We start from the raw sequence: 57,065 nt of genomic DNA on the forward strand, positions 1-57,065 counted from the left end.
GGGACTGCATCAGTTCCTGAACGTGCCGATCTGGTTCCAGTTCGGCAGTTACACCAAGCCGGACGGCACGGTGGTGCACGGTGACATCAACATGTTCCTGGCGGGGGACCCGGATGCGGGTCAGTTCACGTCGGGCTTCTTCCCGATCATGATGTTCGCGTTGCCGGCGGCGGCGTTGGCGATCACGCACTGTGCGCGGCCGGAGCGGCGCAAGGCGGTGGGCGGGCTGATGCTGTCGGTGGCGCTGACGTCGTTCGTCACGGGGATCACCGAGCCGATCGAGTACTCGTTCCTGTTCGTCGCTCCGCTGCTGTATGCGGTGCATGCGTTGCTGACGGGTGTGTCGATGGCGGTGACGTGGGGACTGGGGGTGCACGACGGGTTCAGCTTCTCGGCCGGTTTGATCGACTACGTCATCAACTGGAACCTGGCGACCCGTCCGTGGGCGATCGTCCCGATCGGGCTGGGCTTCGCGGCGGTCTACTACCTCGTGTTCCGCTTTGCGATCATCCGGTTCGACCTGAAGACCCCCGGCAGGGAGCCGGAGGGTGAGGTCGAGGACGTCACAAGGGCCTGATGGCGCAGGGGTTTCGGGCCTTCGGACCACGGGTCCGGGGGCCCTTCGTCACGTTTCGGGAACGGCACGCGCCGTAGCGCTCCGGTTGCGATTTTGACGGGTTCCTTACGGCACCTTCATCGTGTTACAACAGGTCTACACCACTGAGTGGTGTAGACCACCACCCGATGGAGGAAGTCTATGAGCACCGCCACCGCATCGGCGGCCCCCGCAAAGAAGCGGGGATCCGGCCTGTTCCAGGGCCTGCAGAAGGTCGGCCGCAGCCTCCAGCTCCCCATCGCCGTCCTGCCGGCGGCGGGCATCCTGATGCGCCTGGGCCAGCCCGACGTCCAGGAGAAGCTGCACCTCCCCCAGAACGTCGCCAAGGTCTTCGCCGGCGCCGGCGGTGTCCTGTTCGACAGTTCCTTCGGCCTTCCCCTGCTGTTCTGCATCGGCGTGGCCATCGGCTTCGCGAAGAAGGCCGACGGCTCGACGGCGCTGGCCGCCGTGGTCGCCTTCCTCACCTACTACGCGGTGATCCACCAGTTCCCGATCAAGGACGGGCACGAGGGCGCCACGTACACACCGACCGGGCTCGGCGGCGGCTTCTGGCAGAAGGGTACCGAAGCGGCGCAGGTCGCGAGCTTCCAGAACCCGGGTGTGCTCGGCGGCATCATCATCGGCCTGCTGACCGCCGTGCTGTGGCAGCGCTACCACCGCAAGAAGCTCGTCGACTGGCTGGGCTTCTTCAACGGCCGTCGGCTCGTGCCGATCATCACGGCCGGCGTCGGCGCCGCGCTGGGTGTCCTGGTGGTCCTCGGCTGGCAGCCCATCGGTGACCAGATCACCAACTTCGGCGAGTGGATGACCGGCCTCGGCGCCGGCGGCTCGGCCCTGTTCGGTCTGATCAACCGCGCGCTGATCCCGATCGGCATGCACCAGTTCGTCAACTCCGTCGCGTGGTTCCAGATCGGTGACTTCACCAACTCCGCCGGCACCGTCTTCCACGGCGACCTGCCGCGCTTCTTCGCCGGTGACCCGGACGCCGGTATGTTCATGACCGGCTTCTTCCCGATCATGATGTTCGGTCTGCCGGCCGCCGCATTCGCCATCGCGCACTCGGCCCGCCCCGAGCGCCGCAAGGCCGTGATGGGCATGATGATCTCGCTGGCCCTGACCTCGTTCGTCACCGGTGTCACCGAGCCGATCGAGTTCTCGTTCATGTTCATCGCCCCGCTGCTCTACGCGATCCACGCGGTGCTCACCGCGGTGTCGATGGCCGTCACCTGGGCCCTCGGCATCCACATGGGCTTCAGCTTCTCGGCCGGTCTCACCGACGTCCTCATCAACTGGGGCATCTCCACCAAGCCCTGGCTGATGATCCCCGTCGGCCTGATCTTCGGGGCGGTCTACTACGTGGTCTTCCGCTTCGCGATCACCAGGTTCAACCTCCCCACCCCGGGCCGCGAGCCCGAGGAGGAGCTCGAGGACCTCACCAAGGCGTGAGCCGGTCCTGAGAACCAGACGAAGGCCCCCGGAGCCGGGCACGCCCGAGCCCCAGGGGCCTTCGTCATGTCGCTCGGCGCCGCCCTCCGAGCGGGGCGCCACCCGCGTGAAGCAGGCTAGATCTCGTACGTCGCCCCCGGCGCCGCCAGGTCCACCGGACCGTCGAACACCGCCCGTGCGTCCGCCAGGTTGACCTGCGGGTCGGTCCACGGGGGGACATGGGTGAGCACCAGGCGGCGGGCTCCGGCCCGGGCCGCCGTCTCCCCCGCCTCGCGGCCGTTGAGGTGGAGGTCGGGGATGTCCTCCTTGCCGTGCGTGAAAGCGGCCTCGCACAGGAAGAGGTCGGCGTCCCGCGCGAGGTCGTCCAGCACGGAGGTGACGCCCGTGTCGCCCGAGTACGTCAGGGTCCTGCCGCCGTGCTCGATCCGGATGCCGTACGCCTCCACCGGGTGGGCCACGCGTTCGGTGTGCACGGTGAACGGGCCGATGTCGAAGGTGGACGGCTTGACCGTGTGGAAGTCGAAGACCTCGCTCATCGAGGAGGCCGACGGGGTGTCCGCGTAGGCCGTGGTCAGGCGGTGCTCGGTGCCCTCGGGCCCGTAGACCGGGAGGGGGGCGCACCGGCCGCCGTCGTAGCGGTAGTAGCGCGCCACGAAGTACGCCAGCATGTCGATGCAGTGGTCGGCGTGCAGGTGGCTCAGGAAGATCGCGTCGAGGTCGTAGAGACCGCAGTGGCGCTGCAGCTCGCCGAGGGCGCCGTTGCCCATGTCGAGAAGCAGCCGGAAGCCGTCGGCCTCGACGAGGTAGCTCGAGCAGGCCGATTCCGCGGACGGGAATGACCCCGAGCAGCCGACGACGGTGAGCTTCATGGAGCAGAAACCTCCGTTGGCGGAAGACGAGACAAGGGGGGCGTCAGGGGTCGTGCGGTTCGTCGAGCGTAAGGCGCAAAACCCCCGGTCGCTCCTCCGCCAAGGGCTGTTGTGGGCGAACTCACCTGCGCTGTCACCGGTTCGGCTGGACGTGGGGTGTGGACGGCGGACGCACCGTCGCACGAAGTGAGGAGAGGGCGCGCAGCGCCGATCGCGCGCCGGTAACGTCATCGTATGGACACGTCCTGGTGGCTGGCGCTCGCGGCGGTGGTGCTCCTCGCACTGGCCGCCGTTCTCGTCGACGGATGGGGCCGGTCGCCGCGGCCCCCCAACGGCGGGTGGCGGGCTCGCACGCCGGTGCGGAGAACGGCGCGCGGGGCGCGGCCGGAGCCCGCGGAGATCTGGTGGGCGGACGTGCCGTTCGAGGACGGGCCGGGTCGCAAGGACCGGCCCTGTCTGGTGCTTTCGGTGCGGGGCGGCCGGGCGGTGGTCGCGAAGATCACCACGAGGTACCGCGACGAGCGGGCGGGGGTGATCCCGCTGCCGCCGGGTGCCGTGGGCGACGCGCGTGGCCGGGCGAGCTTCCTGGAGACCGACGAGCTGCGGGAGGTGCCGGTGAGCGGCTTCCGCCGGCGGGTGGGCGTGGTGGACCCGGTCCTGTGGGACCAGGTGCGGTATCTCGCGGACTAGTGCCGCGGCAGGCAACGTTCGCCCGTCAAGTCGCGGCGTCCGGTGCGTGCTCCCGGCGCGCCGACCGGAAGTCCTCGTACTGGGCGTACTCGGGCTTTCGGCCGGTGCGGCCGGAGTGCGTGCCGGGCGGCACGACGCGGCGAACGTTGCCTGTTGCGGCACTAGGGGGTGTTTGTCCCGGCAGGTTGGTGACGCTGCTGTCCGGTGTGTGGCCGTCGCCGGGGTGCCCTGCGCCCGCGCGGTCAGCGGACGGTCACGGTGACCGACCAGGAGCGGAGTGCGTGGCAGTGCGCGTGCTGGGACTGCGAGGCACAGACGGGGCGCGCCGAGGTCAGCCGGGCGGTGCCGGGCGCCACGGCGCGGAAGGCGGCGACGGCGTCCCCGGGGAGGATCACGATGCCCGCGTTGACGGGCTCCAGGACGTCCCCCGAAGCCTCGACGGGCGACCAGGGGCGTTCGCTCGTGCCGTCCAGGGTGAGCCGGACATCACCGCCGCGCACCAGGCAGACCGTCGCTCCGTCGTCGTCCTCGGTGAGCTGGACGTGGCGGACGCAGCCGTCACCCGGGGTCGCGGACGGCGAGGGTGCGGACGACGTCGGCGAGAATGCGGACGGGGAACCGCTGCCGGACGTGCCGGTCCCGTCCTGCGTGCCGCAGGCCACGAGGGACAGGGCCGCCGCGGTCACCGCGGCGGCGGTCGTCCGCCGGAACGTGGTACGGCGCATGGCGTCCGCCTTTCAGCAGGGTCGGTGCGGGGACGGCGGGGCTGTGCGGTCCCGCCGGCCGTCGCTCTTCACCTGTATGACGTTCCCCGGGCGCCGCGGGATCCCCGCCCGGGGACAGCAAAAGGCCCCGGCCGGTGGAGCGGCTGGGGCCCGGGGAGGTACGGAGGGACCGGGGGGACGGTCGGTGGGACGGAGGGGCTACGCCCAGAGCTGGCCCTGGAGCGTCTCGATGGCCTCTTCGGTGGTGGCCGCGGTGTAGACGCCGGTGGACAGGTACTTCCAGCCGCCGTCGGCCACGACGAACGCGATGTCCGCGCTCTCGCCCGCCTTGACCGCCTTGCGGCCCGCGCCGATCGCCGCGTGCAGGGCGGCACCGGTGGAGACGCCCGCGAAGATGCCCTCCTGCTGGAGAAGCTCCCGGGTACGGGTCACGGCGTCGGCCGAGCCGACCGAGAAGCGGGTGGTGAGGACGGTGGCGTCGTACAGCTCGGGCACGAAGCCCTCGTCGAGGTTGCGCAGGCCGTAGACCAGGTCGTCGTAGCGCGGCTCGGCGGCGACGATCTTCACGTCGGGCTTGTGCTCGCGCAGGTAGCGGCCGACGCCCATCAGGGTGCCCGTGGTGCCCAGGCCCGCGACGAAGTGGGTGATCGAGGGCAGGTCCGCCAGGATCTCCGGGCCGGTCGTCGCGTAGTGGGCACCGGCGTTGTCCGGGTTGCCGTACTGGTAGAGCATGACCCAGTCGGGGTGCTCGGCGGCCAGTTCCTTGGCGACGCGGACGGCGGTGTTGGAGCCGCCTGCGGCCGGGGACGAGATGATCTCCGCACCCCACATGGCCAGCAGGTCCCGGCGCTCCTGCGAGGTGTTCTCGGGCATCACGCAGACCATGCGGTAGCCCTTGAGCTTGGCCGCCATGGCCAGGGAGATGCCGGTGTTGCCGGAGGTCGGCTCCAGGATCGTGCAGCCCGGGGTCAGGCGGCCGTCCTTCTCCGCCTGCTCGATCATGTAGAGGGCCGGGCGGTCCTTGATCGAGCCGGTGGGGTTGCGGTCCTCCAGCTTGGCCCAGATGCGGACGTCCTCGGACGGCGACAGGCGCGGCAGGTGCACCAGGGGGGTGTTGCCTACCGCGTCCAGCGGGGAGTCGTAGCGCATGAGTGATCAGACCATGCCGCCGGCCACGGCCGGCAGGATCGTGACGTTGTCGCCGTCGGTGAGCTTGGTGTCGATGCCGTCGAGGAAGCGGACGTCCTCGTCGTTCAGGTAGACGTTGACGAAGCGGCGCAGCTGCTCGCCGTCCACGATGCGGGCCCGGATGCCCGCATGCCGGGTGTCGAGGTCGGTGAACAGTTCGGCGAGGGTCTCGCCTTTGCCCTCCACCGCCTTCTGACCGTCGGTGTACTGGCGGAGGATGGTGGGGATGCGGACCTCGATGGCCATGGGTCAGGGCTCCTGTCGGAAGGATTGGTCGGGTCTGTGGGCGTGCAGCGGCGCGCGACGGCTCAGGGCCGTAGGGTGGCAGGAAGTGTCAACAGATGGCGCTGTTCAGCCGGCACAGGTCGACGTGCAGCCGCGCCACGAGCAGCATGCCCGGCGCATTTTCGCTCACGTCGTACAGAACCATGGGTTCATCGTATCGATTCCCGGTCCGGCTCCCGGAGTGTGATCCCATATCCCGGACGACAGCCGCCCGGAATGTGAGATCGCCTGATAGGGGTGCGATCGGGGGGACATCGGGCGGCCAGGGTGCCGGACGGGATCCCGGCCCGCGGCGCCGTTCAGTACGACTCCACCACCGCGACCTCCTCCTCCTCGACCGCCCCGGCCGCGATCCGGAAGGAGCGGAACTGGAACTCGCCGAGTCCGTCGGTGTCGGCGGTGGACACCAGCACGTAGTGGGCGCCGGGTTCGTTGGCGTAGGAGATGTCCGTACGGGAGGGGTGGGCCTCGGTCGCGGTGTGGGAGTGGTAGATCACCACCGGCTCCTCGTCGCGGTCGTCCATCTCGCGGTACAGCCTGAGCAGGTCGCCCGAGTCGAACTCGTAGAAGGTGGGCGACATGGCCGCGTTCAGCATGGGGATGAAACGCTCGGGGCGGTCCGAGCCCGCCGGGCCCGCGACGACGCCGCACGCCTCGTCGGGGTGGTCCTTGCGGGCGTGGGCGACGATCTGGTCGTAGAGGGCCTGGGTGATGGTCAGCATGTCCGTCAGGATAAGCAGAAGGGCCGTTCCGTACCGAGGAGTGGTACGGAACGGCCCATATGCCGGACACCCCGAGCGGCAGCCGGAGAGGAGGCCACGAGTACCCCCTCCGGCCGGGCGCCCTTCGGGGGTGGTCAGCCGACCTTCTCCAGCACGGGCTCCTCGGCGCGCCGGGTGATCCGCGGGTTGCGGGCCTTCAGCACGGACCAGCCGACGCCGAGGGCGATCGCCCAGACGGCCATGACGTACAGGCAGGTGCGCGCGTCGCGGTCGTAGGCGATCAGGCAGGTGACGAAGAGCAGGAACACGATGGCGATCCAGCTGCACACCGCGCCGCCCGGCGCCGGGAAGGAGGAGGCGGGCAGCCGGCCTGCCCTGACCGCGCGGCGGTACAGGACGTGGCTGACGAGGATCATCAGCCACGTCCAGATGCCGGCCGCGGTGGCGACGGAGGTGACGTAGCCGAAGGCCTTCTCCGGGACGACGTAGTTGAGGAGCACGCCGATGCCCATGAAGGCGACCGAGACGGTGATGCCGAGCGCGGGGGTCTTGGTGGCGGACAGCCTGCGGAAGGCCGCGGGCGCCTCTCCGTTGTCGGCGAGGGTGCGCAACATGCGGCCGGTGGAGTACATGCCCGAGTTGCAGGAGGACAGGGCCGCGGTGAGCACGACGAAGTTGACGACGCCCGCCCCGGCCGGGATGCCGATCCTGGCGAAGGCGGCGACGAAGGGGCTCACACCGGGTGCGAACTCGGTCCACTTCACCACGCACAGGATCACGGTGAGGGCGCCGACGTAGAACAGGGCGATGCGCCACGGAAGGGTGTTGATGGCCTTGGGGAGGGTCTTCTCGGGGTGCTCGGACTCACCGGCGGTGACGCCGACCAGCTCGACGGCGAGGTAGGCGAACATCACGCCCTGAAGGGTCATCAGGGAGGAGCCGACACCCTTGGGGAAGAAGCCGTCGAAGGCCCAGAGGTTGGAGACCGCGGCGGTGTCGCCCGCGGAGGAGAAGCCGAAGGTGAGCACTCCGAGGCCGATGACGATCATGCCGAGCAGTGCGGTGACCTTGACCATCGAGAACCAGAACTCCAGCTCGCCGAAGAGCTTCACGGAGATCAGGTTGGCCCCGAAGAGGATCACCAGGAAGACGAGGGCGGTCACCCATTGCGGGACCGCCGGGAACCAGTAGTTGACGTAGATCGCGGTGGCCGTGAGTTCGGCCATGCCGGTGACGACCCACATCAGCCAGTACGTCCAGCCGGTGAAGTAGCCGAAGAACGGGCCGAGGAACTCGCGGGAGTACTCGGCGAAGGAGCCCGAGACGGGACGGTAGAGCAGGAGCTCGCCGAGCGCCCGCATGATGAAGAAGATGATCACGCCGGCGAGGGCGTACATGAGGATGAGGCTGGGTCCGGCCTTGGCGATGTTCGCGCCGGCGCCCAGGAAGAGGCCGACGCCGATCGCGCCGCCGATCGCGATCATCTGGACCTGGCGGCTGCCGAGCCCGCGCTCGTAGCCCTCCTCGGGGGTGGCCCCCTGGTCGACCTGCTGTGAGGTCATGCTGGTGGTGCGCCTTTCTCCATACCGGCCCCGGCCTGTGGTCGGCCCCGGACCGGTTTCCGTTCCCCCCGGACTGATGGAGCTGGGCGAGCCGTGCGGGCTCGCCCGTGCCTGGCCGGCGGTCACCGGCTCGGTGGCGCACCCGCCGGACATATGGGTGGTGCGCGGCGGGCGATCGTGAAGATCTATCACGGCGGCGAGCGGGATCACGGGGCCGCCGTGTGATCCATTGCACGGGAGAACCGGACAAAGGGAGGGTGGAACAGGCGCATCCGACAGCCCGGGTAACGTGATCGTTATCCGGATTTGAGTGTCCTTTGAGCGAACAGGGGGCCGGGGCGGGCCGGTCGCCGACGGACCGCGGGCCCGCCCGCACCGGTGATCGGTGCGGGCGGGCCCGGGGGGTGCGGGGCGGTCGAAAGGCTCAGCGGACGCCGACGGTCTCCGGCTCCTCCTCGACGTCCTCGACGGTGCGCGTCGCCTTGCGGCGGGCGAAGTCCAGGAAGGAGTTGAGCTCGCGCCGGACCAGCGGGGCCAGCAGGTACAGGCCCACGATGTTGATGACGGCGAGCACGAAGAGCACGGCGTCGGCGAGGTCGATCAGCGTCTGCAGGGTCAGCAGGGAGCCGGCCACCGCGAACAGGGTGTAGAGGGCCTTGTAGGCGACCTCGCTGACGCGGCTGCGCCCGAACAGGTGCGTCCAGGCCTTGAGGCCGTAGTAGCCCCAGGTCAGCACGGTCGAGACGGCGAAGAGCAGCACCGCGACGGTCAGTACGTACGGGAACCAGGGCAGGACGGTCCCGAAGGCGTCGGAGGTGATGGTGACACCGCCGACGGACTCGCCCCTGCGGGCGGCGGCCCAGCTGGCCGGGTTGGCGATGACGATGGTCAGCGCGGTCATGGTGCAGATGACGACCGTGTCGATGAACGGCTCCAGCAGGGCCACCAGGCCCTCGCTGGCAGGGTGCTTGGTCTTCACCGCGGAGTGGGCGATCGGCGCGGAGCCGAGGCCGGCCTCGTTGGAGAAGGCGGCCCGCTTGAAGCCGATGATCAGGGCGCCGACGATGCCGCCGGCGACGCCCTCGGGGTGGAAGGCTCCGTCGACGATGGTGGCGAACGCGGCGGGCAGCTCGGTGACGTTGACGCCGATCACCAGGAGGCAGGCGGCGATGTAGATGATCGCCATGGCGGGGACCAGGCGGCTGGTGACCGAGGCGATGGAGCGGATGCCGCCGAGCAGCACGATGCCCACCAGGGCGGCGATCAGGAGGCCGAAGAAGAGCGCGCCGGCCGAGGAGCCGAGGGCGCCGTTCTCGCCGCCGGCCACGGAGACGAGCTGGGTGTAGCTCTGGTTGACCTGGAAGAGGTTGCCGCCGAAGAGGCCGAAGAAGAGGACCATCACGGAGGCGAGGACCGCCAGGACCTTGCCCAGCTTGGCGCCGCCGCTGCCGAAGCGCTCGGCGAGACCCTTGGGCAGGTAGTGCATCGGGCCGCCGGAGACGGTGCCGTCGGGGTGCACCTCGCGGTACTTCACACCGAGTGTGACCTCGACGAACTTGGTGGCCATGCCGAGCAGGCCGCACAGGATCATCCAGAAGGTGGCGCCGGGCCCGCCGATGGAGACGGCGACGGCGACACCGGCGATGTTGCCGAGGCCGACGGTGCCGGAGACGGCGGCGGTCAGGGCCTGGAAGTGGTTGACCTCGCCCTCGGAGCCCTTCTCGTCGTACTTGCCGCGGACGACGTCCAGGGCCACCTTGAACCTGCGCACCTGCACGAAGCCGAACCAGGTGGTGAACACCAGGCCGGCGACGACGAGCCAGGCCACGATGAGCGGCAGCTCCGTTCCACCGACGGGGACGGAGTAGAAGACGATCTCGCCGAGTTTCCTGGCGATGGGTTCGAAGAATCCGCTGACGGCGTCGTCAATGGACGTGGTGACGGAGTCGAGTGACATCGAGCTACATCGGTGGCGCGGGGACGTGCATGCAGGGCGCAGCAGTACGGAGTGCGGGATGAGCGAACGCCGTCGTCCGTTCGGCGACAGGGACGGGGAGCAGCGGCGCGCGGCCCGTGGACGCGGGCGGCGAATCGCTTCCCCGGTGGTTCTGTCGTTCTGACGTGCTGATCGGTGCGCACCGGCGGTGGCCGGCCTCGGCTGTGCGGCGGCTGAGGGTGGGCCGCACGCAGGTTGCCAGTTCTTACCACGCTGTTTACGAAGCCTTGGGTGAGTGACCTCACACGAAAACGCCCCCGGGGACGAAACCCCAGGGGCGGTGACGGGATCGTTATCCGGATTTGAGCGTCCGCTGAGCGAACACGAAAGGCTCTTCCGGTGGCTGCGCGTCAGGCCAGGAGGGTGGAGACCAGCGTCTCCTGGAGCCCGCCGAGCCACAGATAGGCCATCACCATCGGCTTGCGGGGGTCCTCGTCGGGCAGCCGGTAGAGCAGGTCGCCGTCGTCCTCGTCGCCGATCTCCAGGCGGGAGCCGATCGCCAGGCGCAGGTCGTTGAGCGCGCCCAGCCACTGCCGGGACTCCTCGGCGGAGAGCTTGAGGACCGCTCCCCCGTCGCCCGCCGACGTCAGCGCGTCCAGCGAGCGGATCATCGCCAGCGCGTCCTCCCGCTTGCGGGCCCGCAGGTCGTTCTCGGTGTAGCGGCGGAACTCCGCGGAGCTGGCCCTGCACTCCTCGGCCTCCTGCGGCGAGGCGGGCTCCTTGCCGGGATCGCCGTAGGCGTCGGGGAAGAGGCGCCTGAGGACCGGGTCGGACGGGGGCTCGCTCGGGCCCTCGGCGAACAGCTCGGCGAGCGGGTCGTCCGGGGCGTCCTCGGCGGGGCCGGGGCCGATCAGCTCCAGCAGCTGCACGGCGAGTGAGCGGATGATGGAGATCTCGACGTCGTCGAGGGCGACGGCCGCGCCGCCGCCGGGGAGCGGTTCGAATTGTCCGGGCATGAGGTCTTTTCGCTGGTGGGCGGTGTGCGGACGGCTTACTTGCGGTCCTGCTGGAGGGTGGCCCACAGACCGTAGCCGTGCATGGCCTGCACGTCGCGCTCCATCTCCTCGCGCGTGCCGCTGGAGACGACCGCCCGGCCCTTGTGGTGGACGTCGAGCATGAGCTTGGTGGCCTTGTCCTTGGAGTAGCCGAAGTACGACTGGAAGACGTACGTCACATAGCTCATGAGGTTGACGGGGTCGTTGTGGACGATCGTCACCCAGGGCACGTCGGGCTCGGGTACGGCGAAGACCTCCTCCGCCGGCTCGGTCTTCTCGATCTCGATGGGTGCGGCAGCCGTCACAGTGCCCATGCTGCCACGCACCCCGGAAATCGTCACACTGACGAAATGGGAGTAGCATCTGTCGTCATGAACACTGCGGACCCTGGGCTGCCGGAGGAAGAAGGGCGCGAAGCGCCCCCGCGGAAGGGCGGTGGGGGGAGACGGGTGGGCGTTCCCTCGACGGCGCTCTTCACCGACCACTACGAGCTGACGATGCTCCAGGCCGCCCTGAAGGGCGGAACGGCCCAACGGCGCAGCGTCTTCGAGGTCTTCACCCGGCGGCTGCCCGAGGGACGGCGCTACGGCGTCGTGGCGGGCACCGGACGCGTCCTGGACGCGGTGGAGAACTTCCGCTTCGACGCGGATCTCCTCGGCTTCCTGCGCGAGCGGAGGATCGTCGACGAGGAGACCCTCCAATGGCTGGCCGGATACCGCTTCTCGGGTGACGTCTGGGGCTACCCGGAGGGCGAGGTGTACTTCCCCGGCTCGCCGATCCTGCGGGTGGAGGGCTCCTTCGCCGAGTGCGTGCTCCTGGAGACGGTGATCCTGTCGATCCTCAACCACGACTCGGCGATCGCCGCGGCCGCCTCCCGCATGGCGTCCGCCGCCGGCGACCGCCCCCTGGTCGAGATGGGCGCCCGGCGCACCCACGAGCTGGCCGCCGTGGCCGCCGCGCGCGCCGCGTACGTGGGCGGCTTCACCTCCACCTCCGACCTGGCGGCGGGGTTCCGCTACGGCATCCCCACCGTCGGCACCTCCGCCCACGCCTTCACCCTGCTGCACGACCGGGAGCGGGACGCCTTCCGGGCCCAGGTCGACTCCATGGGCCGGGGCACGACGCTGCTGGTGGACACCTACGACGTCGCCGAGGCCGTCCGTACGGCGGTGCAGGTGGCCGGACCCGGGCTGGGCGCCGTCCGCATCGACTCCGGCGACCTGCTGCTGGTCGCGCACCGGGTGCGGCAGCAGCTGGACGAGCTGGGCGCCCGCCACACGAAGATCATCGTGACCTCCGACCTGGACGAGTACGCCATCGCCTCGCTGGCGGCGGCGCCCGTGGACGCCTACGGCGTCGGCACCCAGCTCGTGACCGGCTCCGGGCACCCCACCTGCTCGATGGTCTACAAGCTGGTCGCCCGCGCCGAGTCCGCCGACCCGGCGGCGCCGCTGGTGCCGGTGGCGAAGAGGTCGTCCGGCGGCAAGACCTCCGCCGGTGGGCGCAAGTGGGCCGCACGGCGGCTGGACGGGGACGGGGTCGCCGAGGCCGAGGTCGTGGGCACCGGGGCGGTGCCCGGCGAGCTGGCCGGCAACCAGCTCCTGGTCGAGCTGGTCAAGGGCGGAGAGCCCCTGGACACCGCCCGCGAGCCGCTGGACACCGCCCGCGACCGGCACACGGCGGCCCGCGCCGGCCTGCCCCTGTCGGCGACCCAGCTGTCCCGCGGGGAACCCGTCCTCCCGACGGAATACGTCCACGGGCACTCGGGTAGCCACTGAGCGGCCGGCCTGTCGGGGCCCGCCGACCGCCCGCGGGGCGCGCGGGCGGGAGGGCGACGACAGGTCCGAAGGGGCGGGCAGGGGCACGCGCCCCCTTTCACGCCCCCTGATGCCCCCTCCCGAACCGCCCCGGGAGTCAATAGGCTCGGAAGTTCACCGGCCGGGCCCCTTCACCGTCACGCCGACCCCATAGCCGAAGGACACCCACCATGCGCCGCGCCTTGATCGTCGTAGACGTGCAGAACGACTTCTGCGAGGGGGGCAGCCTCGCGGTGGCCGGCGGCGCCGACGTCGCCGCCGCGATCACCGAGCTGATCGGGCAGGCGACCCCCGCGTACCGGCATGTCGTGGCCACCCGCGACCACCACATCGCACCGGGCGGCCACTTCGCCGACAACCCCGACCACGTCCGCTCCTGGCCCGCCCACTGCGTGGCGGGCACCGAGGGGGTGGGCTTCCACCCGAACTTCGCGCCCGCCGTCGCCTCCGGCGCCATCGACGCCGTCTTCGACAAGGGCGCCTACGAGGCGGCCTACAGCGGCTTCGAAGGCGCCGACGAGAACGACGTCCGGCTCGCCGACTGGCTCAAGGAACGCGGGATCGACGAGGTGGACGTGGTGGGCATCGCCACGGACCACTGCGTGCGGGCCACCGCGCTCGACGCCGTGAAGGAGGGCTTCCGCACCCACGTCCTGCTGGACCTCACCGCCGGTGTGGCCCAGGAGACCACCGAGGCGGCGCTGGAGGAGATGCGCCAGGCCGGCGTGGACCTCTCGGGCAAGCCCGTCCTCCATTGACCTGCTCCTCGGCCTGAAGGACTCCCGGCAGCCGGCCGCCGGGCCGCTGGTTGCGCGTGGCGCGTGGCGCGTGCGGGACACGGGCGGCGGGACACGGGCCGCCTCAGGTCTGGGGCGTGGGACGTGCGAGCAGGGACCTGATCGGACGCCACAGCTCGGTCACCGGTTCGGGCGCGGCGACCCCGTGGTCGGGGTCCGTGCGCCATATGAGGCCGTCCGGGTGATGCAGGACCGCCGTGACCTCGTCCGGCGTCGGTGGGGCCGCGTTGCCCCGCAGGTACACCGCGCGCAGCCCCAGGTTGCGCAGCCTGGTCAGGGCGCGCGGCCGGTTCCGGGCGAGGACGAGGACCCGCACTCCGGCGGGGCCGTCGGCGGCGGGGCTGGGCAGGTTCAGCGCCACCACGACACTGCCGTTCGGCAGCTTGCAGAAACCTCCTGCGGCCATGCAGTCACACCCCCGTGCGTACCGGTGTCAATAAGGAAGCCACAGCACGCACCTAAACACGATCGGCGGCAACCCGCCAGGGGGTTACCGCCGAAGCGCGTTTGACCTGCGGAAACGTCGACTACTTGGCCGACGGTCCGACCAGCAGGGTCATCGACGAGCCGCTCCACGGCTGCCACAGGATCCGGATGCTGGTGTCGGTGTCAGTGACCTTGACTCCGGCCAGGGGGTTCGACGCGTCGTAGTAGGTCGACCTGCCGTCGTCGAAGAACGGGACGCCGCGCTGCGACTTGACCTTGGTCTCGACGCCGTCCTTGTGCAGCGTCACCCCGTCCGTCCGGTACCAGCTGAAGGTGGAGTCGTAGGACTGGATGCGGTTGCGCATCAGGGTGCCGTCGGTCCACTTCAGGGCGTTCGGGTGGGCGTCGACCGGAAGGATCAGGCCCTCACCGGGGTGCGCACTGGTGTTGTCGTCCGCCTGGGAGGTGTCCCACTTCCAGATCAGCAGACCGTCCTGGTACGGGTAGTGCTCCACCCAGCCGGGACGGGTCGACGTGAAGCCGAAGTTGTACGGGCCCGTCCTCAGCGTCTTGTCGTACGACACGTACTGGCGGTTCTCGGCGATGTAGTACTGCGCGTAGTCGTCCGTGATGGACGCGCCGATGCGGGAGAAGCCGTTGGCCGTCCAGGCCGGGTCCGCGGACTCGACGTCGTCGGCGAACAGGACCGCGCCGTCGGCGGTCACGCTGATCTCGTCGGCCGCGAAGCCCTTCTGGGCCACGCCGCCGTCGGTGGCGTAGCGGAAGCGCACCTGGACCTTCTGCCCCGCGTAGGCGTCCAGCGGGAACGCCAGCTTCTGGTAGGCGTCCACCGTGCCGGTCAGGGCCGGCTTGCCGCTGCCGTCGCGCGGGATGGCGGTGCCGTCGGCGAGGGTGCCGTCGATCGGCGTGAAGGTGGCGCCACCGTCCGTCGACACCTCGGTGTAGAGGTAGTCGTAGTCGGTCTCGATGTCCCACCAGCCGTCGAGGGTCAGGCTCGCGGAGGACTTGCCGGTCAGGTCGACCGTGCGGGTCAGGGTGTTGCGCAGGTCGTCACCGCTGCCGCTCCACCACTGCATCGAACCCTGCGCCGGGGCGACGACGTCGGTGGTGACCGTCTTCTCCGGCAGCGAGACCACGACGGCCTGCGGGTTCTTGGTGTTGTACTCGGCGACGCCGACCTTGTGCAGGCTGTACTTGCCCGCCTTGGCGGTGTCGTAGTTCAGCCAGCCGAGCTGGAGCTTGTCCCAGGCGCTCATGTCGCCGGGCAGGTCGCCGATCGACTCCTTGCCGGTGCCCAGCCAGGAACCGGAGGACATCAGCGTCCAGAAGCCGGTGCCGTTCTCGCCGCCGCCGGAGGTGTCGTACTCGTCCGGCAGGCCGAGGTCGTGGCCGTACTCGTGGGCGTAGACGCCCAGACCGCCGTTCTCCGGCTGGATGGTGTAGTCGCCGACCCAGATGCCGGTGTCACCGATCTGCGTGCCGCCGAGCTTGTTGGTGTCCGGGCCGGTGGAACCGGCGTCGGTGCCGAAGGCGTACCAGCGGTGCGCCCAGATCGCGTCGGCGCCCTGCGCGCCGCCGCCCGCGGACTCGTCCTCGCCGGCGTGGACCAGCTGGAAGTGGTCGATGTAGCCGTCGGGCTCGTTGAAGTTGCCGTCGCCGTCGTAGTCGTAGCGGTCCCACTGGTCGAACTGGGACAGCTCCGCCTTGATCTGGGCGCTGGTCTCGCCGGCCGCCTCGCGCTCGGCGACCCAGGCGTTGACACCGTCCTGAACGGCGTACCAGGCGCCGGTGGGGGCGTCGTTGGAGCCGTAACGGGCCTCGTTGTAGGGGATCTTGACCCAGTCGGTGACCTCGCCGTCGACCGAGTAGCGGCCCGAGGACTGCTTCTCGTAGTACTTCTTCAGCGACTCGACGCCCTTGCCGGTACCGAAGTACAGGTCCTGGAAGTGCTTCTGGTCGTAGTCCGCCTGCCAGGCGGTGCTGTTGTTCGTGGTGCGGTCCGGCTGCGCGATCTGGTTGTGCAGCGGGCCGGGGGTGCCGCCGTAGCGGCTGTCGATCTGGTCACCGAACTCGACCAGGATCGTGAAGATCTTGTCGGTCCTCTCGCGGCCGAGCTCGACGTACTTGCTCGTGCCACGACGGCTGTGGAGCTGGACGACCTTCGAACCGTCACGGTTCTTGACGGTCGCCTTGCCGGATATGACCTGCTTCAGGGCTTCTTCGCGCTGCGCCTCCTGCCTCTTGCTGAGCGGGCCGTCGAAGTCGTGCTCCTTGGCCTGTACGGGCTGCGGGTCCTGACGGTCCGCCGCCGGCGCCTGGGCCGGCGGGTTCTCCGCGGCCTGGGCAGCGGCGAACGTGGAGAACGTCGCGGACGCCGCAGCCAGCGCGACACCGATGGCCGCAGCTCTGAACGTCCAGGGTCTACTGGTCACTTGAGTTCCTCCCCCGCACCGGCGCGCGCGGCAGAGGTGGGCCCTGGTCATGGCGGGAACCGCGCACGCGTGTTCAGCGCGTGTGTTCAAGTGACGTCATTTGACTAGAGGTTTAGAAGAAAAGACAGACCTTGACTTGCACAGGTCAATTGCACTATGCGGAGCTGGCGTCCGCTTTGCGGACAGCCGAACCGAGTGCCGCACAGGGCCCGACAGCCCCGTACATACCCCCCTGACTCCCCCTCCGGAACCCCGTCCACACTCCCCCGCCGGCACCCCGGCCCCCGGAAAAACTGCTCCGAACCACGCCGCCTCTCCGACGGACTCCCCGACGATTCGCCGCCGAACCGCCGCCGAACCCCTGCGGATCGGGCCGGTGACTCGCCGATGACTCCGTGCGCCCCCCGTGCACCGGCACTGTTGGTTAGGTCACGCTTACCGCTCGTTCCGCTCGGGCATGCACGCGAATAGAGTCGAGACACCCCCGCTTCCGAGGACACGATTGCCATGCCTGGTCCGCTGCCTCGTCCGACCGTGGCACAGCTCGCCTACGGTTCCTGCACCGTCGTCTTCTCGACGCTCGCCATGCTGCTGCTGTCCCGGACGAGTTCGGGCCCGGCGGTCGCGGTCGTCGCCGTGGCGGCGCTCGCGCTCGGTCTGCTCGTCGCCATGACGGTCCCGGCACCCCGGACGTCCAAGCCGCCCGCGCCGGACGAGACGCCCGCGTCCGCCGAGCAGAACGAACGGCACCCGGTGGCCCCCTGACGGCACATCGGGGACCGGCCGCCCGGATTCACGTCAGGGCGACCACCACCGTCTTCGCCGCCTTGTCGTGCAGGCCCTGCTTGTAGGGCTTGTCGAAGAAGCTCCAGCCGCCCGCGATCGCCGTCCAGACGCACGCGCAGCAGAACGCGAACGGGATCCACAGCACCAGGGCGCGGATCAGGGAGGTCTGCACGGAAGGCGTGGCACCGTCGTCCAGGTTGGCCACCCGCATGCCGAGCAGCCTCTTGCCGAGCGTCTGGCCCGTCCTGCTGATCAGGTAGGTGTCGTAGCCGACATAGAGCACCGCCGCGACAACGGCCTGCGCGAGCGACTTGCCGACCTGGATGGTGTTGCTGTCCACGGTGTACTCGGTGACGCCGAACCCCCACGTGAGCAGCCAGACGACGACACCGACGAGGATCATGTCGATGATGCGGGCGAGGGTGCGCTTGCCGCTGTCGGCCAGCGGGGGCATGCCGGCGAGCGGATCGGCGGGACCACCCGCGCCGCCGGGCGGACCGGCGCCGTAGGGTCCGCCGCCGTAGGGGCCGCCTGGAGGCGGTCCCTGGCCGTAGGGGCCGCCGCCTCCCGACGGGGTGTCGTACGGTGAGCCCGATCCCTGCCCCGGGCCGGGACCGGACGGTGGCTGCTTCCTGAACGGGTCGTCTTCCGGCGGCTGTCCGGAGCCGGGGGGCGGTTCGGTGCTCATGAGCCGAGTCGACCGCGAACCCCCCGGCTCCGCATCCGGCGAGCCGCCGGAAGGAGTACCGGATGCCGGGCGGAACGGCCGGACGGCCTACCGGGTCAGCCCGCGACGAAGGTGTGGGCGGCCTTGTCGTGCCAGCACTGGTGCCACGGCCGGTCGAACAGGCACCACGCGACGCCCACGACCCCGATGCCCAGCAGGCCGGGGACGCTGTAGACCAGCCAGCGCCGCAGGGCCGGGCCGAACGACGGAGGCTCGTGCCCCTCGATGTCCTGTACCCGGAGGCCGAGGAGCTTCTTGCCCAGGGTGCGGCCCCACCGGGCGGTGGGCAGTGCCTCGTACAGGGCGCCGACCACCAGCAGCACCGCGAGGACGATGCCGAGGTAGACCGAGGTCGTGCCGTCGACGATCCACACCGTGACGGTGTGTCCGGACAGCTCGGCCGCGTCGATCTTCTCGTTGACGTGGTCGATCGTGCGCAGACCGAGCGGGACCGCGGCGGCGGAGGTGACGGCCGCGAGGACCAGCGTGTCCACGAGCCGCGCGGCGAGCCGTCTGCCGAGCCCGGCGGGGCGGACCGCGGCCTGGCGGCGGGCCGCCGCCAGGAAGGGGTCGTCCACCGGCGGCTTCCAGGGCGCGGCGGGCTGCTCCTGCTCCCGCGCCTCGGCCAGCCGGTGCACCTGCTGTGCCCAGGAGGCCTGGCCGCCACCGGCGCCGCTGGTGACCGGGGCGGCCGCAACACCCGCGACCGGGTCCGCGGCCGGAGCCGGCGCTCCCGCCTGGGGCGGTACTCCCGGAACGGTGGTCGCGGACGCCCGGGGCGCGGCGCCACCGGGCTGCCCCGCAGGGGCTCCCGCGCCGTACGCGCCGGACGGGGCCGGGCCGGTCGCCGCTGCCGCCCCCTGCGCCGGCGCCCGGTCCTGGCTCTGCGCGGCCGCCGCCCGGTCGGCGGCGGCCTTCCCCGCGGTGAAACCGGGTCCGGACGCGGCGGGGGAAGCCCCTGGCCCGGCCTGCGGAGCACCCGCGGAGGCCGCACGGACCGGCCCCTGCGTCCCGAAGCCCGTGCCCGCCGCCCCCGTTCCTCCCGGATCGCCCTGCCCCGGCGAGGCCGCCGGGCCGAACAGCATCGTGCCCTCGTCGCGGTCGCCCCGCGCGGCGGCCGGGCGGCGGAAGACGACGGTTCCCGGAGCGGAGGACGCGCCGTCGGCCACCGGCTCCGCGGGGGCGGGTGACTGCGCCGGGACCCTCGGGTCGGCGCCCTGGGCGGGGGTGCCCCAGGAGACCCGGTTGCCCTCGCCGAAGCCGGACTGGCGGGAGCGGTCGGCGCCCCAGGCGGAGGCGGGTTTTGCGGGTGTGCCGTGCTGCCCCTCCGCCGTGGGCTGCGGCTGCGGGTCCTCGTCGAAGAAGTGCGGGCCGGTCTCCTCCACGGACGGAGCCACCGGCTGCGCGGGACGCGCGCCGGGCGGCGGCGCGAGCGGTTCGCCGTCGGTCGGTGCCGGGCGGCTGGTGCCCGGTACCCAGGCGGAGCCGTTCCAGTAGCGGACGTATCCGGGGATGGACGGGTCCGGGTAATACCCTTCGCGGGGCCGGTCGTCGCCGGGGGCCGGGGTTGGGGCGCTCATGTCCGTCGTCCCGTATCTGTCTCGGAGGTGAGTTGGGGGCCTCCACATCTATCAGACGAGCGCATCCGCCACTGCCTCTCCGACAGTACCGACTCCTTTCCGGGCAACGCCGTGCATCCGTCTTCGCGACCGGGGAGGAATATTTTCGGAACCCGCGTAATGCTTCCGGCCCGGCCCCCTCCCTCTTCTCGTACGGGCCCGCCCGAGGGCCCCCGACGAGAGGACCGAACCTCATGCACACCGTGGTCGAGCGCGAACTGGAGCTGAAGCTCGTCCTGTCACCGGAGCACAGCGTCCCGGTCCCGGCCAGGCTCAGCTACCGCACCGGCGACCCCTACGCCGTGCACGTCACCTTCCACATCAACTCCGACCACCCGGTGCGCTGGACGTTCGCCCGCGAGCTGCTGGTCGAGGGGGTGTTCCGGCCGTGCGGGCACGGGGACGTGCGGGTGTGGCCGACGAAGGTGGACGGCCGCAGCGTCGTACTGATGGCGCTGACGTCGCCGGACGGCGACGCCCTGCTGGAGGCGCCGACGCCGCAGGTGTCGGCCTGGCTGGAGCGGACGCTGCGGGTGGTGCCGCCGGGCACGGAGGGCGGGCAGCTCGGCATCGACGACGCGCTCGACCAGTTGCTCGCCCGGTGAGGCACGCGCCGGGGTCAGAACAGCTTGCCCGGGTTGAGCAGGCCGAGCGGGTCGAAGACCTGCTTGATCTGCCGTTGCAGTTCCACCCCGACCGGCCCGATCTCGCGCGCCAGCCACTCCTTCTTCAGCACCCCCACCCCGTGCTCGCCGGTGATGGTGCCGCCGAGTTCCAGGCCGAGGGCCATGATCTCGTCGAAGGACTCGCGGGCGCGCCGCGACTCGTCGGGGTCCTGCGCGTCGAAGCAGACCGTCGGATGGGTGTTGCCGTCGCCGGCGTGTGCGCAGACCCCGATGGTCAGACCGTAGGTGCCGGCGATGCGCTCGACCCCGTCGAGCAGGTCGCCGAGCCGAGAGCGGGGCACGCACACGTCGTCGATCATCGTCGTGCCCTTGACGGCCTCCAGCGCGGTCAGCGACAGCCGCCGCGCCTGGAGGAGCAGTTCGGACTCGGCCGCGTCGTCCGCGGGGACGACCCCGGTGGCGCCGGCCGCCTCGCACAGCGCGCCGACGGCGGCGAGGTCGGCGGCGGGGTCGGGGGTGTCGAACGCGGCCAGGAGGAGGGCCTCGGTGGTCTCGGGGAGGCCCATGTGGGCGAGGTCGTTGACCGCCTTGACGGTCGTGCGGTCCATCAGTTCCAGCAGGGAGGGGACATGACCGCCGGCCATGATCCGGCACACCGCGTCGCAGGCCTCCGCCGCCGACCGGAACTCCGCGGCCAGCACCAGTTGCCCGGGCGGCTTCGGCTTCAGCGCGAGCACCGCCCGCACGATGATGCCGAGGGAACCCTCGGAGCCGACGAAGAGACGGGTGAGGTCGTATCCGGCGACGCCCTTCGCGGTGCGGCGGCCGGTGGACAGCAGCCGGCCGTCGGCCAGGACGACGTCGAGCCCGAGGACGTACTCCGCGGTCACGCCGTACTTCACGCAGCACAGGCCCCCCGAGGCGGTGCCGATGTTGCCGCCGATCGTGCAGGTCTCCCAGCTGGAGGGGTCGGGCGGGTAGTACAGACCGTGTGCGTGGACGGCGCGGGAGAGGTCGGCGTTGACGACACCCGGTTCGACGACGGCGATGCGGTCGACCGGGTTGATCTCCAGGATGCGCCGCATCCTGGTCAGGGACAGCACGATGCAGCCGTCGGAGGCGTTGGCCCCGCCCGACAGGCCGGTGCGGGCGCCCTGCGGGACGACGGGCACGCGCAGTTCGGTGGCGGTGCGCATGACGTGCTGGACCTGTTCCACGGTGCGCGGCAGGACGACCACGGCCGGGGTGCCGGACGGGCAGAAGCTCGCCATGTCGTTGGCGTAGGAGGCCGCGACGTCGGGGTCGGTCAGGACGGCCTCGGCGGGCAGGCCGGCCCGCAGCCGGTCGACGAGTGTGCCGCTGCCCGCCGTGCCCGCGGGGTGGGGCGCTTCGATACGGCTCATGATCACAGGTTCGCACCGGCGGCCATCGGTGTGAACCCCGTGTACGGCAGACGCCGCATGCCGGGGGTGGTGGCCCGGGTGACGCAGAGTGAGCGCCATGGAGAACAGCGCCACGGAGAACAGCGCCGGGAAGAACGCCGGGAGGGCCGGGGAGGGCTCGCGTCCCCGCGCTCGGCGGCGGTGGGCGCTGATCGTGTCGCTCGGGGGCTGCCTCGTGCTGGGCGTGGTGCTGATGTGCCTGCCTCCGGACCGGCTGGCGACGAGATCTCCGGACCCGGCCGCGGGCGCGCAGGCGCAGGCGGCACTGACCGCCGGGGCGCCGGCGGCGCTGCCGGACCTGGCGGTGCTGGTCGAGGAGCAGGAGACGGCTGTGCACCGCCGCCCGAAGGACGCCGGGGCGTGGGCGCTGCTGGGCACCGCCTACGTGGAGCTGGGCCGCCGGACCGCGGAGGCGGGCTCCTTCCCGAAGGCCGAGCAGGCGCTGCGCGCGTCGCTGCGGGCGTCGAAGGGGAACCCCGAGGCGCTGGACGGGCTGGCGGCGCTGGCGATCGAGCGCCGGGACTTCCGGGCGGCGCGGGGTTTCGCCGAGTCGGCGCTGAAGGAGCGCCCGAAGCGGTGGCGGACGTATCCGCTGCTGATCGAGGCCTGTGGCGGTCTGGGCGACCACAAGGCCGTCCGGCGCGCTCTGGACCGGATGCTCGAACTGCACTCCGGGCCGGCCGTGCGGGCGTCGGCCGCCGCGGTCTACCGGGACCGGGGGTGGCGGGAGGACGCGGCGGCCGCGCTGGCGGACGCGGCGGCGGCGGCGCCGGGGCCCGCCGAGCGGGCGGCCTACCTGGAGCGGGCCGGTGAGCTGGCGTGGGAACGGGGGGACCGGGAGGACGCGCTGCGGCACTTCCGGGCGGCCGTGCGGATCGACCCGGACCAGCGGGCGGCGCAGGCCGGCCAGGGCCGGGTGCTGGCCGCGCTGGGGCGGACGTCGGAGGCGCTGGGCGTCTACCGGATCGCGCTCGCCAAGCGCCCGGATCCCGAGTACGCGCTGGAACTGGGCGAACTGTACGAGTCACTGGGGCTGGCCGACGCGGCGCGGGTGCAGTACGACCTGCTGCGGGCGCGGGTGCAGCAGAACTCGGCCGGGGGCGTCGACGACGATCTGGTGCTGGGCCGGTTCGAGGCCGACCACGGGGATCCGGCGCTCGCGGTGCGGTTGCTGCGCGCCGAGTGGAAGCGGCAGCCCGGCCCGGCGGTCGCGGACGCACTGGGCTGGGCGCTGCACCGGGCCGGGGCCGACGAGGAGGCACTGCGGTACGCGGTGATCGCCACCGACCGGGCGCACGGCGGCGGCGTGCGCAGTGCGCCGTACTCCTACCACCGGGGGGTGATCGAGCGGGAGCTGGACCGGTACGGGCCGGCCCGCAGGCACCTGGGGGAGGCGCTGCGGATCAACCCGTACTTCTCCCCCGTGCGGGCGCGGGCGGCGCGGGAGACGCTGCGGGCGCTGGGCGAGCCGTCGGTCGACGACCCGCCCGGGCGCTGACGGCGGCGCGGGCTACAGGTTGCCGCGCTTGGCCTGCTCGCGCTCGATCGCCTCGAACAGGGCCTTGAAGTTGCCCTTGCCGAAGCCCATCGAGCCGTGGCGTTCGATGATCTCGAAGAAGACGGTCGGCTTGTCCTGGACCGGCTTGGTGAAGATCTGGAGCAGGTAGCCGTCCTCGTCGCGGTCTGCGAGGATCTTCAGCTCGCGCAGGGTCTCGACCGGCACGCGGGTGTCGCCGACCCACTCGCCGAGGGTGTCGTAGTACGAGTCGGGGGTGTCGAGGAACTGCACACCGGCGGCGCGCATGGTGCGGACCGTCTGCACGATGTCGTTGGTGTTGAGCGCGATGTGCTGGACGCCGGCCCCGCCGTAGAACTCCAGGTACTCGTCGATCTGGGACTTCTTCTTGGCGATGGCGGGCTCGTTGATCGGGAACTTGACCTTGAGCGTGCCGTCGGCCACGACCTTCGACATCAGCGCGCTGTACTCGGTGGCGATGTCGTCGCCCACGAACTCCTTCATGTTCGTGAAGCCCATGACCTTGTTGTAGAAGCCGACCCACTCGTTCATGCGGCCGAGCTCGACGTTGCCGACGCAGTGGTCGACGGCCTGGAACGTGCGCTGGGCAGGCGGCTCGACGATCGGGGCGGCGGCGACGTAGCCGGGCAGGTAGGGGCCGTCGTAGCCGGTGCGCTCGACGAGGGTGTGGCGGGTCTCGCCGTAGGTGGCGATCGCGGCGAGGACGACGGTGCCGTGCTCGTCCTTCATCTCGTACGGCTCGGTGACGGACGTCGCGCCGTGCTCGATGGCGTAGGCGTAGGCGCGGCGGGCGTCCGGGACCTCGATGGCGAGGTCGATGACGCCGTCGCCGTGCTCGGCCACGTGCTGGGCGAGGAAGTGGCCCCAGGTGGTGGCGGGCTTGATGACCGAGGTGAGGACGAAGCGGGCGGAGCCGTTCTCCAGAACGTAGCTCGCGGTCTCACGGCTGCCGTTCTCCGGTCCGGAGTAGGCGACCAGCTTCATGCCGAAGGCGGTGGAGTAGTAGTGCGCCGCCTGCTTGGCGTTGCCCACGGCGAAGACGACCGCGTCCATTCCCTTGACCGGGAAGGGATCGTCCTGCCGGGCGGTCGTGTCGGGAGTGTGGTGTGTGGTCTGCGTCATGTCCGCAGCCTGGTACCACTCGGCAAGGTGCGCAATAGTCTGCGTTTCGACCGGGCAACCTGCCCAGCATCACACCCGCTTCGGCGGTCTATCTGTACAGGATGCCCAGCTTCGGGAGGCTGTTGTGGCGATCGATCATCTGGACGGGCGCATCATCGTGCTCCTCGCGCAGGAGCCGCGGATCGGGGTGCTGGAGATGTCCCGGCGGCTCGGAGTGGCGCGTGGGACGGCACAGGCGCGCCTGGACCGGCTCCAGTCGAGTGGGGTCATCCGCGGTTTCGGTCCGCAGGTCGACCCGGCGGCCCTCGGCTACCCGGTCACCGCGTTCGCGACGCTGCAGATCCGGCAGGGCCAGGGCGCCGACGTGCGGGCGCACCTGGCCACGGTGCCGGAGGTCCTGGAACTGCACACGACGACCGGCACGGGGGACATGCTGTGCCGGCTGGTGGCCCGCTCGAACGCCGATCTCCAGCGGGTGATCGACCGGGTCGTCGGGATCGACGGCATCGTGCGGGCGGCCACGGCGATCGTGATGGAGAACCCGGTGCCGCTGCGGATCATCCCGCTGGTCCAGCAGGCGGCGGAGGACCGGACCGGGAGCTGAGCCCCGGGCGCCGGCGCGGGGACAGGACACTCCCCGGGGCGGTCGGGGCGGCACCTGTTCCCCATCGGGACGGAAAGGGAGCCGCCACGCACATCGGGACCCAGCTCGCCCGCGGCCCGGCCGGCCGGGCGGCGACGGGATCAGCAGCTCGGTACCGAGCCCTTCCCCTTCTCCAGGGCGACCAGCGCGTCCACCGCGCTCTGCAGGGTCGTGACCGGCACCAGCCGCAGGCCCTTCGGCAGCTCGGCCCTGGCGTCGGCGCACTCGGCCCTGGGCACCAGGAACACGGTCGCCCCGTCCCGCCGCGCCGCCTGCGTCTTCAGGGCCACGCCGCCGACCGGGCCGACCTTGCCGTCGGCGTCGATGGTGCCGGTTCCGGCGATGGTGCGGCCGCCGGTGAGGTCGCCACCGCTGCCGTCGCCGTCCAGCTTGTCGATGATGCCCAGGGTGAACAGCAGCCCGGCACTCGGGCCGCCGACGTCGGCGAGGGTCAGCGTGACCTTCACGTCCTGGTCGCCGAGGTGCAGGTAGCCCAGTGCGGCCTCGGTCGCCGCGTCCTGGGACTGCCGCATCTGCTCGGTGTTGTGCCGCTCGATCTCCTTGACGCTCTCCCCGCTGGGGTAGACCGAGTCACGGGGCATGATCGCCTGGTCGGTGGCGAACCAGCCGTCGATCACCTCGCCGAGCGAGACGTCCGTGTCCGGGGACGTGGCCTCGATGGTCGTCATCCGCAGTTCGCCGCGCGTCTGCCGGGTCGGCGCCCCGGAGATCGTGATCACGGGCGTGCCCTGGTTGTCGCCCAGTACGTTCGCCGTCATCCCCGGCTGCGCCACGGAGAACGGCAGCGGGGCGAAGGCCGCCGTGGCGATCAGGGCCACGGCGGGCAGCGCGCAGACGGCGACGGCCTGGAGGCGTGTGAGACGAGAGAGCACGAGGTCAATCTAACGTGCGGCCGGTGCCGTATCCGGCCCCGGTCACCGCACACACGGACGGACACGCAGGCGGATCCGCCGGCGCGCGGCGCCCCGGGGCGGGGCGGCGCCGGGCGGCGGGGGGCGCCTGCCCCGGGACGGGCGGGCCGGGGTCAGCGCAGGGCCTCCGCGACCTCCCGTGCCGCGTCCATGACCCGCGGTCCCACCCGCTCCGGCACCGCGTCCGCCAGCATCACCACGCCCACGCTGCCCTCGACCCCGGTGACCCCCAGCAGCGGTGCCGCGGCCCCGCTGGCCCCGGCCTCCAGCTCGCCGTGCGTCAGGGTGTACCCGGGGTCGCCCATCGGCTGGGCGCGCGCCGCGAGGATCGCCCGACCGGCGGCCCCGCGGTCCAGCGGATGACGGAAGCCGGCCCGGTACGCCACGTGGTAGTCCGTCCACGTCGGCTCCACGACCGCCACGGCCAGCGCCTCGGTCCCGTCCACCAGGGTCAGGTGCGCGGTCGCGCCGATGTCCTCGGCCAGCGCCCGCAGCGCCGGCAGTGCGGCCTCCCGCACCAGCGGATGCACCTGGCGGCCGAGCCGCAGCACGCCGAGCCCCACCCTGGCACGCCCGCCCAGATCACGCCGCACCAGGGCGTGCTGCTCCAAGGTGGCGAGCAGCCGGTACACCACCGTCCGGTTCACACCCAGTTTGGTGGACAGCTCGGTGACGGTGAGCCCGTGGTCCGTGTCGGCCAGCAGTTTGAGGACACGCAGTCCCCGGTCGAGCGTCTGAGAGGTCTCCGCGGTCACGACGCCCACTCCTCCAGGTGGTGAGGGAGGCGGCCTTCCGCGGCGGTTGGGGTCACCGAGTCCCGTCGGCGACGCGCTTCAGAGGCCGCCGATCGGTGACGGTCCGGGGTGTCCCGGACCCAGTCGCTTCTCGGCTGCGCTCCGCGGCGGCGCTGCCACGGGGCGTGTGCGTAGCGGGACAGTAGCGAAGCAGGTTCGCTGAGCGGAAGGCTCCGTCCAGAATCCGGTCAGTGGCCGGTATGGAGTACCTGCCTTTGTACCGATACGTACGGCGCACGCCCACGCCCCGCACCCCGGCCCCGGCCCCGGCCCCGGCCCCGGCCGCAGGCGGGGTCAACCCATCCGCGTCGCCCACTCCTGGACCTTGGCGATGCGCTGGCGCAGCTGCCCGGCCGTGGCCTCCGCGCTGGGCGGACCGCCGCACACGCGCCGCAGTTCGGTGTGGATGGCCCCGTGCGGCTTGCCGCTCTGGTGGACGTAGGCGCCGACCATGGTGTTGAGCTGCCGGCGCAGCTCCATCAGCTCCTTGTGCGTGACGACGGGACGGCGCTCGGCGGGCACTTCGAGCAGGTCCGCCTCGCTGTCGGGCTTCCTGCGGCTGTGCGCGATCTGCCGGGCCTGCCGCTTCTGCAGCAGCAGCTGCACCTGCTCGGGTTCCAGCAGGCCCGGGATGCCCAGGTAGTCCTGCTCCTCCTCGCTGCCCGGGTGGGCCTGCATGCCGAACTCGTCGCCGTTGTACGTCACCCGGTCGAAGACGGCGTCGGACTCCAGCGCCTCGAAGGGCAGCATGTCCTGTTCGCCGGTGTCCTCGTCCTGCTGCCGCTCGGCCTCCTGGAGGAGCTTGTCCTCCTCCGCGTACGGGTCCTCCTCGCCGTCCTTCTTGGGCCGGTCGAGGACGTGGTCGCGCTCGCGCTCCATCTCGCCCGCGAAGGAGAGCAGGTCGGGAACGGTGGGCAGGAAGACGCTGGCGGTCTCGCCGCGGCGCCGGGACCGCACGAAACGGCCGACGGCCTGGGCGAAGAAGAGCGGGGTGGAGATGGTGGTGGCATACACGCCGACCGCCAGCCGGGGCACGTCGACGCCCTCGGACACCATGCGGACCGCGACCATCCACCGGTCGTCGTTGCCGCTGAACTCGTCGATGCGCTCGGAGGCCCCGGAGTCGTCGGACAGCACGAGGGTCGCCCGGTGGCCGGTGATGTCGCGGATCAGCTTGGCGTAGGCGCGCGCGGAGTCCTGGTCGGAGGCGATGACGAGGGCGCCGGCGTCGGGGACGGCCCTGCGCACCTCGGTGAGTCGCTGGTCGGCGGCGCGCAGCACGGACGGCATCCAGTCCCCGCGCGGATCCAGCGCGGTGCGCCAGGCCTGACTGATCGCGTCCTTGGTCATCGGTTCGCCGAGCCGGGCCGCGACCTCGTCACCGGCCTTGGTCCGCCAGCGCATGTTGCCGCTGTAGGAGAGGAAGATGACCGGGCGGACGACGTGGTCGGCGAGGGCCGATCCGTAGCCGTAGGTGTAGTCGGCGGCGGACCGCCGGATCCCGTCGGTGCCCTCCTCGTAGGCGACGAAGGGGATCGGGTTGGTGTCGGAGCGGAACGGCGTACCGGTCAGCGCCAGCCGCCGCGTCGCCGGCTCGAAGGCCTCCAGACAGGCCTCGCCCCACGACTTGGAGTCACCGGCGTGGTGGATCTCGTCGAGGATGACGAGGGTCTTGCGCTGCTCCACCCGGTTGCGGTGCAGCATCGGCCGCACGCCGACACCCGCGTAGGTCACGGCGACGCCGTGGTACTCGCGGCCGAGCGGGCCCGCGCTGTACTCGGGATCGAGCCTGATCCCTATCCGTGCCGCCGCCTCCGCCCACTGCTTCTTCAGGTGCTCGGTCGGCGCGACCACGGTCACCTGCTGCACGACGTGGTGGTGCAGCAGCCAGGACGCAAGGGTCAGCGCGAAGGTGGTCTTGCCGGCGCCGGGCGTGGCGACGGCGAGGAAGTCGCGCGGTTGCTCCTGGAGGTACTTCTCCATCGCCCCCTGCTGCCAGGCACGCAGCTTGCTGGCGGTGCCCCAGGGGGCTCGGCCGGGAAAGGCCGGCGACAGGTGGTGCGAGTGGGACGAACTGGAGCTGGCGGCGGTGGTAGTCACGGTCTCCGTACGGGGGTCTGGCGGCTCGGCTCTCGGCTGGGCATGACGACCGGGCCACCCTACCGGCGGCCCGGCGGTGCCCACGCGCGAACCGTGCCGGGTCGGCCCCGGGTGGGACTGACGTCACATCAGTCGCTCGCCAGGTTCCCGCAGCGCCTCGGAGACCGCCTTCGCCTCGTCCGGACTCCGGCGTCCAGGTCGGTCACATTGGCACCGCTCAGTTCTCCGTGCCCCGTAGCCGGGTCGTCACCCACGCCCCCACCAGCGCCACCGCCGCCATCGGCAGGAACACCGCGGCGAAGGCGGCCGGGTGGGAGGCGCCGGTCGCGGTGGCCGTCGCCGTGTGGGCGACCGTGCCGCCGCCGAGGGCCGCGAAGGCCGCGCCGCCCGCCGCGAGGAGCAGGATGTTGGACAGGCCGTCGGAGATCTGCAGCGCGGCGGAGTTGGCGCCGGCCTCCTCGGGGGCGGAGAGCTTCAGCAGCAGCACGCCGGTGGAGGAGATCACCAGACCCATGCCGAAGCAGCCGAACGCCCACGCCGCGGCCACCGTCCACACCGGCACGGAGTGGATCAGGACACTGGGCGCGGCCGCGATCGCCGCCGCCACCAGCACCATGCCGCCCGTCATCAGCCGCTCCCGGTGCGGCTCGGCCCACGGCCGGGACTGCACCCACGAACCCAGCGCCCACGTCCCACCGCCCGCGGCCAGCGAGAAGCCCGCGAGTGTGGGGGTCAGCCCGCGTTCGGTCACCAGCATCAGCGGCACGAAGGACTCGGCGGCGATGAACGCGCCGGCCGCGACGCCGCGCAGCAGCACCACCGAGGGCAGCCCCCGGGCCGCCCGCCAGGTGCCGCGGGGCAGCAGCCCCTGTACGGCCGGCACGAGCAGGACGGCGCCCGCGGCACCCGGCAGGAGCGAGATCCAGCGCGGGTCCTGGGCGGCGTACTGAAGCAGCCCGGCGCCGAGGCAGACCACGAACGCCAGCCGGATGCGGCGGTGGTCGAAGCCGGCCGGCTCCCCGTCCTCCGCGGCGGCCCGAACCGGGCCGGAGGCCCGCCGCCGTATCTGCGGCAGCGCGAGGGCCAGCGGGAAGACCACGAGCACCGGGATCCCGATGAACACCCACCGCCAGCCGAGGCGCTCGGTGACCGCGCCGGCGGCCAGCGGGCCGACGATCGACGGCACGACCCAGCTCGCCGCGAACGCCGCCATGATCGCCGGACGCAGTCGCTCGGGGTAGGCCCGGCCGACGACCACGTACAGCGCGACGATCACCAGGCCGCCGCCGAGGCCCTGCACCGCCCGGCCCAGGATGAACGGCCACATCGCGCCCGCCGTCCCGGCCAGCAGCAGGCCGGCTCCGAAGGCCGCGATCCCCGCCGTCAGCGCGCCCAGCGGACCCCGCCGGTCCGACCACTGCCCGGCGAGCACCATTCCGAGCAGGCTGGTCGTGAAGTATCCGGAGAAGGCGAACGCGTACAGCGACACCCCGTGCAGTTCCCGCGCCGCCACCGGCATCGCCGTCCCGACGGCCGTCGCCTCGAAGGCGATCAGCAGCACGACCGACACCATGCCGATGCTCAGCGACCGGTGGGCGCGGCCGAGCACGGTCTCCCCGGGTGCGGTCGCGGGCCGGGGCACCGCCGGGGACTCCGGCACGGGAGCGGACGCGGTGGCGTCGCGCTCCTCGTCGTCCGGATCGATCACGTCGCTGGGTTCGAGGGCGGTCATCCCGACAGCGTAAGGTCCACGACCGCGTGTGACCCCTGTCGCAGGTCCCTCACCAGCAGCGACCTTGGTCCTAGATCCCCCTGTGTACTCCCAGAACCTCCCCGTGCCGCGGCGGGCGGCGTTCACCCGTCAGGGAGCGGCGTCCGGTGCGTGCTCCCGGCGTGCCGGCCGGAAGCCCCCGTACTGGGCGTACTCGGGCTTTCGGCCGGTGCGGCGGGAGCGCGTGCCGGGCGCCGCGAGGGGGCGGACGTCGCCTGTTGCGGCACTAGGTCCGCCCAGGTGCCTGGGGCCGGCTGTCGGGCTGCCTGCGGCGGCCACCCGGCGCGGCGCACCGGGTGCCCCGCCGTCCGGGGCGCGGGCGTCTCCGGGGTGCCACGTCCGCCTGCGGGCCGTCGCCCGTGGGCGACGGCATCGGGTCGATTCCCGCCACGGCCCGCGCGGCGGTCCCCGTGGACCGCCACAGGGTGAACGCGAACGCGGCCACGTCCGTCTCCAGCGGTTGCGGAGCGCAGCCGGACCCGGTCCAGGCCAGGACCGCCCCCGTGGGGCCGTCGAGGACGGCGTGGGTCGCGGCGGCGAGGGTGCCCAGGCGGAGCCGGCTGCCGGCGCCCGCCGGCAGCCGTGGGCCGCCGTGCCCGGGGAACTCGTCGGCGGCGTACTCCGTGAGCGGGCGCAGCGGCGCGTCCAGGTCGAGCTCGAAGCCGGGAGCGTGCTCCGGCAGACCGACGTCACGCAGGAAGCGGCGGGTCGGCTCGTGCGTGAGGGCGGGCGGGAAGTCGAGGTCCTCGAAGCGGACGATCCGGCCGCGGCCGAAGGCGTCGTCCAGCAGACGCGGCGGCAGGTCCAGGCTCAGGCCGGAGCGGGTGGCCGGTGCCGCTGTCCACGGGCCCCGCGCCGCGGTCGTGGGGCCGTGCAGCTCCGTTTCGTTCGCAGTCATCGTGCTGGTGCTCATGCTTCCCCCGTGCGTGACGTGTCGGCCGCGCCGTCGCCGTGCGCGGCGGCCGTCCCACTGCTTCCACACTAGGACCCGCCACTGACAACGCTCCGCCCGGCAGGACGCTCGAACCGGGTCCCGGCGTTCCCTGCCGGTCCCGTCGGCCGGAACTCGCGGCGGACCCGACGTGCGGCCCGGTTCACCCGTTGCGCGCGGCCGGCCGCCGCACCGGACCACTGCCACAGGGGCTCACCGCCACCCCGGCCCACCGGCGCAGCCGCTCAAGGGCCCCACCGGCGCACCGGCTCACCGGGCGGTGACCACCGCCGCCTGCGGCCGGACGGGGAGGCGGTTGACCGGGCGGCCCGTGGCGGCGCGTACCGCGGAGGCGATCGCCGCCGGGGACGTCACCACCGGCACCGCGCTGACCGACTTGGCGCCGAACGGCGCGACGACGTCCCGCTCCTCGACGAGCTTCACGATCCGGACGTCGGGGACGTCCAGGGCCGTGGGCAGCGCGTAGCCGGTGAGATCCGGGTGCCGGATCAGACCGCGCGGGGTGCGCAGGTTCTCCGTCAGGGCGATGCCCACCCCCTGCGTCACGCCCGCCTCGATGCGGGCCGCCAGCTGAGGGGGGTTGAGCACCCTGCCGACGTCCTGGGCGACCGCCAGTTCCACCACCCGGACCGAGCCGATCTCGATGTCGACGTCCACCACGGCACGGATCGCGCAGAAGGACATGCCCACGAAGGCGTCGCCCTGGCCGGACCCGTCCAGGGGCTCCGTGGGGTGCGGGCGGCACTGGGCGGTGGCCCACAGCTCCTTGCCGTCCATCGCCTCGGTCACGGTGGTCGACAGCACGCCGTCGTACGAGGTGATCTTGCCGTCGGTGATCTGCAGCAGCTCGGTGGACATGCCGAACTTGTGGGCCAGGGGTTGCAGGAGCTGGGTGCGGACCATCTTCGCAGCCCGTTCCACCGCACCGCCGGAGACCCAGGTGTGGCGGCCCCGGCAGCCCGCGCCGGCCGGGGGCTGGTCGGTGTCCACGGGCGCGACGCGCACCTCGTCGATGCCCAGCGTGTCCTGGACGATCTGGCGGGCCAGCGTCGTGAAGCCCTGGCCGGTCTCCACCGCGGCGCACAGGACGGTCGCCACACCGTCCTGGACCCTCACGGTGGCCGTGGAGACCTCGTCGGTGCCCTCCGCGCCGAGCATGTGGACCATCCCGAGGCCGTAGCCGACGCCCCGGCGCACGGCGCCCGGCTCGCCCGCGCCCTCGGGGCCGCCGGGCAGCAGCCAGTCCTCCTCCGGGGAGTCCTTGGGCAGCGGCGGGAGGGGGAAGTCCCGGACCGCCTGGAGGAGTTCGGCCACGGGGGCCGGGCAGGTGACCGTCTGGCCGGTGGGCAGGACGTCACCCGTGGCCATCACGTTGCGCAGCCGCAGCTCCGCCGGGTCCATGCCGAGCTTCTTGGCGAGCTTGTCCATCTGGGCCTCGTGGGCGGCGCACACCTGCATCGCGCCCTCGCCGCGCACATGACCGGAGGGCGGGTTGTTGGTGCGGACGGCCCAGCCCTCGATGAAGGCGTTCGGGACGACGTAGGGGCCGCAGGCGAAGGCGACGGCGGCGGCGAGGGCGCCCGAGGACGTGTCGGCGTACGGTCCCGCGTCCAGCAGGATCTGCGCCTCCACCTTCACCAGCCTGCCCTCGGCGTCCGCGTGGTGGCGGTAGCGCAGCAGGGTGGGGTGCCGGTGGGCGTGGCCGAGGAAGGACTCCTCGCGGGTGGCGGTCAGCTTCACCGGGCAGCCGGTCCGCAGGGCCAGCAGACCGAGCGGCAACTGGAAGCCCGGGTCCTCGCGGTCGGCGGTCGCCCCGGGCACGCCGGTGACCACGACCTTCACCCGCTCGGGTTCGAGGCCGTAGCAGGCGGCGAGCGTGTCCCGGTCCGCGTGCGGGTCGGTGGAGGCGGTGTAGAGCTCCACGCCGCCGTCCGGACGCGGCACGGCCAGGCCCGCCTCGGCGCCGATCGGCGCCGGGTCCTGGCGGCCGATGCGGTACAGGCCTTCGACGACGACCTCGCCGACCGCGTCCGGGTCGCCGTGCCGCAGCGGGATGTGCCGGATCAGGTTGCCGTCGGGGTGCAGCGGCTCGGCCTCGAAGGCCTGCTCGGGGTCGAGGACCGGGTCGAGCACGTCGTACTCGACGATGACGGCGGCGGCGGCCATCCGCGCGGTGTCGGGGTGGTCGGCGGCGACGGCCGCGATGGGCTCGCCGTGGTGGCGCACGACGTCGGAGGCGAAGACCGGCCGGTCGGCCCTGTCGCGGCCGTACGTCGGGTGGCCGGGCACGTCCTCGTGGGTGATGACGGCCCGCACGCCGGGCATCTCGCGTGCGTGCGTGGTGTCGATGGACCTGATGCGCGCGTGCGGGTGCGGTGAGCGCAGCACGGCCGCCCACAGCAGTCCCTCGGCCCACAGGTCGGCCGCGTAGGGGAAGGTGCCCTCGGTCTTGGCGTGGGCGTCGGCGGGCTGCAGGGCGGAGCCGAGGCCGTGCGGGAGGGACTCGGCGGCGGCGGGTGCGGCCTCGCCGGCGGTCGTCGCGGTGACGGCTTCGTTGCTCACCCCTGGCCTCCGTCCTGTTCCCGGTCAAGGCCGCTTCCGTGGGCCCGGCCGTCGTGTCCGTACGCCGCGTGGCCGTGCGGCGCCCCCTCGTCGGCTGCCGCGTCGTACGCCGTGGTCCGGGCGCCGCCGGCACCCGGGCCCGCCTGGCGCGGGATGTGCCCCTCCGCGGTGTCCGGACCGGTGCCGGCCGCGGCGAGTGCCTCGCGTTCGGCGACGACCTCCTGGACCGCCTCCACGACGCCCCGGTAGCCGGAGCAGCGGCACAGGTTGCCGCAGAGCGCCAGGCGCGTCTCCAGCTCGGTCGGCGCCGGGTTGCCCTCCAGCAGGTCGTGCACGGTCATCGCGATGCCGGGCACGCAGAACCCGCACTGGACCGCACCGCACCGGGCGAGCGCCCGCTGCACGTCCGAGGGCCGTCCGTCGGCTGCCAGGCCCTCGACGGTGCGGACCTCGCTGCCCGCGGCGGTCACGGCGGGCACCAGGCAGGAGGCGACGAGCCGGCCGTCGACCTGGACGTTGCACGCGCCGCACTCGCCCTGCGAGCAGCCGTCCTTGGCGCCGGCGAGCCCGAGCCGCTCGCGCAGCACGTACAGCAGCGACTCGCCGATCCACGCGTCGGGGACGGGGCGGTCGGCGCCGTTGACGCGCAGGACGTAGGAGACGAGGGGGTGCTCCTCGTGCAGGGCCGCCGGCACCTCGGCGCGGACCGCGTCGGCCTGGGGCGCGGGCGCCTCCTGCGGGTCCGTTCGGCCGGGCGCGGAGGCGCCGGGCACCTCGGGTTCGCCTGCGCCGGTGTCGGGGCCGGCGGGTTCGGGGAGTGCCTCCCCGGGGGCGGACGCTTCGGGGTCCGCGGCCCCGGACGTGTCCGGCGGCCCCGCGGTGCCCTCCGGGCCGGGGCCGGGCGCGGTGCTCTCGGGGGCGGCCCGCCCGGCGGGCTCCTCGGGGGCGTCCGTGGGGCCCTGGGGAGCGGCGTGCTGCTCGTGCTCCGCCGGCCTCGCGGAGTGCGCGCCGTCGGCGGGGTGCGCCGGGTCCGGCGTACCGGGGGCCGGTGCGGGCTCCTCTGCGGGCGCTCCGCCCGGTCCGGCGCCGTCGGCGGGGTCCTGCTGTGCCCACGGCCCGTCGACCCCCTCGTCCGCCCAGGGGGCAGGGGCGCCGCCGGGCAGGGTGGCGGGCGCGGTGGCGCCCCACTCCTGGACCAGGGACGACGTGGTGTACTCGCCCGACTCATCCGGCAGGTCGCCGTCCGCGACGGGGATCGACCACTGGCCGGTCACGTCGTGGCCGGGTGCCGGCGCCCGCTCGGGCGCCGGGGCGGCCTCGTCGAACGTCCACTGGCCGGTCGCGCCGGGGTCGTGGGCGAAGCCGTCGCCGGAGCCGGGCCGTCCGGCGTCCGGACGCGGCGCGTCCCACCCGGTCCCGTCGGCGGGCATGCCGGGCGCGGCCCAGGTGCCGGTGGCCGCCGGGTCGGTGCCGGCCGCCGTGTCCGGGGCGACCGTTATCTGCGGCGGCACGTAGCCGTGGCCGGGCGCGGCGAGCGGGCTGTCACCGGCCAGCAGGGCGTCGATGCCGCCCTCGGGGAGTTCGAGGAAGGCGGTGGCGCCGTCGTCGTAGTCGCCCTGGGGCAGCGGGTCCCAGCGTCCGCCGCTGTGCGGTGCGTGGTGTGCCTGTCGTCCCTGCTGGTCGTCGGTCACGACAGCGCCCTCCCCAGTGCTCGTCGGGCCAGCGCGGCGACCGTGCGCCGCAGGTGCAGTACGGCGGGCGGAAGCCCGGCCACGGTGCCGTCCCCGGTCGGCTCCGGGTCGGGGATGCAGGCCGCGGAGACGTACTCGCCGAAGGCGTGCAGGGCCTCGGGGACGACCGCCCGGTTGTTGTCCCAGTCGATGAGCCGGGCGACCCACTGCTCGGCCTCCAGGGGCCTGAGCGGCATCGGCGCGATGGCGCCCACGGCGCAGCGGACCCCGCGGCGGGCGGGGTCCAGGACGAGCGCGACGGAGGCGAGGGCGCGCCCCGGGCCGGTGCGGCCGGTCGCCTTCAGGAAGACCTGCGGGGCGTGCAGCAGCGGCACGCGCACGTACCCGATGAGTTCTCCGCCGCGCAGCATCTCCACGCCGGCCAGCATGTGCGACACGGGGACCTCGCGACGGGCTCCACCGGGGCCCGCGACGATCAGGGTCGCTTCGAGGGCGGCCAGCACGGGCAGCGCGTCGCCCGTGGGGGCGGCGGAGGCGATGTTGCCGCCGAGGGTGGCCGCGTTGCGGATGTGCGGTGGACCGGCGGCACGGGCGGCGGCGGCGAGCGCCGGGATCAGGGCGGCGAAGTCGGGGCGGCCCATGCGCGCGTGGGTGAGGCCCGCGCCGAGCAGGGCGTGGCCGTCCTGGTACTGCCAGCCGCGGATCTCGCTGATGCGGTTCAGGCCCACCAGCGCGGCGGGCCGGAGCTGTCCGGAGTTGACGGCGGCCATGAGGTCGGTGCCGCCCGCCACGGGGACGGCCGTGGGCATGGCGGTGAGCGCTGCCACCGCTTCGTCCAGCGTCGTGGGCAGCGTCACGGCCTGCGCCGCCTGCGGTGCGTGCGTGGTCAAAACCGGCTGCCCCTTCCCGCTGCCCCACCTGGTCCCGCCTGTTGCGCCGTACGGTACGTGCTGACAGGGCGGACGTGGCAACTCTGGCACATCTTTGCAAGAGCCGAGGACGGGGGTGCGCCGGAAGACGTTGGCGCACTTCACCCGGCAGACGGTCCGGTTTCGCACGGCGTCGCCGAAGCGGGCGAATTGCCTCTCTTCGGTGAACCTGCCGGGGTTTTCCCCTACCTGTTCGGGGGCGGCCCGTCGAGCGGGCGGCCGAGGACGCCCGGGCGCCGCTGCCAGGGCCGGGGGCCGCTGGGCGGCCGGTAGGCGACCCCGAGGGCGTCTAGGCGCGGGTAGTGCCCGGCCATCCGGCGTTCGAAGTCCGCGTAGTCCCGCTGCCCGGGCGGGGGCAGCGTGCTCCAGGCGACCTCGGCGAAGGCTGCGAGCCGGGGGTAGGTCTGGTAGTCGACGCGCGCCTGGTCCTCCAGCGCCTCGGTCCAGACGTTGGCCTGGGTGCCCAGGACGTGCCGGGCCTCGTGATCGGTCAGCTCCGGCGGCACGGGCTCGAAGCGGTAGACGTCCTCCAGGGTGCGCACGTACCCGATCGGCACGGGCTCGTCCGCGCCGGCCGCCTGCCGGTGGTCCAGGTAGACCTGCTGCTCCGGGCACATCACGACGTCGTGGCCGGCGCGTGCGGCGGCGATCCCGCCCGCGTACCCGCGCCAGGAGGACACGGCCGCGCCCGGTGCCAGGCCGCCCTCCAGGATCTCGTCCCAGCCGATGAGCCTGCGTCCGCGTGCGGCGAGCCACCGGTCGAAGTGCCCGACGAACCAGGCCTGGAGCGCGTCCTCGTCCGCCAGTCCGAGTTCCGCGATGCGGGCCTGCGCGGCGGGCGAGCGCCGCCACTGGTCCTTGGGGCACTCGTCGCCGCCGACGTGCACGAACGCGGAGAACTCGGCGGCCTGCGCGGGGAACAGGTCCAGCACCTCCTCGAACACCCCCTCGTAGAAGCGCAGGGTGGCGTCGGTGGGGGCGAGGACGTTCGGGCTGATCCCCCACGTGTCCCAGACGGTGAGGGCGGCGGTGTCGACGACGTCGGTGTTGCCGAGTTCGGGGTAGGCGGCGATGGCGGCCTGCGAATGGCCCGGTACGTCGATCTCCGGGACGACACTGATGTGCCGCTCAGCGGCATGGGCGACGATCTCGCGGATGTCGTCCGGGGTGTAGTGGCCGCCGTGCGGGCGCTCGTCCCACAGCGGCGAGGCGCGGTGGCCCACCTTGGAGCGCGCCCGCCAGGAACCGGTCCCGGTGAGGTCCGGGTACCGCTCGATCCCGATGCGCCAGCCCTGATCGTCCGTCAGGTGCAGATGCAGCACGTTCAGTTTGTGCGCCGCCATCAGATCCAGGTGGCGCAGGACGCCGTCCTTGGGGATGAAGTGCCGGGCGACGTCGAGGAGGAGACCTCGCCAGCGGAATCGGGGCGCGTCCTCGACATGGACCATGGGCAGCCGCCACCGCCGGCCGGGCAGCGGGGCGCGCCGGTGGGCGTCGGGGCCGAGGAGCTGCCGCAGGGTCTGGGCGCCCCAGAACAGCCCGGCCGGGCCGCCGCCGGCCAGGTCCACGCCCCGCGGGGTCACGGACAGCCGGTAGCCCTCCGCGCCGAGGTCGCGGGCGGCGGCCGCGGGGAGCGACAGCCGGATGACGTCGTCCCCGTCCGCCGCTCCCGGCGCGAGGGGCAGGCCGGTGGCCGGCGTCAGGGTGGCGCGCAGCCAGCGCTCCGTCCGCTCCGTGCCGGCCTCCGCGGCCAGTGCCGTCCGCGGCCCCAGTTCCAGGAGCGAGTCCGCGTGCTCCGTCACACGGCCGGGCTTGGGAATCACATCCACCATGTCGCTCCGGGGGGCTCCGTCGACGGCACAGGGCACGCGAAAGCCCCGCGGTCGCGCCTCGGCGCGGCCCGGGGGCCTTGCGGAATCGGGCTCAGGGGACGGCCGGGCGGGCTACTTGTCCTTGCCCTTGTCGTCGCCACCGCCGCTCATGGATTCGTAGATCTCCTTGCACATGGGGCACACGGGGTACTTCTTCGGGTCGCGGCCCGGCACCCACACCTTGCCGCACAGCGCCACGACGGGGGTGCCGTCGAGGGCGCTCGCCATGATCTTGTCCTTCTGGACGTAGTGGGCGAAGCGCTCGTGGTCACCGTCACCGTGGGAGACCTGCGGCGTCGGCTCTACGAGGGTCCCCGTACCAGTCCCGCGCTCGGGCTCGAGAGTGCTCATAACAGCCAGGGTAATCAACCGCCGGGAACCGCGGGCCCCCGGCCGCACAACGGCATCACCGGCCGTGACGGGTCCTTCGCGCCCGGCATCGGCCGGACGGGCCGTCCGCCGCGCGGACCGCAACCGCCGCGCCCGGGCACGGCTGCCCGCCGCGCACCCCGGTCCGCTCCGGCTCGCGGCGTGCCGGGAACCGCCGTCAGTTGAGGGAGGCGTCGTCCGGATAGGTCGCCACCATCGCCAGCTCGCTGCGCTGGCGGCGCAGCACCGCGCGCCAGAGCTGCTCGGGCGCCGGCGAGGAGACGTCCCCGGGTTCGGACTCCACGACGTACCAGGCGCCCTCCACCAGCTCGTCCTCCAGCTGGCCGGGGCCCCAGCCGGCGTATCCGGCGAAGATCCGCAGCGACCCGAGGGCGGAGGCGAGCAGTTCGGGCGGGGCCTCCAGGTCGACCAGGCCGATCGCGCCGTGCACCCGCCGCCAGCCCAGCGGCGCGCCGTCCGAGGCGGGGTCGCCGGGGACGACCGCCACCCCGAGCGCCGAGTCGAGCGAGACCGGGCCGCCCTGGAAGACGACGCCGGGTTCCCCGGTGAGTTCCGCCCAGCCCTCCAGGATGTCGCCCACGTCCACCGGCGTCGGGCGGTTGAGGACGACGCCGAGGGACCCCTCCTCGTCGTGGTCGAGGAGCAGCACCACCGCACGCTCGAAGTTCGGGTCCGCCAGGGCGGGCGTGGCCACGAGCAGCCGCCCTGTGAGCGAGGACACCTCGGTCATGCCAGACATGATCCCGCATCTTGCCCGGGAGTGGGGAGGCTATCGGGCAAGGGGAGCGAAGGCAGCTCAGGGCGCACGGATGCGGGGTGTGCGCACGTCCGCGCCGGTGACCGCCCGTGCCCACCGGGGAACCGTTCGTGTTGTGACACAGCTATGACGTCCTGAGCCCGTCCGCGGGCTTACGGGAGGGGGGTCGGCGGCGATTACTCTGTCTGTTCTCCCCTGCCCGACTCATCGGAACGCGAGATACATGACCGTCAACGACGATGTCCTGCTTGTCCACGGCGGAACCCCGCTGGAGGGCGAGATCCGTGTCCGCGGCGCGAAGAACCTCGTGCCGAAGGCCATGGTGGCCGCCCTGCTGGGCAGTGAGCCGAGTCGACTGCGCAATGTTCCGGACATCCGCGACGTGCGAGTCGTACGCGGTCTGCTCCAGTTGCACGGGGTGACGGTCCGTCCGGGTGAGGAGCCGGGCGAGCTGGTGCTCGACCCGACGCACGTCGAGGGCGCCAACGTGGCTGACATCGACGCCCATGCGGGCTCCAGCCGCATCCCGATCCTGTTCTGCGGTCCGCTGCTGCACCGCCTCGGTCACGCGTTCATCCCGGGCCTGGGCGGCTGCGACATCGGCGGGCGGCCCATCGACTTCCACTTCGACGTGCTGCGGCAGTTCGGCGCGGTGATCGAGAAGCGCGCCGACGGCCAGTACCTGGAGGCGCCCAAGGGCCTGCGCGGCACGAAGATCCGGCTGCCGTACCCGTCCGTGGGCGCGACCGAGCAGGTGCTGCTGGCGGCGGTGCTCGCCGAGGGCGTGACGGAGCTGTCCAACGCGGCCGTGGAGCCGGAGATCGAGGACCTCATCTGCGTCCTGCAGAAGATGGGCGCCATCATCGCGATGGACACCGACCGGACCATCCGCGTCACGGGCGTGGAGAAGCTGGGCGGCTACACCCACCGCGCCCTCCCGGACCGGCTGGAGGCGGCCTCCTGGGCGTCCGCCGCGCTGGCCACCGAGGGCGACATCTACGTCCGCGGCGCGCAGCAGCGGTCGATGATGACGTTCCTGAACACCTACCGCAAGGTGGGCGGTGCCTTCGAGATAGACGACGAGGGCATCCGTTTCTGGCACCCGGGCGGCCAGTTGAAGTCCATCGCGCTGGAGACGGACGTGCACCCCGGTTTCCAGACCGACTGGCAGCAGCCGCTGGTGGTGGCGCTGACGCAGGCCACCGGCCTGTCCATCATCCACGAGACGGTGTACGAGTCCCGGCTCGGCTTCACCTCCGCGCTGAACCAGATGGGCGCCCACATACAGCTCTACCGCGAGTGCCTGGGCGGCTCCGACTGCCGGTTCGGGCAGCGCAACTTCCTGCACTCCGCCGTGGTGTCGGGCCCGACCAAGCTGATCGGCGCGGACCTGGTCATCCCGGACCTGCGCGGCGGTTTCTCGTATCTCATCGCCGCGCTGGCGGCCCAGGGCACCTCCCGCGTCCACGGCATCGAGCTGATCAACCGCGGCTACGAGAACTTCATGGAGAAGCTGGTGGAGTTGGGTGCCAAGGTGGAACTGCCGGGCAAGGCGCTCGGCTAGTGTTGCGGCACTAGGCCGCGGCACCCGCGGGCAACGGCGATGGGGCGGCACCCGGTGAGGGTGGCCGCCCCATTGGCGTTTCGAGCCGTGCGCCGACGGGGGACGCACCGGCAGGTCTACTTGCCCTTCGCGGCTTCCTTCAGCTTGGAGCCCGCGGAGACCTTCACGCTGAAGCCGGCCGGGATCTGGATCGGCTCGCCGGTCTGCGGGTTGCGCGCGGTGCGAGCGGCACGGTGGGTGCGCTCGAAGGTGAGGAAGCCGGGGATGGTGACCTTCTCGTCCCCCTTGGAGACGATGTCGCCGACGACGTCGGCGAACGCGGCCAGCACGGCGTCGGCGTCCTTGCGGGTCACCTCGGCGCGGTCGGCCAGCGCGGCCACCAGCTCACTGCGGTTCATGTTCTTACTCCCGTGTTCTTCTTGCCGTTGAGGCGTGCCACGCGGCGGAGCCGCATGTGGGGCGCTGCACAGTCGACACATCGACATGCGCTCGTGCCCAGGGACGCATCCTGCCCCTACCTGCGGCGGGAACGCCAATCCGGCACCCGTGGGAGTCACGAAGAACACCCTAGGGAGTCACACGAAAAGCGCCGTCGCCCGGCCGCCACCCTAGAGGGCTGTCGGAGGCAGGTGGTTCCACGACGCGCCGGGGCAGGGGCCGCCGTGGCGATCCTCACAGCCCCTGCGCGGCGGGCGAACCCCGCTATGCGGTCGCGCCCGCGGCCTTCGCGGCGTCCCGGACCGCACCGGCGACGGCGCCCGCGACCTTGTCGTTGAAGACGCTCGGAACGATGTAGTTCGGGTTGAGCTCGTCCTCGGTCACCACGTCCGCCAGGGCCTTGGCGGCGGCCAGCATCATGTCCGTGTTGACCGTGCGGGACTGGGCGTCCAGCAGGCCGCGGAACACACCCGGGAAGACCAGGACGTTGTTGATCTGATTGGGGAAGTCGGAACGGCCGGTTGCCACAACTGCCGCCGTCTGGCGGGCGATTGCCGGGTCGACCTCGGGGTCCGGGTTCGCGAGCGCGAACACGATCGCGCCGTCGGCCATCGCGGCCACGTCGGAGCCGTCGAGGACGTTGGGCGCCGAGACACCGATGAAGACGTCGGCTCCGCGCACGGCCTCCTTCAACGTGCCCGTGAGGTTCTCGGGGTTGGTGTTGTCGGCGATCCAGCGCAGCGCCGACCCGGCGGGGGCGTCCACCAGATCCTCTCGGCCGGCGTGCACGACGCCGTGGATGTCGGCGACGACGGCGTTCTTCACGCCTGCGGCGATGAGCAGCTTGAGGATGGCGGTACCGGCCGCGCCCGCGCCCGACATCACGACCCGCACGTCGCCGATCCCCTTGCCGACCACGCGGAGCGCGTTCGTCAGGGCGGCCAGCACCACGATGGCGGTGCCGTGCTGGTCGTCGTGGAAGACGGGGATGTCCAGGGCCTCGCGCAGCCGTGCCTCGATCTCGAAGCAGCGGGGCGCGGAGATGTCCTCCAGGTTGATGCCGGCGAACCCGGGGGCGATGGCCTTGACGATCTCGACGATGGCGTCGGCGTCCTGGGTGTCGAGGCAGATCGGCCAGGCGTCGATGCCGGCGAAGCGCTTGAACAGGGCCGCCTTGCCCTCCATGACCGGCAGGGCGGCCTTGGGGCCGATGTTGCCGAGGCCCAGCACGGCGGAGCCGTCCGTCACGACCGCAACGGAGTTGCGCTTGATGGTGAGGCGGCGGGCGTCCTCGGGGTTCTCGGCGATGGCCATGCAGACGCGGGCGACGCCCGGCGTGTAGACCATGGAGAGGTCGTCACGGTTGCGGATGGGGTGCTTGGACTGCATCTCGATCTTGCCGCCGAGGTGCATGAGGAAGGTGCGGTCGGAGACCTTGCCGAGGGTCACGCCCTCGATGCCGCCGAGCTTCTCGACGATCTCGTCGGCGTGCGCGGTGGAGGTGGCCGCGATGGTGACGTCGATCCGGAGCTTCTCGTGGCCGGACGCGGTGACGTCGAGGCCGGTCACCGAGCCTCCGGAGGACTCCACGGCGTTGGTGAGCTGCGAGACGGCGGTTCCGCTCGCGGGCACCTCCAGCCGGATCGTCATCGAGTAGGAGACGCTGGGCGCCGTTGCCATGGCCGACTTCCTCTGCTTTCACCGTGTCGCGTGTTGTGCCGTCCGATCGTCGCACCTACCGCCGGGTACGTGGTAGCCGCCCTGGGTTGCGGACGTTCAGTCCACGGGCGCCGGTCTGGGTACGCAGTGGATCGGATTCGTTTCGGAAAACCACTTCCACCATACGAGAGCTGATCGGGTGGCGAAAGGCGCCCGGGCAACGAAAGAGGCCCACGTCACACGGACGTGGGCCTCTCACACGCTCAATGGCACCGACCCGCCATGCTCGCCTCGCGGCAAGTGGTCGCTCGTAGCGACGAAGGTTGGGCCCGGGGGCTTGGATCGAGCCGGTGCCACCCTCAGGCTAACAAACGGATCGCACGGGGCCGTTCCCGTGGCGGAAGTTCGTCCCTGCACCGGTCCGGGCAACCGGTCCGGGCCCGTTCCCACCGGACCCCGTGCCGGTTCCGGCCGGCCGGGCCCCGGCCCCGGACGCCTCCCGGCCGTGCCCGGGCGAAGGGCCGCCGACCGGGCACGGGGCGACTGCGTCCGGCAGGTCCCGGAGCGTCCCGTCCCGGCCCGGGCACGGCGGGCCCTGCCGGACACCGGGTCAGTCCCGCAGCAGGTCCGGCACCCCGTCGGCGTCCGGCTCGTCCCGCTCCCCCGACACCACCGTCAGCTGCTGGGTGGCCCGGGTCAGGGCCACATAGAGCACCCGCAGGCCGGCCGGGGACTCGTCGGCGATCTCGGCCGGGGAGACGACCACGGTCGCGTCGTACTCCAGGCCCTTGGCCTCCAGGCTGCCGAGCGCCACCACACGGTCGCCGAGACCGGCCAGCCAGCGCCGGGCCTCCTCCCGGCGGTGCATGGCGACGACGACGCCGACGGTGCCGTCGACGAGGTGCAGCAGCCGCTCGGCCTCCGCCCGCACGGTCTTCTCCGGGGAGCTCTTCCCGGCCGCCCCGCGCTGTCCGTCCGCGCTCACGAAACGCGGCTGCACACCGGTGGAGCGCACCGCCGACGGTGCCCGGGAGCCGGGCATGGCCAGGGCGAGCACCTTCGCGGCCAGCTCGGCGATCTCCGCCGGGTTGCGGTAGTTCACCGTGAGCTCGAAGCGGCGGCGCGGACGGCTGCCGAGGGCCTCGTCACGGGCCCCGGCCGCCTCGTCGGGGTCGGACCAGGAGGACTGGGCCGGGTCGCCGACGACCGTCCAGGTGGCGTGCCGGCCGCGGCGGCCGACCATGCGCCACTGCATCGGAGTGAGGTCCTGGGCCTCGTCGACGATGACGTGCGCGTACTCGACGCGCTCGGCCGCCAGCCGCTCGGCCCGCTCACGCTGCGACTCCTCGCGCACCGGCATCAGCTCCTCCAGGCCGGTGAGCTGGTCCAGCGGGTCGAACTCCCGCTTGCGGCGCGGGCGGGCCGGGACGCCGAGGACGGCCTGGAGCTCGTCGAGCAGGGCGATGTCGTGCACCGAGTGGCCGTCGCGGCGCAGCGAGCGGGCGATCCGGCGGACGTCGCCGGGGCCGAGGATCCGGCGGGCCCAGCGCCCCAGGCGCCGCTCGTCGGCCATCGCGGCGAGCACGGTCTGCGGGGTCAGCTCCGGCCACCAGGCGTCCAGGAACCGCGTGAAGGCGTCCTCGCCGGTCACGTCCTCGTCGAAGGAGGAGCGCAGTTCGGCGGCGAGTTCGGGATCGGTGTGCCGGACGGCGCCGCCGGACTGCTCCCACAGGGCGTCCAGCAGCAGCCGGCGGGCGCGCGGGCGCAGCAGGTTCACCGGGGCCGTTCCGCCGAGGGCGGTGCGGCGGACGCGGTCCAGTTCCTCACCCTCCAGTTCCAGGCGGCGGCCGAAGGCGACCACCCGCAGCCGGGTCGGCGCCCCGTCCTGCTCCAGGGCGCCCCGGGCCGCCTTCCGCAGCACCTTGAGCATGCGGGAGGAACCCTTGGCGCGGGCGGTGGCCGGGGAGTCGTACAGGGCGGCCTCGGCGCCGTCGACGAGGGAGCCGATGGCGCGGATGGCGACCTGCCCCTCCTCACCGAGGGAGGGCAGCACACCCTCGGTGTACGCCACGAGGAGCGGGGTCGGGGAGACGATCAGGATGCCGCCCGCGTAGCGGCGCCGGTCCTGGTAGAGCAGGTAGGCCGCGCGGTGCAGCGCGACGGCCGTCTTACCGGTGCCGGGCCCGCCCTCGACGTACGTCACGGAGGCGGCGGGGGCGCGGATCACCAGGTCCTGCTCGGCCTGGATGGAGGCGACGATGTCCTGCATGGTGTGGCTGCGGGCCCGGCCCAGGGCTGCCATCAGGGCGCCGTCGCCGATGACCGGCAGCTCACGGCCGTCCAGGGACGCCGTCAGCTCGGGGCGCATCAGGTCGTCCTCGACGCCGAGCACGCGGCGCCCCTTGGAGCGGATGACCCGGCGGCGCACGACGCGGCCGGGATCGACCGGGGTGGAGCGGTAGAAGGGCGCGGCGGCGGGGGCCCGCCAGTCGATGACGAGCGGGGCGTAGTCCTGGTCGAGGACTCCTATGCGGCCGATGTGCAGGGTCTCGGCGATGTCGGCGGTGTTGTCGGGGCGGACGGCCCCTTCGGCCGGTTCGACGGCGGTGTACGCGCCGTCGGGGCCCTTCTTGCCGTCCTTGCCCGGAAGGAGGTCGATCCGCCCGAACAGGAAGTCCTCGAACTCGTTGTTGAGCCGGCTGAGGTGGATGCCGGCCCGGAAGACCTGCGCGTCCCGCTCGGCGAGGGCGCCGGGCGTGCCGACCTGGCCGCGCTGGGCCGCGTCGTTCATCAGGAACTCGGCCTCGTGGATCTTCTCCTCGAGACGCCGGTACACCCGGTCGAGGTGTTCCTGTTCGACGTCGATCTCCCGGTCCCGAACCGAGTCGTGAACGGAGTCGACCGCGGATGTGTGAGCCTGAGCGGCCACCGGGCCCCCTTCTGACGTGCTGGGCAGCCGTCAACCGTACGCGAAGGGTGCCGCCGGAGGCGAGGGGCGTGCCGGCGGGGGGCGCCGCGCGGGGCGCACCGGCCGGGTGCGCCCCGCGGGGGAACGTCCGGACGGCCCGCCGGGAGGAACGCGCGCCGGGCGCCGCTCCCCGACGGGCGCAGCGCCCGAGCCGCTCCTAGGAGTCGACCTCCACCAGCTTCTTGCCGTCGAAGGTCATGACCTCGAAGTGGTCGATCTCGTTCGGCTGGAAGGCCGCTCCGCCGCCGATGTAGAGCGGGTTCTTCGCCTGCTCGGACTTCGCGTTCGGGATGCCGTAGCCCCAGTTCGGGACGGACCACGAGGAGAGCGTCTCGCGCTCGCCGTTCTTGCCCACGGCGATCAGGGAGCACTTGAGCGGGCCCTTGACGTTCTTCAGCTCCAGGACCGCCTGGGTGCCCCAGTCCTTCTTCGCCATGCCGACGGTCGCGGTGACGGCGGTCGCCGGGTCGGTGCCGGAGACCTTGTCGGACATCGTGGAGAACAGGCTCTGGGCGGGACCGGGCGGCGACGCCGCCACGTTGGTGCCGGACTCCCCGCTGGAGGCCGCCACGGCGACCAGCGGGCCTCCGGCGATCAGCGCAGCCGCGGCGGCGACCAGGTAGAAGCCGCGGCGGCGCTTGCGCGCACGGCGCTCGGCGACCTCGTCGACGAGCTTCTCCACCAGCCGCGGTCCGGGCCTGGCCGACAGCGACTCGCCGATCTCCGGCGTACCGGTTCCCGGCAGGTCCGCGAGGGCGGCCAGCATCGGTTCCATCCCGGCCAGCTCGTCGAGCTGCTGGGCGCACCACTCGCAGGACGCGAGGTGCGCCTCGAAAGCGGTTGCCTCGGCATCGTCGAGAAGCCCGAGCGCGTACGCGCCCACGGTCTCGTGCTCGTTCGGCACCGAAGATCCCTGCCTGGGGCTCATGGGGCCAGACATACCCGGACCACCCGCGTCGTATCCCTGCATTCCCCCGTACCCACTCATCACGCCGTCACCCCCCGCTCCTCCAGTGCCAGCTTCATCGACCGCAGGGCGTAGAAGACCCTTGAGCGGACGGTGCCGCTGGGTATACCCAGGGTCTGCGCCGCCTCGTTGACGGTACGCCCTTTGAAGTACGTCTCGACGAGTACCTCCCGGTGGGCCGGGGTCAGGTCGTCGAGCGCGTCCGACAGCGTCATCAGCCACAGCGCCTTGTCGATCTCGTCCTCCGCGGGGATGACCTCCAGCGGCGACGGATCGACCTCCTGCGGCCGGGCCTGCCGGCTGCGGTGGCCGTCGATGACGATGCGGCGCGCGACCGTCACCAGCCAGGGGCGTACCGAACCGGTCGCTCGATTGAGCTGACCGGCGTTCTTCCAGGCACGGATGAGCGTCTCCTGCACGACGTCCTCCGCGCGCTGCCGGTCCCCGGCGACCAGGCGCAGGACATAAGCAAGCAGGGGTCCGGCATGCTCTCGATACAGGGCACGCATCAGCTCCTCGTCAGGTTCCGAGGGCTGGGAAGCGCGATGTCGGGCCCTCGTTCCACGTTCATTGGCCACGACGGAATCCTTGCGCACGCCCACCTCCGGTGTCCGGGGGTTCCCCCAGTCGGTCGCTCGACCACAGGTACGGACGTGGGGCGCGTGATGTTCAAAGCACGGCGACGCCTTTCCTCGGCCCGACGCGACGAGGGGGATATGAGCCCACATTTTCACCGCACGTTCTTTACATTTCCGTCACTGCGGAACGAGCCGATCCGCCTGTCCTCACGGGGGCGCGGGTAAAGGGGGTGTAACGCACATCACGTCCTCCAGTGCCGTGTCAGGCACGGGCGAGAGCCGCCCGGCGCCGGTGCCGGGCCACCCGCTCCCGGTTCCCGCACACCTCACTGCTGCACCAGCGCCTCCTGCGCCCCCGGGACGTGTCCAGGTACACAAGGGGGCAGTTGTCCCCCTCGCACTGCCGCAGGGCCGCCCGTGCGACGGGGTCGGTGAGGAGTTCCACGGCGTCCCGGGCGATCGCCCCGAGCAGGGCCGCGCAGGCGGGCGGTGCGGCCAACTCCCTTACCAGCAGACCGTCCTGCCCGGGCACGGCACACGGCGCGGGAGGCGCCGCCCGGGCGATCTCGTTGACGCGGGCGAGGGCGCGGTCGTACGGAACGGCGCCGGGGGCCGGCCGGCCCCGCACCAACAGGCCCACGACCCCCCGCAGTTCGCGGAAGCCCGGCAGCCAGGAGGGGTCGGCGTGCGCGAGCGAGGTGCCGGGCGGCACGAGCCGGGCGCCGGTGATCCAGGCCCGCAGCACCTCGACGGAGCCGAGCCGTTCCCCGGGATGCGTGGTCGCGAGGAGATCCAGGCAGATCCTTCCCGCGTCGAACCGGAACGCGTACGGGGCCGTCGCCGTGCCCAGTGCCATGTGCCTGTCACCACCTAGGGTTGCCAGGGCTGTTCGGGTCGTCCCTCTACAGTGCCTCCTCGCCGTCGGCCCCGGAACCCCTCGTACCGTTCACGGCCGGACGCCCGCGCCCGCGGGTGCGCGTCCGGACCGTGCCCCAGGAGGGCGCCCGACCGCGCCGACCGGACCGACGACGGACGATCGGACGACCAGCTGCACGGGCGGCGGCCCCTCCCCCACCACGGCCACGGTCCTCACGCGTCCGCGTACTTGGCGTCCGCCGCCGGGTCCAGCGCCAGGCGGTATCCCCGCTTCACCACCGTCTGGATCAGCTTCGGCACCCCCAGCGCCGTACGCAGCCGCGCCATCGCCGTCTCCACGGCGTGCTCGTCCCGCCCGGCTCCCGGCAGCGCCCGCAGCAGCTCGGCGCGGGCGACCACCCAGCCCGGCCTCCGCGACAGGGCGCGCAGCAGGGACATCCCGGCGGGCGGCACCGGCTTCAGGTCGCCGTCGACCAGGACCGCATGCCCCCGGATCTCCACCCGGTGCCCGGCGATCGGCAGCGCCCGGGCCCGCCCCGGCAGTTCCTGGCAGAGCAGCTGCACGAGCGGCCCGAGCCGGAACCGCTCGGGCTGCACGGTGTCCACGCCCCGCGCCTGCAGCGGCAGCGCGGTGACCGGGCCGACGCAGGCGGGCAGCACGTCGTGGTGGAGCGCGGTGAGCAGCTCGGGCAGCAGCCCGCGCTGCTCGGCACGGTTGAGCAGGGACGCCGCGGCCGGGGCGCTGGTGAAGGTGACCGCGTCCAGCCCGCGCGAGACGGTGGCGTCCAGCAGCCGGTCGACGGGCGAGAGGTCCTCCGGCGGCATCCACCGGTAGACGGGGACCCCCACCACCTGGGCACCGCCCTCCCGCAGGGCCTCCACGAAGCCGGGCAGCGGCTCGCCGTGCAGCTGGACGGCGACGCGGCGGCCCTCGACGCCCTCCTCCAGCAGCCGGTCGAGCACCTCGGCCATCGACTCGCTCGACGGCGACCACTCCTCGGTGAGCCCCGCGGCCCGTATCGCGCCCTTCACCTTCGGGCCGCGGGCGAGCAGTTCGACATCGCCCAGCCGCGCCAGCAGGGGCTCCCCCAGCCCCCACCCCTCCGCGGCCTCGATCCATCCGCGGAAACCGATCGCGGTGGTGGCCACCACCACGTCGGGCGCCCGGTCGATCAGCTGCTCGGTCGCCGCCAGCAGCTCACCGTCGTCCGCGAGCGGCACGATGCGCAGGGCGGGGGCGTGCAGGACGGCGCCGCCGCGGCGCTGGAGCAGTGCTCCCAGCTCGTCGGCCCGGCGTGCGGCCGTCACGCCCACGGTGAAGCCGGCGAGGGGCCCGTGTTCCGGTCGCTTCGGTTCGTCGTACATCGCTCTCGTCCCGCACTCGAGTCGTGTGCATTCGCCGGGCACGGTGTGCCCTGCATGCCGATCGAGCCTGTCAACGGCGCGTGACAGGCTCGGATCGGCTTCATGTCGCCGGTGTTACGTCACACCTCGGCGTAGCTGAGCTGCGGCTTCGCCTCGGCGGCGGCAGCGGCCTCGATGCCGGCCGCCGGACGGCGAAGGTATACGGCCCAGGTGACCAGGAAGCAGAGCGCGTAGTAGACGAGGAAGGCGACGAAGGCCCCGGTGCCGCTGCCGACGGTGAGGAAGGACTGCCGCAGCGCCAGGTTGATGCCGAGGCCGCCGAGCGCGCCCACGGCACCGATGAGGGACATGGCCGCCCCGGACAGCCGGCGTGCGTAGACGGCGGCCTCGTCGCCGGTCAGGCCCTTCGCACCGGCCTGGGCGCGGAAGATGCCGGGGATCATCTTGTAGGTGGAGCCGTTGCCGATGCCGGTGAGGACGAACAGCGCGATGAACGCCCCGATGAACAACGGCAGCGACTTGTCGACCGACGCCATGACGACGGCCGCGGCGGCGACGGCCATCAGGCCGAAGTTCCACAGGGTGACCTTCGCCCCGCCGAGCCGGTCCGCGAGCTGCCCGCCCAGCGGCCGGATCAGCGAGCCGAGCAGCGGGCCCACGAAGGTGAGCGAGGCGGCCTGCAGGGGTGTGCGCCCGAACTGGTTCTGGAGCACGAGGCCGAAGGCGAAGCTGTAGCCGATGAACGAGCCGAAGGTGCCGATGTAGAGGAAGGACATGATCCAGGTGTGTCCTTCGCGCACGGCCTCCTTGGCGGCTCCGGTGTCGTTGCGCACCGGGCCGAGGTTGTCCATGTAGCGGGCGCTGAGCACGGTCGCGACGACGATCAGCGGCACGTAGACGGAGAGCAGCACGCGCGGGTGGCCGGCGCCGGCGACGCCGATGACCAGGAGCGCCACGAGCTGGACCACGGCGACGCCGATGTTGCCGCCGCCGGCGTTCATGCCGAGGGCCCAGCCCTTCAGGCGCAGCGGGTAGAAGTTGTTGATGTTGGTCATCGAGGAGGCGAAGTTGGCCCCGCCGACACCGGTGAGGACCGCGACCACCATGAAGGTGGAGTACGACGTCCCCGGCTCCATCGCGAACAGCAGCGCCACGGTCGGCACGAGCAGCAGCCCCGCGCTGAAGATGGTCCAGTTCCGGCCGCCGAAGCGGGCGACGGCGAAGCCGTAGGGGACCCGCATGACGCCGCCGACCAGCGAGGCCATGGCGACGAGGAAGAACTTCCCGGCGGGGTCGATCCCGTACTCGGGCCCCATGAACAGCGCGAGCACGGAGTACATGCTCCACACGGAGAACCCGATGTGCTCGGAGATCACCGAGAACGTCAGGTTGCGGCGGGCGATCCGCTTCCCCCGGGTCTCCCAGAAGGTCTCGTCCTCGGGCTCCCACTGCTCGATCCAGTGGGACCCCTTGTGGGGTGCGCTGGCGGTACTCGGGGCTGTCATCTCAGGCCTCCACGGTGCTCCGGGCGTAACAGGGAGTGGCTGAGTCCCGACGGTAGGGAGAACGCGTTTCGGCGCTGTGGCCATGGGTGACCGGAAGGGAACGTTGCTCTCACTCACGGCGCAGGCGGTCGGTGAGGCCGCACTGCGCCGGTGCACCCCGGCCGGCCTGCGCCGGGCGTCCTGCCGGTCCGGCCGTCCGGGCCGGGGACGGTGACGGGGACGCGCGTGCTGCGCCCCTCACCGGCGCCCCGTCCGGACGAGGAGGACGGGCCGGGACCCGCAGGTCCGGGCCGCGTCGGGGTGAGCCCGGTGCCCCCGCGGCCCCGGGCTCAGCCCGACCACCCCACGGTCTCGGTGCCGCGGCCGCCGCCGAACCGGCGGAGGTCGTCGGCACGGCCGGCCCGCGACGGCCGTCGGGGCCGGCCCCGTGTCCAGGGGCCGGCCCCGACGTCGTCAGGCGCGGTGGGTTCGCGCGCGGGACCTCCTGCGCCCGCGCCTGGCCGAACCGTCCGGCCACAGCTGCGGCCGGCGCTTGGCCGCCAGGTCTTCCACCCAGCCGAACCAGATGATGCAACTGCCGATGAGGACCCAGGTGATCGCCAGGACGGGCCAGAGACTCTGCAGCAGCCAGGGGGCGTTCATCGCGAGGGTGTCCACGCGCCACATCTGGTCCCACACCGTGGCGGCGATGAGGATGCAGACGTTGTGCCACAGGTAGATGGTCACGGCACGGGAGTTGAGCAGGGTCACCGCGCGGTCCAGGGGGCGCAGCGGCCGGGGCCACTCGGACCAGGACGGGCTCACGTGCAGCAGCATCAGGACCGTCGCGAAGGACCACAGGGCCTGTGCGAAGGGGATGTCGTCCAGGTCGTGGCCCGCCTTGAAGCCGTGGGACACCGCGTACCACATGCCGGCCGCCGCGATCGCCGGGACCACGGAGGGGACGATGTAGCGCGGAAGGCGCTTCAGGACGCCCTCCTGGTGCGCCATGCCGAGGATCCAGCAGGCCCCGAAGGTGCTGAAGTCGGTGAGCGCGGAGGGGAATCGCTCCCCGGGCAGGAAGTCGAGGTAGCCGAACTCGAAGGCGGCCGAGATCGCGATCGGCGCGACGACGGTCGGCCACGGCGCCTTGCGCAGCGCCTTCAGGATCAGCGGTGACAGCATCACGTACCAGAGGTAGGCACGGATGTACCACAGCGGTCCGGCGATCTCCGCCGCCCAGCCGTCGCCGAGGATGCCGTGGATGCCGTGCACGCCCTCGGCGTACGGCGGGTCGCTCAGCGGGACGATCCAGAACGTGAGGTGCAGCCACCACCAGCCCGGATGGCCGTCCTCGTGGGGACCCCAGCCCTGGAGGACCATGCCGGTGACGCCGATCGCGCCGAGCATCCACAGCGGCGGCAGCAGTCGGCGCATGCGGCTGCGGACGACCTGCAGCGGAGGGCGCTTGAGGGAGCGGGCCATCAGGTTGCCGGCGAGGGCGAACATGACGCCCATCGACGGGAACACCACCGGCAGCCAGGCCCAGCCCGTGAGGTGGTAGAAGACGACGCGGAAGAGGGCTATCGCCCGCAGCAGGTCGAAGTACCGGTCGCGGACGGGGCCGCGGCGGGGCTGGTCGGCAGGGGGCGCCGGGGGCGCCTCTCTCGTGCCGAACGGCACGCCGGGCGGTGCGGTCACGGGCGGGGCTTCCTGACGCGCGGACGGGAACGGGTACGGCGGGGTCGCCTGGGTGTCCATCAGGCCGAACTCCCGTCCATGACCGGGCTCCGCTGGCCGGGCGCCGACGGCGGGGCCGACACCCCGCCCTTGCGGCGCAGCTTCTGCCAGCGCAGCCGGCCGCCGGTGAGGGCGGTGATCCAGGACTGCAGGAGCACGACGTACATGATCTGGCGGTAGAGGATCTGCTGGAGCGGCAGTGAGATCAGTGGTGTCAGCGGCTCGCGGTCGAGGATGAAGGCGTAGGCGGCGCAGACCGCCTGGACGGCGAGGACGCCGAGCCAGGCCAGGATCGTCTTCTCGGTCGGGCCGAAGAGCAGGCCGTAGATGAGGAAGATGTCGATCAGCGGGGCCAGCAGCGGCGCCACCACCATGAACAGGGAGACCAGGGGCAGGCCGACACGGCCGAAGCGGCCCGACGGGCCCCGGTCCAGCAGGGCGCCGCGGTGCTTCCAGATGGCCTGCATCGTGCCGTAGGACCAGCGGTAGCGCTGCGACCACAGCTGCTGCACGGACTCCGGTGCCTCGGTCCAGGCGCGGGCCTTCTCCGCGTACACCACCCGCCAGCCGTCGCGGTGAATGGCCATGGTGATGTCGGTGTCCTCGGCGAGGGTGTCGTCGCTCATGCCGCCCACCCGCTCCAGGGCGGAGCGGCGGAAGGCGCCGACCGCGCCGGGGATCGTCGGCATGCACTGCAGGACGTCGTACATACGGCGGTCCAGGTTGAAGCCCATCACGTACTCGATGTGCTGCCAGGCGCCGATCAGGGTGTCCTTGTTGCCCACCTTGGCGTTGCCGGCGACGGCGCCGACACGCGGGTCGGAGAAGGGCTGCACGAGCTCGCGGACGGTGGCCGGTTCGAAGACGGTGTCACCGTCCATCATCACGATGATGTCGTAACGGGCATTGGCCAGACCCCGGTTGAGCGCGGCCGGCTTGCCCGCGTTGAGCTGCCGGACGACGCGCACGTTGGGCAGGCCCATCGCCTCCACGATGCGGGCGGTGCCGTCGGAGGAGCCGTCGTCGATGACGATGATCTCGATGGGGTGCTCGCTGCGCATCAGGGAACGGACCGTGTTCTCGATGCACTTGGCCTCGTTGTAGGCCGGTACCAGCACCGACACCGGTTCGGTGACGGGCTCCGGACCCCAGCGGAAGTTCTTGCGGCGGGTGCGGCGGGCGTGCAGGCCGGACAGCAGCAGCATCAGGCCGAAGCGGGCGAAGACCAGGAAGCCGATGACGGCGAGACCCACGGCCAGGATGTCGGTGACGTCGTCGGAGGCGGAGACCAGGAAGATCCAGGCCTTGCCCTTCCACAGCTCCGCACCGGTGACCTTGGTGTGCGCGGACGGCGCGTCGAGGGCCTCGGTGAGGTTCTGGAACCGGTAGCCCTCCTCCTGGAGCTCCGGGAGGAACCTCGCCAGCGCACGCACGGTCTGGTGGCGGTCGCCGCCGGAGTCGTGCATGAGGATGATGGCGCCCTGGCCGTGCTCCGGCTTCGCCCGGCGGATGATCTCGTCGACGCCCGGCTTCTGCCAGTCCTCGCTGTCGGTGTCGTTGACGACGGTCAGGTATCCGAGGCTGCCGATGTACTCGGTGACCGGCCAGGACGCGTTGTCCATGTTCTCGGACTCGGAGGAGTACGGCGGCCGGAACAGGGAGGTGCGGATGCCGGCCGCGCCGGCCAGGGCGAGCTGGTTCTGGGACAGCTCCCAGTCGATGCGCCGCTTGGACTGGTAGGAGAGGTCGGGGTGGTTGAAGGTGTGCAGGCCCACCTCGTGGCCCTCGTCGACCATGCGACGGATCAGCTCGGGGTAGCGCGAGGCCATGGTGCCGGTGACGAAGAAGACGGCGTGCGCGTGGTTCTTCTTCAGGACGTCCAGGACTCTCGGGGTCCAGGTGGGGTCGGGACCGTCGTCGAAGGTGAGGACGACGCGGTGGTCCGGCACCCGCAGGGTGGTCGGCGTCTTGCCCCGGGTGTCGATGACCGGCCCGCCTTCGAGGATCTGCTCCGGCACCTTGTCGTCGGCCGTGCCGGGCCGGACCCGGAAGTCGGCGAGGATCTCGCTGTGCACGTAGCCGCGCAGCATCAGCATCGCCAGCATGGCGAACAGCACGAGGACGGGCAGCAGGTAGCGCAGGGGGAGCCACCGCCGCCGGGAAGCGCTGTCCGGGGAGCGGCGGGTCGAGCGGAATGCCATCAGACGAGGTTCTCCGTGGGCGAGGGCGAGACCGCGGGACTCGACTCGGCGACGACCGGTTCCGCGGCGCCGTCGGCCACGGGTCCCGTACCGCCGGCGGCGGACGGGGAGGGATCGGGCGAGGGGTCCGCGGTCGTGTTCGACGGTTCCGGGGAGGTGACGACCGGCGGGGTCGACGCGGGAGCGGGCTGGGTGCTGGCGCCCGTGCTGGGCTTGGTGGACGCGCTCGCCGAGGGCTCGGCGGCGACGGACGTGCTGGGCTGCACCGCACTGCCGGAGGCGGTGGGCCGGACCCCGCCGACCGGAGCGGTGGTCACCCCGCCGGCACTGGGCGGGCCGGCGGGACCGGCGGAGGCGCCCGAGGCGGAGGGTGACGGGGTGGCCGCCGAGTCGCTGGGCAGCGGCGTGGTCTCGACGTCACCGGCGGGCTGCCCCACCTCCTGGTCCGGCACGGGCAGCCACGGCGCGCTGGAGTTGCCGGACAGCACGGTGGCGACGATGACGACCGCGTAGACGGCGCAGGCGAGGCCGACGACGATGCCGAGCCGGCGGAAGGTACGGCTGCGGCGTCCCGACTCGTCGACGAAGACGGGCCCGTCGGCGTCCGGCACGCCGCCCGTGTGGGCACCTGCCGGCTCCAGCCCGCCCACGCCGAGCTGGACGGCGTCGAGCTGGATCGTCACCTCGTGCGGGTCGTGGGTGTGCTCGGTGTCGGCGGCGTTCCCGGCAGGGGGGCCGGGGATGGTCTCCGTGCCGGACATGGCGTCGGCGGCGGATTCGGCCCACGGGTCGCGCAGCGGGGCGGCGGGCCGGGCCGAGGGCAGTACCCGGGTGGAGTCGGCGGGGCCGGTCCGGGGCAGGGCCGCGGTGGCGTCGGCGTCCGGGTCGGTGGTGCCGAAGGCCTGGGGAGCCCCGGCCGGGGCTCCCAGCCGTGCCCGCGCCGCCCGCGACAGGAAGTCCGTGGCGCCCCCGGACGACGGACCGCCGCCGACGGGACCGTCCGTGCCGGCCGGGCCTCGCTGACGTCCCGGGCCGCCCGCACCGCGGTGTCCGGCCTCGCCGGGTGCAACGTTTTGCCCCGCCCCCGGAAGCGGTCCGGTGTCCGGGAACCCCTGTGCATCGCCCCTCGACGGCGGCATGTTCCGAGTCGCGGACGCGTCCTCGGACCACTCCGGTTGGGCGTCTTCCCGCCACTTGTTCACGCGCGTACATCCCCCCGGGGACAGTTCTGGAAGCGCACCCGACCCCGAGCACCCTGCCGACCGGACCAGGCCCCCACCCAGCCCGAGCGCCTCTTTTACCACACCGTGCTCAGGCCACGAATGTAGCGCACGCTGGGGCGCTCTGTTCGCCACGTGTCGTTTGTGGAACCGCATTGTGTCTTTGT

General features: G+C 72.4%; 48 protein-coding genes and 1 pseudogene (2 of these 49 only partly in view). 10 read left to right on the forward strand and 39 right to left on the reverse strand.

Annotated features, from left to right (window positions below):
* Together I3F54_RS11405 and I3F54_RS11410 are read left to right on the forward strand one after the other, a co-directional pair.
* Positions 1 to 577: the end of a PTS transporter subunit EIIC gene (locus tag I3F54_RS11405; RefSeq protein ID WP_240118570.1), read on the forward strand. It extends 731 nt beyond the left edge of the window; only the last 577 of its 1,308 coding nucleotides appear in the window; its start codon lies beyond the left edge, outside the window; its stop codon occupies positions 575 to 577.
* 180 nt (positions 578 to 757) lie between these two features.
* Entirely contained in the window at positions 758 to 2,062 is a 1,305-nt protein-coding gene (locus I3F54_RS11410) for a PTS transporter subunit EIIC (RefSeq protein ID WP_240118571.1), read from the forward strand.
* Between the two features lie 116 nt (positions 2,063 to 2,178).
* On the opposite strand, the gene I3F54_RS11415 is transcribed toward I3F54_RS11410, so the two are convergent.
* A complete protein-coding gene (locus tag I3F54_RS11415) occupies positions 2,179 to 2,931 on the reverse strand; it encodes an MBL fold metallo-hydrolase (RefSeq protein WP_240118572.1) in 753 nt (250 codons plus the stop codon).
* Positions 2,932 to 3,165: 234 nt separating this feature from the next.
* On the opposite strand from I3F54_RS11415, the gene I3F54_RS11420 reads away from it, so the two are divergent.
* Positions 3,166 to 3,621, forward strand: coding sequence for a type II toxin-antitoxin system PemK/MazF family toxin (locus I3F54_RS11420; RefSeq protein ID WP_240118573.1), 456 nt, complete (start codon positions 3,166 to 3,168; stop codon positions 3,619 to 3,621).
* A 242-nt stretch (positions 3,622 to 3,863) separates the two neighbouring features.
* Here I3F54_RS11420 and I3F54_RS11425 read toward each other — a convergent pair whose 3' ends face one another.
* From I3F54_RS11425 to clpS, 9 genes are all read right to left on the reverse strand, one after another.
* Positions 3,864 to 4,346 carry a hypothetical protein gene (locus tag I3F54_RS11425; protein WP_240118574.1) on the reverse strand — a complete coding sequence of 161 codons (483 nt, stop codon included), beginning with the start codon at positions 4,344 to 4,346 and terminating at the stop codon, positions 3,864 to 3,866.
* 198 nt (positions 4,347 to 4,544) lie between these two features.
* A complete protein-coding gene (locus I3F54_RS11430; RefSeq protein WP_240118575.1) occupies positions 4,545 to 5,495 on the reverse strand; it encodes a PLP-dependent cysteine synthase family protein in 951 nt (316 codons plus the stop codon).
* A gap of 6 nt (positions 5,496 to 5,501) precedes the next feature.
* A complete protein-coding gene (locus I3F54_RS11435; RefSeq protein WP_205384006.1) occupies positions 5,502 to 5,780 on the reverse strand; it encodes a MoaD/ThiS family protein in 279 nt (92 codons plus the stop codon).
* An 88-nt stretch (positions 5,781 to 5,868) separates the two neighbouring features.
* Positions 5,869 to 5,964 carry a putative leader peptide gene (locus I3F54_RS32510; protein WP_374205901.1) on the reverse strand — a complete coding sequence of 32 codons (96 nt, stop codon included), beginning with the start codon at positions 5,962 to 5,964 and terminating at the stop codon, positions 5,869 to 5,871.
* Between the two features lie 154 nt (positions 5,965 to 6,118).
* Complete coding sequence (locus I3F54_RS11440) at positions 6,119 to 6,541, reverse strand: Mov34/MPN/PAD-1 family protein (RefSeq protein ID WP_240118576.1); 423 nt, start codon at positions 6,539 to 6,541, stop codon at positions 6,119 to 6,121.
* Between the two features lie 134 nt (positions 6,542 to 6,675).
* The gene (locus I3F54_RS11445) at positions 6,676 to 8,103 is read right to left on the reverse strand and encodes an amino acid permease (RefSeq protein WP_240118577.1); all 1,428 of its coding nucleotides are present in this window, start codon (positions 8,101 to 8,103) and stop codon (positions 6,676 to 6,678) included.
* Between the two features lie 424 nt (positions 8,104 to 8,527).
* The gene (locus I3F54_RS11450; protein ID WP_240118578.1) at positions 8,528 to 10,060 is read right to left on the reverse strand and encodes a sodium:alanine symporter family protein; all 1,533 of its coding nucleotides are present in this window, start codon (positions 10,058 to 10,060) and stop codon (positions 8,528 to 8,530) included.
* 389 nt (positions 10,061 to 10,449) lie between these two features.
* A complete protein-coding gene (locus tag I3F54_RS11455; protein ID WP_240118579.1) occupies positions 10,450 to 11,055 on the reverse strand; it encodes a DUF2017 domain-containing protein in 606 nt (201 codons plus the stop codon).
* 35 nt (positions 11,056 to 11,090) lie between these two features.
* A complete protein-coding gene (clpS, locus tag I3F54_RS11460) occupies positions 11,091 to 11,408 on the reverse strand; it encodes an ATP-dependent Clp protease adapter ClpS (RefSeq protein WP_240118580.1) in 318 nt (105 codons plus the stop codon).
* Positions 11,409 to 11,465: 57 nt separating this feature from the next.
* Between clpS and I3F54_RS11465 the strand changes: the two genes are divergently transcribed.
* Together I3F54_RS11465 and I3F54_RS11470 are read left to right on the forward strand one after the other, a co-directional pair.
* Positions 11,466 to 12,872: a nicotinate phosphoribosyltransferase gene (locus I3F54_RS11465; RefSeq protein ID WP_275675998.1), complete on the forward strand. Its 1,407-nt coding sequence runs from the start codon at positions 11,466 to 11,468 to the stop codon at positions 12,870 to 12,872.
* A 209-nt stretch (positions 12,873 to 13,081) separates the two neighbouring features.
* Entirely contained in the window at positions 13,082 to 13,669 is a 588-nt protein-coding gene (locus I3F54_RS11470; protein WP_240118581.1) for an isochorismatase family protein, read from the forward strand.
* Positions 13,670 to 13,772: 103 nt separating this feature from the next.
* Here I3F54_RS11470 and I3F54_RS11475 read toward each other — a convergent pair whose 3' ends face one another.
* Together I3F54_RS11475 and I3F54_RS11480 are read right to left on the reverse strand one after the other, a co-directional pair.
* Positions 13,773 to 14,114: a hypothetical protein gene (locus I3F54_RS11475; protein WP_240118582.1), complete on the reverse strand. Its 342-nt coding sequence runs from the start codon at positions 14,112 to 14,114 to the stop codon at positions 13,773 to 13,775.
* Positions 14,115 to 14,235: 121 nt separating this feature from the next.
* Positions 14,236 to 16,587 (reverse strand): immune inhibitor A domain-containing protein, encoded by a 2,352-nt coding sequence (locus I3F54_RS11480; RefSeq protein WP_240118583.1) that lies wholly within the window; start codon positions 16,585 to 16,587, stop codon positions 14,236 to 14,238.
* A 507-nt stretch (positions 16,588 to 17,094) separates the two neighbouring features.
* Here I3F54_RS11480 and I3F54_RS11485 point away from each other — a divergent pair.
* Complete coding sequence (locus I3F54_RS11485; RefSeq protein ID WP_240118584.1) at positions 17,095 to 17,352, forward strand: hypothetical protein; 258 nt, start codon at positions 17,095 to 17,097, stop codon at positions 17,350 to 17,352.
* Positions 17,353 to 17,380: 28 nt separating this feature from the next.
* Here the strand turns inward: I3F54_RS11485 and I3F54_RS11490 are convergent, their stop codons facing one another.
* Both I3F54_RS11490 and I3F54_RS11495 read right to left on the reverse strand, forming a co-directional pair.
* Complete coding sequence (locus I3F54_RS11490; protein WP_240118585.1) at positions 17,381 to 18,061, reverse strand: RDD family protein; 681 nt, start codon at positions 18,059 to 18,061, stop codon at positions 17,381 to 17,383.
* A gap of 95 nt (positions 18,062 to 18,156) precedes the next feature.
* Complete coding sequence (locus I3F54_RS11495) at positions 18,157 to 19,680, reverse strand: RDD family protein (protein ID WP_240118586.1); 1,524 nt, start codon at positions 19,678 to 19,680, stop codon at positions 18,157 to 18,159.
* 233 nt (positions 19,681 to 19,913) lie between these two features.
* On the opposite strand from I3F54_RS11495, the gene I3F54_RS11500 reads away from it, so the two are divergent.
* Positions 19,914 to 20,324 (forward strand): SsgA family sporulation/cell division regulator, encoded by a 411-nt coding sequence (locus tag I3F54_RS11500; RefSeq protein ID WP_240118587.1) that lies wholly within the window; start codon positions 19,914 to 19,916, stop codon positions 20,322 to 20,324.
* Between the two features lie 14 nt (positions 20,325 to 20,338).
* Here the strand turns inward: I3F54_RS11500 and I3F54_RS11505 are convergent, their stop codons facing one another.
* Positions 20,339 to 21,754, reverse strand: a complete 1,416-nt coding sequence (locus I3F54_RS11505) for an FAD-binding oxidoreductase (protein ID WP_240118588.1) — start codon at positions 21,752 to 21,754, stop codon at positions 20,339 to 20,341.
* A gap of 91 nt (positions 21,755 to 21,845) precedes the next feature.
* Here I3F54_RS11505 and I3F54_RS11510 point away from each other — a divergent pair, with 91 nt between their 5' ends.
* On the forward strand, positions 21,846 to 23,285 hold the full coding sequence (locus I3F54_RS11510; protein ID WP_240118589.1) for a lipopolysaccharide assembly protein LapB: 1,440 nt from the start codon (positions 21,846 to 21,848) through the stop codon (positions 23,283 to 23,285).
* A gap of 12 nt (positions 23,286 to 23,297) precedes the next feature.
* Here I3F54_RS11510 and hppD read toward each other — a convergent pair whose 3' ends face one another.
* Entirely contained in the window at positions 23,298 to 24,446 is a 1,149-nt protein-coding gene (gene hppD / locus I3F54_RS11515) for a 4-hydroxyphenylpyruvate dioxygenase (RefSeq protein ID WP_240118590.1), read from the reverse strand.
* A 124-nt stretch (positions 24,447 to 24,570) separates the two neighbouring features.
* Between hppD and I3F54_RS11520 the strand changes: the two genes are divergently transcribed.
* The gene (locus tag I3F54_RS11520; protein WP_240118591.1) at positions 24,571 to 25,050 is read left to right on the forward strand and encodes an Lrp/AsnC family transcriptional regulator; all 480 of its coding nucleotides are present in this window, start codon (positions 24,571 to 24,573) and stop codon (positions 25,048 to 25,050) included.
* Between the two features lie 140 nt (positions 25,051 to 25,190).
* On the opposite strand, the gene I3F54_RS11525 is transcribed toward I3F54_RS11520, so the two are convergent.
* The 11 genes from I3F54_RS11525 to I3F54_RS11575 form a co-directional block, all read right to left on the reverse strand.
* A complete protein-coding gene (locus I3F54_RS11525) occupies positions 25,191 to 25,982 on the reverse strand; it encodes a S16 family serine protease (RefSeq protein WP_240118592.1) in 792 nt (263 codons plus the stop codon).
* Between the two features lie 152 nt (positions 25,983 to 26,134).
* Complete coding sequence (locus tag I3F54_RS11530; protein ID WP_205384024.1) at positions 26,135 to 26,776, reverse strand: IclR family transcriptional regulator; 642 nt, start codon at positions 26,774 to 26,776, stop codon at positions 26,135 to 26,137.
* Positions 26,777 to 27,109: 333 nt separating this feature from the next.
* Entirely contained in the window at positions 27,110 to 28,915 is a 1,806-nt protein-coding gene (locus tag I3F54_RS11535) for a DEAD/DEAH box helicase (protein ID WP_240118593.1), read from the reverse strand.
* Between the two features lie 217 nt (positions 28,916 to 29,132).
* On the reverse strand, positions 29,133 to 30,647 hold the full coding sequence (locus I3F54_RS11540) for an MFS transporter (protein WP_240118594.1): 1,515 nt from the start codon (positions 30,645 to 30,647) through the stop codon (positions 29,133 to 29,135).
* Positions 30,648 to 30,912: 265 nt separating this feature from the next.
* On the reverse strand, positions 30,913 to 31,584 hold the full coding sequence (locus tag I3F54_RS11545) for an SUKH-4 family immunity protein (protein WP_240118595.1): 672 nt from the start codon (positions 31,582 to 31,584) through the stop codon (positions 30,913 to 30,915).
* Positions 31,585 to 31,887: 303 nt separating this feature from the next.
* A complete protein-coding gene (locus tag I3F54_RS11550) occupies positions 31,888 to 34,200 on the reverse strand; it encodes a molybdopterin cofactor-binding domain-containing protein (RefSeq protein ID WP_240118596.1) in 2,313 nt (770 codons plus the stop codon).
* Complete coding sequence (locus tag I3F54_RS11555; RefSeq protein ID WP_240118597.1) at positions 34,197 to 35,891, reverse strand: 2Fe-2S iron-sulfur cluster-binding protein; 1,695 nt, start codon at positions 35,889 to 35,891, stop codon at positions 34,197 to 34,199. Before I3F54_RS11555 ends, I3F54_RS11550 begins: the two co-directional genes overlap by 4 nt.
* Entirely contained in the window at positions 35,888 to 36,781 is an 894-nt protein-coding gene (locus I3F54_RS11560; RefSeq protein ID WP_240118598.1) for a xanthine dehydrogenase family protein subunit M, read from the reverse strand. The genes I3F54_RS11555 and I3F54_RS11560 overlap by 4 nt, the downstream gene beginning before the upstream one ends.
* Before the next feature lie 224 nt (positions 36,782 to 37,005).
* The gene (locus I3F54_RS11565) at positions 37,006 to 38,652 is read right to left on the reverse strand and encodes a beta-N-acetylhexosaminidase (protein ID WP_240118599.1); all 1,647 of its coding nucleotides are present in this window, start codon (positions 38,650 to 38,652) and stop codon (positions 37,006 to 37,008) included.
* Between the two features lie 111 nt (positions 38,653 to 38,763).
* Positions 38,764 to 39,042, reverse strand: coding sequence for a DUF3039 domain-containing protein (locus I3F54_RS11570; protein WP_240118600.1), 279 nt, complete (start codon positions 39,040 to 39,042; stop codon positions 38,764 to 38,766).
* Between the two features lie 196 nt (positions 39,043 to 39,238).
* A complete protein-coding gene (locus I3F54_RS11575) occupies positions 39,239 to 39,811 on the reverse strand; it encodes a YqgE/AlgH family protein (protein WP_240118601.1) in 573 nt (190 codons plus the stop codon).
* Between the two features lie 250 nt (positions 39,812 to 40,061).
* On the opposite strand from I3F54_RS11575, the gene murA reads away from it, so the two are divergent.
* On the forward strand, positions 40,062 to 41,402 hold the full coding sequence (murA, locus tag I3F54_RS11580; RefSeq protein WP_240118602.1) for a UDP-N-acetylglucosamine 1-carboxyvinyltransferase: 1,341 nt from the start codon (positions 40,062 to 40,064) through the stop codon (positions 41,400 to 41,402).
* 116 nt (positions 41,403 to 41,518) lie between these two features.
* Here murA and I3F54_RS11585 read toward each other — a convergent pair whose 3' ends face one another.
* From I3F54_RS11585 to I3F54_RS11640, 12 genes and pseudogenes are all read right to left on the reverse strand, one after another.
* Positions 41,519 to 41,800: an HU family DNA-binding protein gene (locus tag I3F54_RS11585; RefSeq protein ID WP_205384037.1), complete on the reverse strand. Its 282-nt coding sequence runs from the start codon at positions 41,798 to 41,800 to the stop codon at positions 41,519 to 41,521.
* A gap of 304 nt (positions 41,801 to 42,104) precedes the next feature.
* Positions 42,105 to 43,520, reverse strand: a complete 1,416-nt coding sequence (locus tag I3F54_RS11590; protein WP_240118603.1) for an NAD-dependent malic enzyme — start codon at positions 43,518 to 43,520, stop codon at positions 42,105 to 42,107.
* Positions 43,521 to 44,109: 589 nt separating this feature from the next.
* A complete protein-coding gene (locus I3F54_RS11595) occupies positions 44,110 to 46,428 on the reverse strand; it encodes a UvrD-helicase domain-containing protein (protein WP_240118604.1) in 2,319 nt (772 codons plus the stop codon).
* A 196-nt stretch (positions 46,429 to 46,624) separates the two neighbouring features.
* Positions 46,625 to 47,455 carry an anti-sigma factor gene (locus I3F54_RS11600; RefSeq protein ID WP_374205902.1) on the reverse strand — a complete coding sequence of 277 codons (831 nt, stop codon included), beginning with the start codon at positions 47,453 to 47,455 and terminating at the stop codon, positions 46,625 to 46,627.
* Positions 47,455 to 48,036 (reverse strand): sigma-70 family RNA polymerase sigma factor, encoded by a 582-nt coding sequence (locus tag I3F54_RS11605; protein ID WP_240118606.1) that lies wholly within the window; start codon positions 48,034 to 48,036, stop codon positions 47,455 to 47,457. Before I3F54_RS11605 ends, I3F54_RS11600 begins: the two co-directional genes overlap by 1 nt.
* 238 nt (positions 48,037 to 48,274) lie before the next feature.
* Positions 48,275 to 48,868, reverse strand: a complete 594-nt coding sequence (locus I3F54_RS11610) for an ABATE domain-containing protein (protein ID WP_240118607.1) — start codon at positions 48,866 to 48,868, stop codon at positions 48,275 to 48,277.
* 233 nt (positions 48,869 to 49,101) lie between these two features.
* Entirely contained in the window at positions 49,102 to 50,253 is a 1,152-nt protein-coding gene (locus tag I3F54_RS11615; RefSeq protein ID WP_240118608.1) for a uroporphyrinogen-III synthase, read from the reverse strand.
* Between the two features lie 119 nt (positions 50,254 to 50,372).
* The gene (locus tag I3F54_RS11620; protein ID WP_240118609.1) at positions 50,373 to 51,758 is read right to left on the reverse strand and encodes a nitrate/nitrite transporter; all 1,386 of its coding nucleotides are present in this window, start codon (positions 51,756 to 51,758) and stop codon (positions 50,373 to 50,375) included.
* A gap of 453 nt (positions 51,759 to 52,211) precedes the next feature.
* Positions 52,212 to 53,498, reverse strand: coding sequence for an acyltransferase (locus I3F54_RS11625; protein ID WP_275676003.1), 1,287 nt, complete (start codon positions 53,496 to 53,498; stop codon positions 52,212 to 52,214).
* Positions 53,498 to 55,678: a glycosyltransferase gene (locus I3F54_RS11630; protein WP_240118627.1), complete on the reverse strand. Its 2,181-nt coding sequence runs from the start codon at positions 55,676 to 55,678 to the stop codon at positions 53,498 to 53,500. The genes I3F54_RS11625 and I3F54_RS11630 overlap by 1 nt, the downstream gene beginning before the upstream one ends.
* On the reverse strand, positions 55,678 to 56,817 hold the full coding sequence (locus I3F54_RS32055; RefSeq protein ID WP_275676025.1) for a hypothetical protein: 1,140 nt from the start codon (positions 56,815 to 56,817) through the stop codon (positions 55,678 to 55,680). The genes I3F54_RS11630 and I3F54_RS32055 overlap by 1 nt, the downstream gene beginning before the upstream one ends.
* A 246-nt stretch (positions 56,818 to 57,063) precedes the next feature.
* Positions 57,064 to 57,065: pseudogene (locus I3F54_RS11640) on the reverse strand (LysR family transcriptional regulator); its annotated part runs 203 nt beyond the window's last position; the annotation flags it as partial.

It is taken from the genome of Streptomyces sp. MUM 2J, assembly GCF_022414535.1.
In the GTDB taxonomy this organism is placed as follows: domain Bacteria; phylum Actinomycetota; class Actinomycetes; order Streptomycetales; family Streptomycetaceae; genus Streptomyces.

Excerpts from the sequence above, each read along its gene's own strand:
- I3F54_RS11540 (WP_240118594.1), bottom strand. The coding sequence starts at position 30,647 with ATGACCGCCCTCGAACCCAGCGACGTGATCGATCCGGACGACGAGGAG.
- hppD (WP_240118590.1), bottom strand. The coding sequence starts at position 24,446 with ATGACGCAGACCACACACCACACTCCCGACACGACCGCCCGGCAGGAC.
- I3F54_RS11475 (WP_240118582.1), bottom strand. The coding sequence starts at position 14,114 with ATGGCCGCAGGAGGTTTCTGCAAGCTGCCGAACGGCAGTGTCGTGGTG.
- murA (WP_240118602.1), top strand. The coding sequence starts at position 40,062 with ATGACCGTCAACGACGATGTCCTGCTTGTCCACGGCGGAACCCCGCTG.
- I3F54_RS32055 (WP_275676025.1), bottom strand. The coding sequence starts at position 56,817 with ATGCCGCCGTCGAGGGGCGATGCACAGGGGTTCCCGGACACCGGACCG.
- I3F54_RS11585 (WP_205384037.1), bottom strand. The coding sequence starts at position 41,800 with ATGAACCGCAGTGAGCTGGTGGCCGCGCTGGCCGACCGCGCCGAGGTG.
- I3F54_RS11425 (WP_240118574.1), bottom strand. The coding sequence starts at position 4,346 with ATGCGCCGTACCACGTTCCGGCGGACGACCGCCGCCGCGGTGACCGCG.
- I3F54_RS11470 (WP_240118581.1), top strand. The coding sequence starts at position 13,082 with ATGCGCCGCGCCTTGATCGTCGTAGACGTGCAGAACGACTTCTGCGAG.
- I3F54_RS11420 (WP_240118573.1), top strand. The coding sequence starts at position 3,166 with ATGGACACGTCCTGGTGGCTGGCGCTCGCGGCGGTGGTGCTCCTCGCA.
- I3F54_RS11625 (WP_275676003.1), bottom strand. The coding sequence starts at position 53,498 with ATGGACACCCAGGCGACCCCGCCGTACCCGTTCCCGTCCGCGCGTCAG.
- I3F54_RS11440 (WP_240118576.1), bottom strand. The coding sequence starts at position 6,541 with ATGCTGACCATCACCCAGGCCCTCTACGACCAGATCGTCGCCCACGCC.
- I3F54_RS11510 (WP_240118589.1), top strand. The coding sequence starts at position 21,846 with ATGGAGAACAGCGCCACGGAGAACAGCGCCGGGAAGAACGCCGGGAGG.
- I3F54_RS11415 (WP_240118572.1), bottom strand. The coding sequence starts at position 2,931 with ATGAAGCTCACCGTCGTCGGCTGCTCGGGGTCATTCCCGTCCGCGGAA.
- I3F54_RS11600 (WP_374205902.1), bottom strand. The coding sequence starts at position 47,455 with ATGAGTGGGTACGGGGGAATGCAGGGATACGACGCGGGTGGTCCGGGT.
- I3F54_RS11410 (WP_240118571.1), top strand. The coding sequence starts at position 758 with ATGAGCACCGCCACCGCATCGGCGGCCCCCGCAAAGAAGCGGGGATCC.
- I3F54_RS11495 (WP_240118586.1), bottom strand. The coding sequence starts at position 19,680 with ATGAGCGCCCCAACCCCGGCCCCCGGCGACGACCGGCCCCGCGAAGGG.
- I3F54_RS11545 (WP_240118595.1), bottom strand. The coding sequence starts at position 31,584 with ATGACTGCGAACGAAACGGAGCTGCACGGCCCCACGACCGCGGCGCGG.
- I3F54_RS11430 (WP_240118575.1), bottom strand. The coding sequence starts at position 5,495 with ATGCGCTACGACTCCCCGCTGGACGCGGTAGGCAACACCCCCCTGGTG.
- I3F54_RS11445 (WP_240118577.1), bottom strand. The coding sequence starts at position 8,103 with ATGACCTCACAGCAGGTCGACCAGGGGGCCACCCCCGAGGAGGGCTAC.
- I3F54_RS11630 (WP_240118627.1), bottom strand. The coding sequence starts at position 55,678 with ATGGCATTCCGCTCGACCCGCCGCTCCCCGGACAGCGCTTCCCGGCGG.
- I3F54_RS11485 (WP_240118584.1), top strand. The coding sequence starts at position 17,095 with ATGCCTGGTCCGCTGCCTCGTCCGACCGTGGCACAGCTCGCCTACGGT.
- I3F54_RS11455 (WP_240118579.1), bottom strand. The coding sequence starts at position 11,055 with ATGCCCGGACAATTCGAACCGCTCCCCGGCGGCGGCGCGGCCGTCGCC.
- I3F54_RS11565 (WP_240118599.1), bottom strand. The coding sequence starts at position 38,652 with ATGGTGGATGTGATTCCCAAGCCCGGCCGTGTGACGGAGCACGCGGAC.
- clpS (WP_240118580.1), bottom strand. The coding sequence starts at position 11,408 with ATGGGCACTGTGACGGCTGCCGCACCCATCGAGATCGAGAAGACCGAG.
- I3F54_RS11575 (WP_240118601.1), bottom strand. The coding sequence starts at position 39,811 with ATGACCGAGGTGTCCTCGCTCACAGGGCGGCTGCTCGTGGCCACGCCC.
- I3F54_RS11450 (WP_240118578.1), bottom strand. The coding sequence starts at position 10,060 with ATGTCACTCGACTCCGTCACCACGTCCATTGACGACGCCGTCAGCGGA.
- I3F54_RS11490 (WP_240118585.1), bottom strand. The coding sequence starts at position 18,061 with ATGAGCACCGAACCGCCCCCCGGCTCCGGACAGCCGCCGGAAGACGAC.
- I3F54_RS11590 (WP_240118603.1), bottom strand. The coding sequence starts at position 43,520 with ATGGCAACGGCGCCCAGCGTCTCCTACTCGATGACGATCCGGCTGGAG.
- I3F54_RS11610 (WP_240118607.1), bottom strand. The coding sequence starts at position 48,868 with ATGGCACTGGGCACGGCGACGGCCCCGTACGCGTTCCGGTTCGACGCG.
- I3F54_RS11465 (WP_275675998.1), top strand. The coding sequence starts at position 11,466 with ATGAACACTGCGGACCCTGGGCTGCCGGAGGAAGAAGGGCGCGAAGCG.
- I3F54_RS32510 (WP_374205901.1), bottom strand. The coding sequence starts at position 5,964 with ATGGTTCTGTACGACGTGAGCGAAAATGCGCCGGGCATGCTGCTCGTG.
- I3F54_RS11500 (WP_240118587.1), top strand. The coding sequence starts at position 19,914 with ATGCACACCGTGGTCGAGCGCGAACTGGAGCTGAAGCTCGTCCTGTCA.
- I3F54_RS11615 (WP_240118608.1), bottom strand. The coding sequence starts at position 50,253 with ATGTACGACGAACCGAAGCGACCGGAACACGGGCCCCTCGCCGGCTTC.
- I3F54_RS11620 (WP_240118609.1), bottom strand. The coding sequence starts at position 51,758 with ATGACAGCCCCGAGTACCGCCAGCGCACCCCACAAGGGGTCCCACTGG.
- I3F54_RS11435 (WP_205384006.1), bottom strand. The coding sequence starts at position 5,780 with ATGGCCATCGAGGTCCGCATCCCCACCATCCTCCGCCAGTACACCGAC.
- I3F54_RS11570 (WP_240118600.1), bottom strand. The coding sequence starts at position 39,042 with ATGAGCACTCTCGAGCCCGAGCGCGGGACTGGTACGGGGACCCTCGTA.